Here is a 56,519-nt window from a genome sequence, read left to right as displayed (position 1 = left end):
GATCGCCAGGGCGGGGGTGGCGCCGTCGGGGAATTCGGTGATCCGGCCGACGTCGCCGCGGCCGCCGCCCACCATGATCGCCACCGCGATGATCACGATCAGCAGGCCGGTCAGCTCGACGATCGTCATGACGACGTTGCTCTTGACCGATTCGCTGATTCCACGGGCGTTGAGGCAGGCGACGAGCAGCAGGAAGACGATCGCCGCGGGCACGGTCGGCACGTCCACGAAGGTCTTGAGATAGTCGCCCGCGAAAGCCAGCGACAGCCCGGCCGCGCTGGTGATCCCCGCGGCGAGCATCGAGAAGCCCACCAGGAACGACACCATCGGCCGTTTGAACGCCCGGTCGGCGAAGACCGCGGCACCGCCGGCGGCCGGATACTTGGTCACCAGCTCCGCATAGGAACCCGCTGTCAGCAGCGCCAGCAACAGCGCCACCACCAGCGGCGCCCACAGCACCCCACCGACGTCGGTGGAGAGCTCACCCATCAGGGCATAGATGCCGGCACCGAGGACGTCACCGAGGATGAACAGGTACAGCAGCGGCCCGGTGATCCGGCGCTTGAGCTTGCCGCCGGTGTCGGCGTCACCGTCGTGTGTCTGGGCCGTCGCATCCGATGCCATGTATGCCTCCTGCCTGCCGGAACCGGTGCAGCACCACATACCCCTCCGGTCGGCGGACAAGCATCCTCGTCAGTAATGCACCCGGAACCCGCCGATCAGCCGGATCAGATTGCCGTCGGGGTCGGCCAATGTCGACAGCCGCACACCCTTGGCGGCGGCCACGACGGGTTCGGGTTCCAGACCCCTGGATCGCAACCCGTCGAGGTGCGCGTCGAGGTCACCGACCGCGATGTTGAGCAGCCCCGACCCCGCGCGCTGCGGGTCGGCGAAGATCTGCGCCCACCCTCCGGGGACGACCTGCCATTCCACCAGCGTCGGCATCGGGTGGTTGTCGGCGTCGCGTCCGAACAGCGCGGCATACCAGCGGCGGCTCGCGCCGACGTCGGACACCGGCACGACCGCGAGCAGGTGGTCGATGGCCACGGTGGCCTCCTTTCGTCGTGGTCCACCGGTACCGACCCGGCGACGGTCCGGATGTCATCGTTCGGGCCGTGGCTACCCTGTCGGGATGACCGAGACGCTCGATGGACGCATCCGGGTGCCGGACGACCTCGACGCGGTCACCGACGTCGGCGTCGAGGACCACTCCGTCGTCGCACCGGCCGGGGTGGAGCGGATCTGGGAGGCGGCCCGGCACTGGTACCGCGCCGGCATGCACCCGGCCATCCAAGTGTGTGTGCGACACCGGGGCCGGGTGGTGCTCGACCGCGCGATCGGCCACGGCTGGGGCAACGGCCCCGACGATCCCGCCGACGCCGAACGAGTGCCGGTCACCACCGCGACCCCGTTCTGCGCCTACAGCGCGGCGAAAGCCATCACCACGACGGTGGTGCACATGCTCGTCGAGCGGGGTCACTTCTCGTTGGACGACCGGGTCTGTGACTATCTGCCCACCTACACCAGCCACGGAAAAGACCGGACCACCATCCGGCATGTGATGACGCACAGCGCCGGGGTGCCGTTCGCCACCGGACCGCGCCCGGATCTCAAGCGGATGGACGACAGCGAGTACGCCCGGGAGATGCTCGGAAAGCTCAGACCGGTGTATCCCCCCGGCCTGGTGCACATCTACCACGGTCTGACCTGGGGCCCGCTGGTGCGGGAGATCGTCTCGGCGGCCACCGGCCGCAACATCCGCGAGATCCTCGCGACCGAGATCCTCGAACCGCTCGGCTTCCGCTGGACGAACTACGGCGTTGCGCCGCAGGATGTCCCGCTGGTGGCGCCGAGCCGAGTCACCGGAAAGCCGTTGCCCGCCCCGATCGCCAAGGCGTTCAAGGTGGCGGTCGGCGGCACGCCGCAGCAGATAATCCCGTTCTCCAACACCCCGGCGTTCCTCACCAGCGTGGTGCCGTCGTCGAGTACGGTGTCGACGGCCTTCGAGCTGTCCCGCTTCGCCGAGATCCTGCGTCGCGGCGGTGAACTCGACGGTGTGCGGGTGCTCTCGCCCGAGACGCTGTACGCCGCGACCCGACAGGCCCGGCGGCTGCGTCCCGACCTCGCGACCGGCCTGATGCCGCTGCGATGGGGCACCGGCTACATGCTCGGCTCCCACCGGTTCGGCCCGTTCGGCCGGGACTGCGCCGAGGCGTTCGGTCACACCGGTCTGACCGACATCGCCGTGTGGGCCGACCCGGCCCGCGATCTCGCCGCCGCGGTGATCAGCAGCGGCAAGCCGGGCCGGCACCGCGAAGCGAACCGCTATCCGGCGCTGCTCGATCGCATCAACGCCGAGATCCCGCGGCGCTGACGGCGCCCATCTCGTCGCCCGCGCGCACCCCGCCGTAGATGCCGCGCCGGACGATCCACGGCTGCAGTACCCGGTCGATCGACCATGACGGGAAACGTACGGCGATTCCGTTGGGCGCGAACACTTCCAGCCCGTCGGGCTGCACTCCCAGCACCGAACCCCAGCGCCGGCCGGGGGGCCGGTAGGCCCGCAGCGGGCGGCCCTGGAAGTCGGCGAGGATGTTGGCGGCCAGCAGCTTGTCCGCGCGGTTGCGGGCCGAACTGCGCAGCGGATCGGTCGCCGCCACGTCACCGATCGCCCATACCCGTTGAGCACCGGCCACTTTCAGCTGTGGCGAGACGACGACGAAGCCCTCGTCGTCGAGCAGACCGGTGGGCAGCCAGCCGGTGTTGGGCCGGACCCGGCCGATCGTCCACAGCACCGCGTCAGCGGGCGACGGCGGTTGTCCGGTGGTCCATTCAACCGGGCCGGTGGTGATGCGATCGCAGGCGAATCCGGTGGGCACCACGGCGCGGTGTCCCGGTCGTAGCACGACCCCCAGGGCAGTGAGCCGGCGGGCGATCCGGGTCCATACCCGCCGATGGTGGCTGGTCAGCGCCTGCGCACCCGGGAAGGCGAGTTCGATGGTCTTACCGGGCCAGCGCAGGGCCAGGTTCGCGGCACTGCTCACCGCCGCCGCCCCGCCGCCCACCACGAGCACCGTCGCGGCCGCGGCCAACTGATTGTGGGCGGTCTGCAGATCGAGGGCGATCTCGTCGGGCCGCTGTATCGCGGGCGTGCGCCAGAAGCCGTTGCTGACACCGGTCGCGATGACCAGCGCATCGTAACTTCCCACGTATTCGGATCCATCCTGACAGGTGGCGGACACCCTGCGCGCCAACGGATCCAGGCCGGTGAGCGTGGCGTGCACGGTGCGCACTGACGCCAACCCGCGGAACCGGTCGAAGGCGATCCAGTAGTCACGCGCCCAGTCCCGGGGCCGGGCCAGCCGCACGCCCAGTTCCTGCCCGCTGACCAGTCCGGGTTTGGTGGAGATGCCCACCACGTCGGCGTGCGGCGCCAACCGCAGCGCAGTCAGCAGACCGCTGTCGCCGAGCCCGGCGACGATGACCCGCGGGCGGGTCATACCCGTGCCCCGCGCGGCGGGCGCGGCACGAAACGGGAGACCCGGGCGACCACGTCGGCGTAGCCGGGCCGACGGGCCAGGCTGCGGTCTTCCATCATCGGAATGCTGGCCCCGAGGAACATCGCCAGCATCGCCGCCGCACCGGCGAACAGCCACCACGCCTGCCCCGGCGCGGCCGCGACACCGATTAGCGCCAGCGCGAACCAGAAGCTGAACTCGCCGAAGTAGTTCGGGTGGCGCGACCAGGCCCAGAGTCCGCGATCCATCACCTCACCGGGCCGGCGGGTGCGGGTGAAGCGGTGCATCTGGTTGTCGGCGACCAGTTCCAGCGCCACCGCCGCGACACCGACGACGAACGCGACCGACGACAGCCACACCCAGCCGCGCCCCGGCGTCGTCACCGCGATGTACACCGGCACCATCCCCAGGAACACCTGCAGCGTCGGGATGAGATGGATGGCCACCAGATCGGCGACGAATTCGAACCGGCCCGCCCGCTCCCGGAACATCGGGTAGCGCCAGTCCTCGTGGTGCAGGCCCGGGAACGCGTACGCCCAGTTCCCAGTGAGCCGCACAGCCCACAGCACCACCACCGTCGCCACCAGTGCGCACCGCAGCGGGTCGGGGTCGGCGGCTTGGCTCCACCACCAGAACAGCAGCACCGGCGGAACCACACTCCAGTAGGCGTCGTAGAAACTGGAGTTGCGGTAGGCCCGGCTGAACGCGAAGACGACCAGCGTCGCCAGCACGTCGGCGATCAGTGTGTCGAGCCACAGCCTCCCGGTCTGCGGGCCCCACCCCAACCAGCCCGCCGCGACCGCCAGGGCGATCACGTAGGCGAGGGTGACCAGGCCCAGGGACGCGGCTTTGCTCCGGTTCGCGGTCACCTCAGCGGGCCTCCTCACCGACGACGTGGGCCGAACGGTAACACGTTCTAGTTGGCGGCCTATCGTGGTCTGATGAGCACCGTCGCTGATACCGAACGGGTCGCCGAACTCGCCCGCGGGGTGGTGGAGAAACACGACCCGACATCCGTGCCCATCCGCGAATATCTCGGCGCCTGCTACGACGCAGGACTGTCGTGGGTGAACTTCCCCGAGGGCTTGGGCGGGCTCGGGTTGTCGCGGGGTCTGCAGGCCGTCGCCGATCGCATCCTGCAGGCAGCGGGCGGGCCGGTGCCCCTCGGACTCAATCCGATGGGCTACGGCATGGCGGCACCGACGGTGCGCGAGCACGCCCAGAGCGACGATCTCAAGCGCAGGTGGCTGCGGCCGCTGGCCACCACCGAGGACATCTGGTGCCAGCTCTTCTCTGAACCTGGCGCGGGCTCGGATCTGGCCGGGCTGGCGACGTCGGCGGTTCCGGACGGCGACGAGTGGGTGATCAACGGTCAGAAGGTGTGGACCAGCCTGGCCCACCGGGCGCGGTGGGGTCTGTTGCTGGCCCGGACCAACCCGGACGTCCCCAAGCACAAGGGGCTGACGTACTTCGTCATCGACATGCACTCCGCCGGGGTCGAGACGCGACCCCTGCGACAACTCACCGGCCACGCGGAGTTCAACGAGGTGTACTTCACCGACGCCCGCATCCCGGACGCGCACCGGCTCGGCGGTGTCGGGGACGGCTGGCGGGTCGCGATGACCACCTTGATGAACGAACGCAGCGCGCTCGGCGGCAGCGGCAGCCGGCGTGGGGCGGGCACGATCTCCGATGCCACCGCACTGTGGGCGTCCCGGCCCGACCGCCAGACGCCGGTGCTGCGCGATCGGCTGACCCAACTCTGGTTGCGCTCGGAGGCGCAGCGGCTGACCGCCGAGCGGTCGCGCGCGGCGGCGACGGTCGGCGGTCCGGGTCCGGAGGGGTCGATCGGCAAGTTGGTCGGCGCCGAGCTCAACCAGCACATCTATCAGTGGTGCATGGACTTCCTGGGTCCGGAAGCCACGCTGTACCACAGCTACGCGATGCCCGAGGACGACCGGGAGAACTCGGATTTCCGCGGGCCGATCCAGCAGCGGTTCCTGCGCAGCCGCGCCAACACCATCGAGGGAGGCACGTCCGACGTGATGCGAAACATCCTGGGCGAGCGGGTGCTCGGTCTGCCCGGAGATCTGCGGGCGGATGCGGGCATGCCGTGGAAGGAGGTGCCGCGTGGCTGAGGAGCAGGAGTGGGTGTTCACCGATGAGCAGCAGCAGTTGCTGGACGCCGTGCGCAAATTCTGCGCCGAGCACTTCGGCGAGGCCACGGTGCGCACGCTGATGGAGTCAGATCCGCCGTTCGACGGCACGGTCTGGACCCGGCTGGGCACCGAACTCGGCGTGCTGGGCCTGTCGGTGCCCGAGGCCGACGGCGGGGTCGGCGGCAGTCTGGTCGACCAGGCCGTCGCCGTCGAACAGTTCGGCGCGACGCTGGCCTGCGGACCGCTGTTCGGCACCGTCTATCTCGCCATCCCGGCGCTGGTCGCGGCCTCCCGTGGCGAGGCGCGCGATGCGCTGCTGGCCGATCTGGTCGAGGGCACCCGCACCGCCGCCTTCGCGGCGGATGCGGCGGCGGTACGCGCCGAGGGATCCACACTGTCCGGTCAGCTGGGCCCGGTGGTCGACGCCGGGACGGCCGACGTCCTGCTGGTCGCGGCGACCGGCGCCGACGGGGTCGGGCTGTACGCCGTCGAAGGCGACACCGACGGCGTGGAACGGGTGCGGCTGGTCACCCTGGACCTGACCCGCCCGCAGGCCGACGTCACCCTGTCCGGGGCCGCGGCGACGCTGATCGCCGGACCGGACGAAGCGCCGCGGGTGATCGAGCACGCCCTGCACGTCGGCGCCGCGCTGCTGGCGGTCGAACAGGTCGGAGCGGCAGCGCATCTGCTCGATCTGGCCGTGGAGTACGCGAAGTCACGGCTGCAGTTCGGCCGGCCGATCGGGTCGTTCCAGGCGGTCAAGCATCGGCTGGCCGACATGCTGGTCGACGCCGAACACGCCCGTTCCACGGCGTATCACGCGGTGTGGGCGCTGGCCGACGGCTCCGACGACGCCCAGTTGGCGACGGCGATCGCGCAGGCGACCTGCTCGGCCGCCCTGAGCCGCATCGCCGCCGACACCATTCAGGTGCTGGGCGGGATCGGATTCACCTGGGAGCATCAGGCGCACCTGTACTTCAAGCGGGCGGTCACCGACGCCGCCCTACTGGGCAGCGCCGAACAGCATCGCGACCGGGTGGCCGAGATCGTGCTCGACGGCGCCTCGGCAGACCGGGCACCGAAGGTGGCGGCGGGCACCCCGCTCTGAGGGCGGGCCGCGCCACCCGGCGCGGACGGCGCCCAGTCGCTATGCTGGCGCATTCCCCTCAAGGGAGGAGTGAACATGCCCGGCCACATCCGGTTGACCTCGCACAGCGGCGCGGTGGGCACCCCGGCGATCACCTGGGGCGCACCGACTCCGGCCGAGCGCGGCCCGGTGGTCGGGACCACGGCGAATCGCCTGCACCGCAATGTGATCGGGACCCACAGCGGTTCCTACAGCGTCTACCGGGCGCTCGCGGTGGCCGCCGGCGCGCTGAAACGCGATCACCGGGCCGACCTCACCGACACCGCCCCCACCGACGTCATCGGCCCGTACCCGCAGTGGTGTGAGCCGGGGCGGATCGTGAGCCTCGACCCGTGGGGCGCCGACGTGGCCGCCGCCTTCGCCACCGAACTGGGCGCCGGGCTCGACATCCGGCCCACCATCGCGGTCACCAAGGCGCACGTCATCCTGCCGGAGGTGGCCGACGCCATCGCCAAGGGCCGGCTCATTCCGGACGGACGGTTCCTGCTGGCCAACGGCGCCGCCCTGGTGACCAAGGCGGCGGTGGAACCGGTGTGGTGGCTGCCGGGGGTGGCGCAGCGCTTCGGCTGCACCGAGACCGACCTGCGCCGGGTGCTGTTCGAGGAGACCGGCGGTATGTATCCCGAACTGGTCACCCGCTCGGATCTGGAGGTGTTCCTCCCGCCGATCGGGGGCCAGACGCTCTACATCTTCGGCGCCGCCGCCGATCTGGCCGACCCGGGCGTGGAGCTGACCGCCCGCGTGCACGACGAGTGCAACGGCTCCGACGTGTTCGGCTCCGACATCTGTACGTGCCGGCCCTACCTCACCCACGCGATCGAGGAGTGCCTGCGTGGCGCCCAGCGCGGCGGCGTGGGACTGGTGGCCTACTCCCGGAAGGAGGGCCGCGCGCTCGGCGAGGTGACCAAGTTCCTCGTCTACAACGCCCGCAAGCGCCAGGTCGGCGGCGACACCGCCGATTCGTATTTCGCCCGCACCGAATGTGTTGCGGGCGTGCAGGACATGCGCTTCCAGGAACTGATGCCCGATGTGTTGCACTGGCTAGGGATCCGCAAGATCCATCGCCTGGTGTCGATGAGCAACATGAAGTACGACGCGATCACCGGCTCGGGCATCGAGGTGGGCGAGCGGGTCAACATTCCCGACGAATTGATCCCCGACGACGCTCGCGTGGAGATCGACGCGAAGATGGCCGCCGGTTACTTCACTCCTGGCCCGGTGCCCGACGCCGACGAGCTCAAGAAGGTCAAGGGTCGCGGGTTGGGTTCATGAATTCGGCGGTGGCCGAGCTCAGGACGACGGCCGCGGTGCGCGAGCGGTCCGGGCGGCTGCTGGCCCGGGCCCGGGCCGGTGAGTCGGCGTGGTTCACCGTTGACGACGGCGCGCTCGAGCACGCGGCCGAGCTGGTGGCCACGGTCACCCGCACGCGCTACCCGGATCTGGCGATCCCGTTCCACAGCCGATGGCGGCACTTCGAGGCCGGCGGGGTCGACCGCCGATCGGATCTCGAGAAGCGCCTCGCCGGCGCCGACGCCGCCGGACAGGCCCGCGCGATGATCGATCTGACGGTGGTCAGCGTCCTGCTCGACGCCGGGGCGGGGCCGACCTGGACTTACACCGAAACTGCTTCCGGGCAACGGTTCTCGCGTTCTGAGGGACTCGGCGTGGCCAGCTGGCATGCTTTCGCCGACGGAATGTTCTCCAGCGACCCGGACGAACCGCTGCGCGCCGATGCGGCGGCACTGGCGACCATGACCACCGACCGGCTGGGCACGGCGTTTCAGGTCGGGCCGGACAATCCCCTGGCGGGCCTGGACGGGCGAGCGACCCTGATGCGTCGCCTCGGCGCGGCGCTCGAAGACGCGGGTGGGCGGCCCGGCGCACTGGTCGATCAACTCATCCCGCCGGTGTCGGCGCACGACATCCTGTCCTGGCTGCTCACCACGCTCGCACCGATCTGGTTGACGGGCAACGACTTCGACGGCACACCGCTCGGTGACTGCTGGCATCACCGCGCCGCCGGATGGGTGCCGTTCCACAAACTCTCCCAATGGCTGACGTACTCCCTGCTCGAGCCGCTCGGGTGGTCGGGCACCGACGTCGGCGGTGTGGACGCGCTCACCGGGCTACCCGAATACCGCAACGGTGGCCTGCTGCTGGACACCGGGGTGCTGCGATTACGCGACCCCGAGACGGCGGTGCGGACGTGGCGGGTCGGCGACGAGGTGATCGTCGAATGGCGGGCGCTGACCGTGGCGCTGCTCGACGAGCTGGCGCCGCTGGTGTGCGCCGCTCTGGGCGCGGATCTCCCGCTGGCCTGTGTCCTGGAGGGCGGGACGTGGGCCGCTGGGCGGGAGCTTGCGCAGCGGATGCGGGACGGTCTGCCGCCCTTGATGATCGACTCGGACGGTACGGTCTTCTGAAACAAGGGAAAGCACACTATGGGCTCCGACGAGGACACAGACATGGGCAGGGTTCATCTCATCGACCACCCGCTGGTCGCACACAAGCTCACGCTGCTGCGCCGCAAAGAGGCGTCTACCACGAGCTTTCGTCAACTCCTGCATGAGATCTCGTCGCTGATGGCCTACGAGGTGCTGCGCGACATCCCCACCCAGGAGGTCGAGATCGAGACCCCGCTGGAAACGATGGCGGGCCGGGTGATCGACGGTAAGAAGCTGGTGTTCGTCTCGATCCTGCGGGCGGGCACCGGCATTCTCGACGGCATGCTCGCCGTGGTGCCCGGCGCGCGCGTCGGCCACATCGGGCTCTACCGCGACCCGAAAACCCTGGTGGCCGTGGAGTACTACTTCAAGATGCCGGCCGGTCTGGAGGAACGCGACCTCGTCGTGGTCGATCCGATGCTGGCCACCGGCCACTCCGCGGTGGCCGCGATCGACCGGCTCAAGGAATGCCGGCCCAAGTCGATCAAGTTCGTGTGCCTGCTGACCTGTCCAGAGGGTATCGCCGCCATGCAGGAGGCCCACCCCGACGTGCCGATCTATACCGCCGCGGTGGACCGCCAGCTCGACGAGCACGGTTACATCCGGCCGGGGCTGGGTGACGCGGGCGACCGCATCTTCGGCACCAAGTAATCGCCCGGGGTTTGATCATCGGCTCCGGCGGTCAACATGCACCCATGAGTCACGACTGGGAATGCGTCGTCGTGGGTGGTGGCGCAGCCGGGCTGAGCGCCACGCTCGTCCTCGGTCGCGCGCGCCGGCGCACACTGCTCGTCGACGCCGGGGAACAGAGCAATCTGGCGTCCGAAGGTATCGGCGGTCTGCTCGGTTTCGACCAACGACCGCCGGCCGAACTGTACGAGACGGGACGCCGAGAGCTGGACCGGTATCCGACCGTCGAATTCCGCCGCGGCACCGTGGTGGAGGGATCGGTGCTGCAGAGCGGTCCCGACGAACAGGGGTTCGCGCTGCAACTCGACGACGGCGATCGGGTGACCACGCAGCGGGTGTTGCTGGCCACCGGCATGGAGTACTGCCCGCCCGATCTGCCCGGCCTCAAACCGCTGTGGGGCACCTCGGTCTTCCAGTGCCCGTTCTGCCACGGCTGGGAGATGCGGGACAAGCGGATCGCCTCGCTGGCGGCCGGCGAGGAAGCGGTGCACTCGGCGTTGATGCTGCGCGGCTGGAGTGACGACGTGGTGCTGCTGACCGACGGGCACCCCCAGCTCGACGGCCGGGACTACGAACAGCTGGCCGCCGCCGAGATCACGATCGACGACCGTCGCGTCGCCGAGCTGATCGGCGAGGACGGTCAGTTGACCGCGATCGCGTTCGCCGACGGCAGTCGGCTCGAACGGGACGGGCTGCTGGTGGAAGCACCGCTGCGACAGCGGTCCAAACTCGCCGAACAGCTCGGTGCGGCGTGCACACCGGGACCGCTGGCCGCCGACACCATCGGCATCGACGCGCTGCATCGCACCTCGGCGCCGACGGTGTTCGCCGCCGGCGACACCTGCACCGAGCACTCGTACGTCGCGGGTTCGATCGCCTCGGGCGCACAGGCGGCCATGATCATCGCGCAGAGTCTGCTCGCCGAACAGTTCGGCATGCCGTACCCGCCGGACGGCAGCGACGACTGAGCCCTCCCCTACTGATCCGATTGTTGCGGCCGTATACGGCGTGTCGCCGCAACAATCGTCACAAAGGGTGGGGGTGCGACGGGCTAATCACACTCGGGGAGCCGACACCCGGTGGCCAGCTCGGCGTACTGGCGCATCAGCCGTAGCGCCGTGCCGCGGCTCAGCCCGGGGTCGCGGGCGACGATCCGGTAGCCGAAGTAGTCCTCCATCGCCATCAGCGACATGGCGATATCGCGGGCCGGGCTGGTCAGCGTGAACACCCCCGCGTCCGCGCCGGCGGTGAGCAGATCGGCGTACAGCCCGACCTGGCGGTGGTAGATGCCCTGGACGTCGCCGCGCTGATCCAGTTCGAAACCGGCGGCCAGCACCGCCCGCCAGATCGCCCGCCATTCGGCGTCCTCCGGCCCGGTCGGCAGACCCGCGGCGATGGTCATGGCCAGCTGAGTGGGCAGGTCGGCGGCCTCGGCGCGCAGGCGGAGCCGCTCGTCGTAGAACCGGATGTCGGAGCGCAGCGCCAGCTCGGAGAGGAGCTCGGGCATGTCCTTGAAGTAGTAGCGCACCGCGTTGGTCGTCAGCCCGAGCTGCGCGGCGACGTCGGCGAGTTTGAGCGTGGCCAGGTCATGGCGCTCGATCAGCGCGATCGCCGCGTCCAGGATGTCGCCGCGCCGCTGGACCTGTTTGTTCGGCCGTGCCATGGCCCGATTCTGCCCGTTCGGTTGCGTCCTGCGTCACACCCGCGCATAGTTCTTTTCCAATCAGGAAAAAAACTACTCGACGAAGCGAGCGGTCCATGCGAGCCAGCGACCTCGGGGTGGTGATCGGTACCCATCCCACCGGCCCCGACAACGCGATCACTGACGTGCCCGGGGTCCGGGTGGGCCACACCACCCTGCACGCCGACGGCCCACCCGCGGTGCACACCGGCGTGACCGTCGTCGTCCCGCACGACGACATCTGGACCGAACCGGTGTTCGCCGGGTCCCACCGCCTCAACGGCAGTGGCGAGCTGACCGGGCTGGAGTGGATCCGCGAGTCCGGCGAACTCACCTCGGCCATCGCGCTCACCAACACCCACAGCGTGGGCGTGGTGCGCGACGAACTCGTGGCCGCCCAGGTGCGGGCCCGCGGCAACGGCGTGTACTGGTCGCTGCCGGTGGTCGGCGAGACCTACGACGGCCTGCTCAACGACATCAACGGTTTTCACGTGCGGCCAGAACACGTCCGGTCGGCCCTGGACAGCGCGTCGGCCGAACCGCCCGCCGAGGGCAACGTCGGCGGCGGCACCGGCATGATCTGTCACGGATTCAAGGGCGGTATCGGCACCTCCTCCCGCATCACCGACACCGCCGCCGGCCGGTACACCGTCGGCGTCCTGGTGCAGGCCAATCACGGCCGGCGGGAACGCCTCCGGATCAACGGCGCACCGGTCGGCGAGCTGATCGGACCGTCCGCGGTGCCCCTGCCGGACCTGCCGGCCCGCTACGAACCGGGTTCGGGCTCGATCATCGTCATCGTCGCCACCGACGCCCCCCTGCTGCCCCACCAGTGCAGTCGCCTGGCCCAGCGCGCAGCGCTGGCGGTCAGCCGGATCGGCGGGACCGGTGAGCAGTACAGCGGCGACCTGATGCTCGCGTTCTCGACCGGCAACCGCGAGATCCCGCCGTACGCCTGGGACGAGGACGTCGCCACCGCGCGACCGGAGATCCCGGTGCGCATGGTGGCCCCGCAGCTGATGACCCGGCTGTTCGACCTGACCATCGAGGCCACCGAGGAGGCCATCGTCAACGCGATGGTCGCCGCGACCACCCTCACCGGTCACCGCGGCTTCACCGCCCATGCGATCGACCACGACCTGTTGCGCCAAGCCCTGTCGGGCACCACCATCCAGGAGAAGTCATGACCACCTCCCCCACCGTCGAGAAGCGGCGTCTGACAGGGCATCTGGGTCCGGTCGGCATCGTGTTCATGGTCGTCGCGGCGGCCGCACCGCTGACCGTCATCGGCGGCAACATGCCGCTGGCGATGGGCATCGGCAACGGTGCCGGCGCACCCGTCGGCTTCGCGATCGCGGCTCTGGTGCTGCTGGTCTTCAGCGTCGGGTTCGTGACGATGACGCCGTATGTCCCCGAGGCGGGTGCGTTCTTCTCGTATGTGACGGTCGGACTCGGCCAGCGTATGGGTAAGGGTGCCGCGGTGGTGGCCCTGATCGCCTACACGGCGATCCAGATCGGCATCTATGGCTACATCGGCTGGGCGATCAACGACACCGTGCGGTACTACGATGGCCCCGAGATCCCCTGGCCGGTTTACTCGTTCGTGGTCCTCGCGATCGTCGCGGTGCTCGGCTACCGGCACATCGAGCTCAGCGCAAAGGTCCTCGGCGTGGCGCTCGCGCTGGAGATCGGCATCGTCGTGCTGCTCGACGTGGTGATGGTCGCCAATCCGGGTCCGGCCGGCATCACGTTCACGTCGTTCGCTCCGGCCACGTTCACCCAGGGCACCATCGGCATCGCGATCCTGTTCGCGCTCACCGGATTCATCGGCTTCGAGGCCACCGCGGTGTTCCGCGACGAGGCCCGTGATCCGCAGCGCACCATCCCGATCGCCACGTACGCCGCGGTCATCATCATCGGCGCCTTCTACGCGATCACGGTGTGGGCGTTCGTCGTCGCCATCGGCCCCGACCAGGTCACCGGCGTGGCCCAGCAGACCCTCGACGGTGAGGGCAACATGCTGCTCGACACCACCGGCGACATGCTGGGCACCATCGGCCGCGACATCGTCAACGTGCTGCTGCTGACCAGCCTGTTCGCCTGTGTGCTGTCCTTCCACAACGTCATCGCGCGCTATCAGTTCGTGCTGGCCGGCAAGGGCCTGCTACCCGCGCGGCTGGCCGCGGTGCACGGCGGCCACGCGTCGCCGGCGTTCTCGTCGATCGTGCAGACGGTCACCGCGGCGATCATCGTGGCGATCCTCGCGGTGTTCGGCATCGATCCGCTGGTGGGCGTCTTCGGCTCGATGGCCGGTGTGGCGACCGTCGGCATGGTGATCCTGATGCTCACCACCTCGATCGCCGTACTGGCCTTCTTTCTGCGCAACCGCGACCGGGTGCCGGGCCGGCTGTGGACCACGCGGATCGCCCCGGCGCTGGCGGTGCTCGGCCTGCTGGGCAGCCTCTGGCTGGTGCTCTCGAACTTCACCCTGGTGACCGGTGGCAGCACGACGCTCAGCGCGGCGCTCGCCGCGATCCCGTTCGCCGGGTTGCTGATCGGAGCCCTGGCGTGGCGAGGGCAGATCAGCCGCTAGTTCATGTTCCAGGGCGCGCCGTAGGTGGTGACGCTGTCACCGCTCGACGAGATCAGCCGGGCATAGGGGCGCAGCAACACTCCGCCGGCCGCGCCGGTCACGGTGCCGTGGGCGTTGGAGACCGCGACCTCACCGTGCGGACCGGTGACGTCGACGGAGAAGGTGGCGACCTCGGTGATGCCCGGACCGTTGCCCAGGTCGGCGGTGAAGGAGGCCCCGGGTAGCAGCGGCGGGGTCGAGATGCCCGGGATGGGGTCGACGGTCGGGACCTCGGCGGAGTCGAACGACACGAAGTCCTGGGCGTCGAGGGCGACGTTGGGCGTGGTGTAGCTGAAGTTGATGCCCACGCCGAGTGACCAGGGGAAGCCGATCTGGTAGCCCAGCTCGAGGGTGCCCTTGAAGTCATCGGCTTTGTCGCCGACGACGTTGTACTTGGCCCGGCCGGAGTGGAACCACTCGCGGGTCAGCCGGTTGCGGTCCAGCGGGAACACCCCGTTGAGGAAGGTGTCCCACTGCTGGATCGTCAGGGTACGGCCCTGTCCGTCGACCAGGCTCAGTTCGTTGTCCAGTCCCGCGTGCGAGGTGGCCGTGCTGGCGAACAGTGCGCCGACCGCCGCGACGATCGCGAACAGGAATCGACTGAGTGCCTTCATGTTTCCCCCAGGAGTGGGTGACCGGAGTTGATGTCCCGGCCCGGTTGAGTCGTCGGATCAACCCCGATCCGGCTTCATGGTCGAGATGAAATTACGGTTAGACCCTGCCTGGACCCTGTGCACGGCCTGCGCGTTTGCTTGCCGCGCGCAGGTCGCAGCCATGGGGTAGGGTCCGCGCTCCTGAGCGACCCGTGAGGGGCCGCTCGCTATTCGGTGGCGCGGCGGGAGGCGGCGACGATCAGCTCGAAGTCGATCGCGACGTGTGCTCGGGCGATCGCCTCGGCCTCGTCGGCGCGGCCCGCCACGATCGCGCCGACCAGATGTTCGTGATCGTGCAGTGCCCGCCGCTCCATCGCCGCCATGGTGTCCGGCTCGCCCCACGGGTGGGCCGGAGCGCCGATGTTCACCGACGCCTCGAGGTCGATCAGCACCTTCTTGAGCACCGGATTGTGGGCGGCGTCCATGATCGCCAGGTGCAGCCGGCTGTCGGCGAGCTGGGCGTCGCCACCACTCTTGGCTGTGCGGTAGGCCTCCAGCGCAGAGGTCAGGGCGGCGATGTCGGCGTCGGTGCGCGACTCGGCGGCGGCCCGGCAGATCGCCCCGTGGATGCGGCACACCGCGTCACAGCGGTCCCGCAGTTCACCGAGGCGCCGCACCAGCGTCCGGTTCACCGCATCGGTGGACGATTCGCGCCACTGCTGCAGGACGTAGGAGCCGCCGCCGCGGCCGCGCCGCGTCTCGAGCAGCCCGCCGTCGACCAGCCTGGCCAGCGCCGCGCGCACCGTCATCCGGCCGACGCCGAGGGAGGCGGCCAGGTCGCGCTCCACCGGCAGCCGGGCGCCGGGCAGGTACTCGCCGATGGCGATCGCGGTGACCAGCCGGTCGGTGATCTCGTCGACGCGCGACGGCATGTCGAGCTGCTGCTGCAGCAGCCCGCTCGTGGCTGTCGCGCCGTCGGTCATCGGTCGCGCCCCTTTCCGGATACGGGCATGTTAATTCGAATCAATGGTCTTGCCATGAGACCTTAACGGGTTCATTCTGTTCGCCATGCCTGTCGAAACCCGCACGGTGCCCTTCCGCGACCATCAGACCTGGGTCCGGATCACGACCCCCGAGAACCCCCGCAGCGGTCTGCTGCCGCTGTTCGTCCTGCACGGCGGCCCGGGCATGGGGCACAACTACGTGCGCAACATCGCCGAACTGGCCGATGAGACCGGCCGCACGGTGATCCACTACGACCAGCTCGGCTGCGGTAACAGCACCCACCTGCCCGACGCGCCCGCCGACTTCTGGACCCCCGCACTGTTCGTCGAGGAGTTCCACACCGTACGCACCGCGCTCGGGATCGAGCACTACCACCTACTCGGGCAGTCCTGGGGCGGCATGCTCGGCGCCGAGATCGCGGTGCTGCAGCCGCCCGGCCTGGCGTCGCTGTCGGTCTGCAACTCGCCGGCGTCGATGGCGCTGTGGATGGCGGCCGCTGCGCAACTGCGGTCGGAGTTGCCGCCCGAGACCCAGTCCGCTCTCGACCGGCACGAGGAGGCGGGGACCGTCGGCGACCCCGAATACCTGGCGGCCACCGAGGAGTTCTACGTCCGCCACGTATGCCGCGTGGTGCCCGCACCCCAGGACTTCGTCGAGACCGTCGAACAGATGGAAGCCGAGCCGACGGTCTACCACACCATGAACGGCCCCAACGAGTTTCACGTTCTGGGCACGCTGCGGGAATGGAGCATCATCGACCGATTGCCGGCCATCGAGGTGCCCACCCTGGTGATCGCCGGCGAATTCGACGAGGCCACCCCCGAGACGTGGGCGCCATACGTCGAGAAGATCCCGGACGCCCGCAGCCAGGTGTTCGCCGACGCCAGCCACTGCAGCCATCTGGAGAAGCCCGAGGAGTTCCGCGCCGTCGTCGCCGACTTCCTCGCCGCCAACGACACCCCGAGCCGATAGGACGTCCATGGCCACCTCTGACCCGCAGCGTGCGCTCGAATCGTTCGGCTATCGGCAGGAACTCAACCGTTCGGTGTCCACCGTCGACCTGGTGGTCTACGGGCTGGTGTTCATGGTGCCGATCGCGCCGTGGGCGATCTTCGGCACCGTCTACAACAGCGCCTCCGGAATGGTGCCGCTGGTCTATCTGATCGGCCTGGTGGCCATGGTGTTCACCGCCCTGGCCTACGCACAGATGGCCAGGTCGTTCCCACTGGCCGGGTCGGTGTTCTCCTATGTCGGACGCGGGATCCACCCCGCCGCCGGCTTTTTCGCGGGCTGGGCGATCCTGCTGGACTATCTGCTGGTGCCGACGCTGCTCTACGTGTTCGCCGCCGAATCGATGATCGGACTGTTCCCGGGGACACCGCGCTGGCTGTGGGCGATCGTGTTCGTGGTCGTCAACACCATCATCAACGTGGCGGGCATCAGTTCGCTCAAGCTGGCCAACCGGGTGTTCCTGGCCATCGAGCTGGTGTTCGTGGCGATCTTCATCGTGATCGCGGTGCGCGCGCTGAACGGGCAGACGCTGCCCGACATCGGCTGGGGCACCGCGCCGATCTGGGATTCCAGTGCGGTGAGCGCACCGCTGCTGGCCGCGGCTCTGTCGATCGCCGTGCTGAGCTTCCTCGGTTTCGACGGGATCTCGACACTGGCCGAGGAATCGACAGGCCGGCGCAATCCGGCCGGCCGGGCGATGATCATCGCGCTGTTCGTCGTCGCCACGCTGTTCATCACCCAGACCTGGCTGGCCAGCCTGCTGGCCGGCGGCCGGGAATCGTTCAGCGACGACGAGGCGGGTAACGCCTTCTTCACGCTGGTGCAGGCCGCGTCGAGCACCGGCTGGATGAACGCCTTCTTCGTCGTCAACGTCCTCGCGGTCGGCTTCGCCAACGCGATGGCCGCCCAGGCCGCCACCAGCCGCCTGCTGTTCTCGATGAGCCGGGATCGCCAGCTGCCGCACTACCTTTCGCGGATCAGCAACCGCCAGGTCCCGACGGCCGCGTTGCTGACCGTGAGCGCGCTGAGCCTGGTGCTCGTGCTGTTCTTCGTCGGCCAGATCGGGTTGATCTCATCGCTGGTGAACTTCGGTGCGCTGTTCGGCTTCTGCCTGCTGCACATCTCGGTGTTCTGGTACTACATCGTCAAGCAGAAGTCCACGAACTACCTGCTGCACCTGGCGGTACCCGCGCTGGGCTTCGTGATCATCGCCTACGTGCTGTTCAACGCCGACACCCTGGCCAAGATCGGTGGCCTGGTGTGGCTGGTGATCGGCGCGATCATCTTCGGTGTCAATGTGGTTCGCGGTCGCGGAGTGCCGGAGTTCGCCGGCGAGCAGGAGCTCGGCACCCTCGGTGAGGGATCGGTGGGCGCACCGGAGTCGACCCGCCAGGAGGGGTAGGCCTACCCCGCCACCGCGTCGATCGCCCGGTAGATCCGCTGTTCGCTCACCGGACGCGGGGTGCCGAGTTGCTGGGCCCACAGGCTAACCCGCAGTTCCTCGATCATCCGACCGATGTCGCGGACGTCCTCCCCTGCCGCCCGCGCGGAGGACAACGAGGCACGCAGGTCCTCGTAGGCGTCGGTCACGTCGCGCAGCACCGCCATCCGCTCCCGGTCGGCGTTGATGCCGTGGGGCAGCCGTTCCAGTCGGCGGCCGACCGCCATCAGATAGCGCGTCAGATCAGCCAGGTGCGGTGCGCCGGTCGCCGTCACGAAGCCGTGCGGCAGCAGAGTGGCCAGGTGCGCGCGGATATCGGTGATCGACTCCGCCTGCGCGGCAGCAGGATTGGTCGGTAACGCCACCTCGACCTGTTGGGCTGCGGCCAGCACCTTCGCGACCCGGCCGACGATGTCGAGCGTCGTCGGCACCAGGGCCCGGCCCACCCGCTGCGCTTCGGCGGCGAACGCGTCGCGGGTCCACACCGGGGTCTTCACCAGCACGTCCACCGCCGCGTCGGCGCAGTCCTCGAGCAGGGCCGCCAGCGATCCATCGGGGTTGGTGCCCAACGTGAGTCGCTGCCGCATGTCCAGCGCCCGTTCGACCTGTTTGACCGGTGACGGTCCCGACAACCGCAGTAGCCGCCGGATACCGGGGCCCATCGCCGCGCTCTGCTCGGCCGGAGTCGGGAACACCCGCAGATCGACCGTCCTACCGCCGTCGACGAACGCCGGATGCCCCCGTACGGTGTGCGCGCCGGCGCGGCGCTCGACCACCTTCGGCACCTCGGCGAGGTCGTCAGGCCAGCCGCGCAATCCGGTGCGCTCGATCCCGTCGGCCACCGCATGGGCCACCGCGTCGCGCACCGGCGCTGCCAGCTGCTCCTGCAGGGTGCCGAGGTCTTTCCCGCGTGCCACCTCGCGACCGTCGGATTCGACGGCGAAGGTGACCCGCAGATGGGCCGGGATCTTGTCCAGATCGAAGGCCTCCAGCGGTACCGTCACGCCACTGCGCCGCCACAGCTCGTGCTGCAGACTCTCCAGCAACGGGCCGCTGCCCGGAGCCATCGTCCGCAGCACCTCGCGCGCGGTGTCGGGCGCGGGCACGAAGCTGCGCCGCAGCTCCTTGGGTAGCGACTTGATCAGCGAGGTGATCAGTTCCTCCCGCAAAGCGGGGACATGCCAGGCGAATTCGTCGCCGCCGAGGCGAGCGAGCACCTCGACCGGAACGTGCACGGTGATGCCGTCGTCCACTGCGCCGGGTTCGAAGCGGTAGGTCAGCGGTAGCGACAGATCTCCGGCCTGCCAGGCGTCGGGGAGTTCGTCGGCGTCGTCGGCGCGCAGCAGATCGGCGCGCGTCATCGTCAGCAGATCCGGTGTGTGGTGGCGCTGTTTGCGCCACCACGCGTCGAAATGCCGCGCCGAGACGATGTCGGCGGGGATCCGCACGTCGTAGAACGCGAACACCTCTTCGTCGCCGACCAGCATGTCACGCCGGCGCGCCCGGTCCTCGACTTCCTCCAGTTCGGTTCGCAGCCGTGCGTTGTCGCGGAAGAAGTGGTGTTTGGTCTGCCAGTCCCCCTCGACCAGCGCGTGTCGGATGAACAGTTCGCGGGATAATTGCGGCTCGATCGGCGCGTAGTTGATCCGCCGCCGCGCCACCAACGGCAAGCCGTAGAGGGTGACGCGCTCGTACGCCATCACCGCACCGCGCTGCGCCTCCCAATGCGGTTCGCTGTAGGTGCGCTGCACCAGATCGCCCGCGATGCGTTCGACCATCTCCGGTTCGATGCGTGCGGCGGTCCGGCCGAACAGACGGCTGGTCTCGACCAGGTCGGCGACGACGATCCAGCGCGGCGGCCGCCGGGTCAGCACCGATCCGGGCGCCAGCACGAACCGGGTGTTGCGCGCGCCCTGATAGTCCCGGGCGTCGCCGTCGCGCAGCCCGACGTGGGAGAGCAGCCCGGCCACCAGTGCGGCGTGGATGCTCGCCGGATCGGCCGGTTCGGCGTTCGGCTCGGCGGACTCCCGAATCCCGAGATCGGCGGCGATGCTGCGCAGCTGACCGGTGAGGTCCTGCCATTCCCGGATCCGCAGATAGTGCAGGAACTCGTCGCGGCACATGCGGCGGAATGAACTGCCGGAGCGGTCTTTTCGTTGCTCGCGCAGATACCGCCAGAGGTTCAGATACGAGATGAAGTCCGAGTGTTCGTCCTTGAACCGGGCGTGCTTCTGCTGCGCCTGCGCCTCGCGGTCTGCCGGGCGCTCGCGCGGATCGGGAATCGACAGTGCCGCGGCGAGCACCAGCACCTCACGCACGCAGTTCTCGGTCTGCGCCTGCAGGATCATCCGTCCGATGCGCGGGTCCAGCGGCAGCCGCGCCAGCCGCCTGCCGACATCGGTGAGCTGACCGGCGCGGTCGAACGCGCCGAGTTCCTGCAGCAGCGCCACCCCGTCGCGGATGCTGCGCCGGTCCGGCGGGTCCAGAAACGGGAAGTCCTCGATGTCCCCGAGGCCGAGCGAGGCCATCTGCAGGATCACCGCGGCGAGATTGGTGCGCAGGATCTCCGGATCGGTGTAGCGCGGCCGTGATTCGAAGTCGCCCTCGGAGTACAGCCGGATGCACACGCCCGGCGCGGTACGCCCGGATCGGCCGGCCCGCTGCGCCGCCGAGGCCTGGCTGATCGGCTCGATCGGCAGCCGCTGCACCTTGGTGCGACGGCTGTACCGCGAGATGCGGGCGGTGCCGGGGTCGACCACGTAGCGGATGCCCGGCACCGTCAGCGATGTCTCGGCGACATTGGTGGCCAGTACGACGCGTCTGCCGGTGTGGGGGGCGAACACCTTCTGCTGCTCGGCGGTCGGCAGCCGCGCGTAGAGCGGCAGCACCTCGGTGCGGTCCAGTGCGCCGCGCAGCACCTCTGCGGTGTCTCGGATCTCGCGCTCCCCGGACAGGAAGACCAGCACGTCGCCGGGCGGTTCAGCCTCGAGTTCGCGGACGGCGTCGACGATGGCGTCGGTCTGGTCGCGTATCTCGGATGAGCCGCTTGCGCGAAGACCAGAGGTGTCGGTCCGCACGATCTCGTGGTCGGGGTCGTCCGGATCGTCGGGGTCGGATTCGACGACGTCCACCTCGAGCGGGCGATAGCGGATCTCCACCGGATACGTGCGGCCGGACACCTCGACGATCGGCGCTCCGGAGAAGTGGGCGGCGAACCGCTCCGGCTCGATGGTCGCCGAGGTCACGATGACCTTCAGATCGGGCCGGCGCGGCAGCAGCTCGCGGAGGTACCCCAGCAGGAAGTCGATGTTGAGGCTGCGCTCGTGGGCCTCGTCGAGAATCAGGGTGTCGTAGCGCAGCAGCCGGCGGTCACGCTGGATCTCGGCGAGCAGGATGCCGTCGGTCATCAATTTGACCAGCGTGCGGTCGCTGGCCTGGTCGGTGAAGCGCACCGTGTAGCCGACCGCGTCACCGAGCGGGGTGCCGAGCTCGTCGGCGATGCGCTGCCCGACGGTGCGCGCGGCCAGCCGCCGCGGCTGGGTGTGGCCGATGGTGCCGCGGATGCCGCGGCCGAGTTCCAGACAGATCTTCGGCAGCTGGGTGGTCTTACCCGATCCCGTCTCGCCGGCGACGACGACCACCTGGTGGCCGGCGATCGCCTCGGCGATCTCGTCGCGCCGGTCACTGACCGGCAGGTCGGGATAGGTGATGGTGGGCACGGCCGCGGTGCGGGTGGCGATCAGCGCCTCGCCGGTGCGGATCTGCTTCTCGATCTGACCGATCTTGTCGGCGGTCAGTCGACGGTCCTTGAGGCGGCGGCCGATGCGGGCGGCATCACGGATGGTCAGGCCGTCGAGGCGGGTGCGCAGCGCGCGCAGCTCGTCGCGGGACGGTTCGGACACTCGCGCCAGGATAGGCGTCCGGCGGCGGCGCTGACTGTGCAGGGAGATCGTCGGAATCGCCGAATCCGCGATCTGCCTGCAAAGTCAACGCATGTTGGGGATTTGCGGGCTCGGTTTCCCGTGAAACCGAACCGTTACCGTCGCGGCGACCAGTACTCCAGCATCGCGGCGAGGGTCTCGAACGCCGGGGTGGACACCCCGTAGGTCGCCTCGAAGTGCAGGCTCAGCGGGAAACCCAACTCGCCCACCCCGTCGATCACCCGCTTGTACAGGTCGAGCAGCATCCGGCGCTTGTCGGCCGGATCGCTGGCCGCCAGCTGAGCGACGAACTCCTGCTCGGCGGCCACCGCGGCGTTTCCGGGGTCCTGGATCAGCCATTTGATCAGCCCGACCCGGCTCTCGACCTTGGGCACGAACCCGAACGACAGCAGGATCTCCGGCCGGTGCTCGTTCTGGGCCGCGAACTCCCGCAGGAACCCGACGATCGCGTCGGAGTACAGCAGCTGCGTCATGCCGTAGGTGGCGCCGCGATCGCATTTGAACGCGAAGCGGCCCTGCTCTCCGTCACGCGTCGGAATCAAGATCGCGCCCCGGTGCGACACCACCTGCCCGAACTTCGACAGCGCATCGACCGGCGCCACCCCGCTGCCCTCGCCGTCGTTCATGGTCCGCGGGACGCCCACGAACGCGATGCCGTCGAATCCGGCGGCGCCCAGCGCGCTCAACCGTTCTCGTAGGGCGTCCTCGTCGAGGAAGGCGGTGACCTGCGTGCACAGACCGCGAACACCGGGCAGTTCCGGGCTGATGACGTTCCAGAAGTCCAGCACGTCCATCTTGGGCTTCATCTCGAGCGGACGGTCGTCGTCCTCCTCGATCATCCCGGGGATCATCACGTGCTGGATGCGGCCCTCGATACCGGCCTCGGCCGAACACCGCAGCACCTTGTGGGCATCCTCGAGCGCCTGCTCGCGGCCGGCCCCGCGGTCCGGGTCGACGTTGGGCGCCACGAGTTCGAGCGCGACGGTGTTGAGGGGCATGACTGCTCCTTCGGGACGTTCATCCGGCGTGACAATCGGTATCCGGTTCGAGCGGAATTCGACCGGTGGCGCGACGCTGCGCTTCTACCATCGAATCATCGCCGCCGCAGCGCTGGGCAAGGAGGCCGAGTTGTCGCGCAGCCGGGTCCGCACCGTCCTGCTCCTCGAGCTGGCGGTGCTGCTTGCCGCAGGCCTGGTGATGACGCCCCGGTCGCCGCAGGTCAGCGTTTCTTACGAGGTCACCGGCGCCGGACGCGTGGAGGTGCGCTACGCCGCAGCGGACGGGGCGCTGGCCGCGCCCGCCGTGGTCGCACTGCCCTGGCGCAAACAGTTCACCGTGACCCGCGACGTGCGGTTCCTGACGATGAGCGCGGCGCGCCGGGTGTCGGCGCCGGGAGACATCAGCTGCCGCATCACCGTCGACGGCACCGTGGTGGCCCTGGACGGGCTCGGCGGCGGGTCGGCGCAGTGCACGGGAACGGTGCCCGCTGAGGCTTAGACGGCCACCTCGCGCAGCGTGTCCCGGGCCCGGTCCACGTCGTCGCACAGCCGCTCGGCATCGGTGTACAGGCCGCCGAACACCGCCCAGTCGGTGGGCAGGTCGAGCGGGTGGCCTCTGGTGTGGACTCTCAGCGCCTCCAGTGCGGTGCGGCAGCGCTCGCCGGCGCCGTCCAGGCCCGGGCCGTGCTTGAGGTCGTCGACGGTGTGGATGGCGCCCAGCCGCTCGACGGCCGCGCCGACAGCGGTGAGCAGGGTGCCGTAGCGGTGCAGGAACTCTTCGTGGACGGCGCGCTGGTCGCTGTCGCGTTCGGCGATCCGCAGGAATCCCGACGCCACCGAACGCAGCTGTTCGGCGAGCCGTTCGGCGGCGCTGATGGTGACCCGGTAGCCGTTGAAGGTGCTGCGGTCCGGGGTGCGCAGCCGGCGCGGATTCCACTTCCAGGTGGCGTGCGCGTGGTCGACGGTCGCGCGGGCCTGGCCGGCCGCGCGCTGGGCGAAACCTCCGCGCGGTCTCGCCAGTCCCGGGAGTCGGCGGATGCGGGCGCCCCGTCGCACACTCCGTCGGCCATGTCGGTGGCCAGGGCGACGATGGTCGCGCACAGGCTGTCGACGGCGTCGGCCGCCGTGCGGTACCGCAGCGGTGGGGCGATGAGCAGGTTGACCGCGAGCGCAACCACGGCGCCGAGCACCACCAGTCCCGCGATCTGCGGCAGCGCGGCGGCGGGGTTCTCGCCCTGGCTGGGCATGGCGAAGACGTTGAACGCGAAGATCGCGGCCACCGCCACGTTGACGCCCTGCACGCCCAGCCGGTGCCAGCGCCCGATCAGCAGCGCCGCGGCCAGCATCACCGGGAACACCCACACCGCCGGACCCCACGGCCACACCAGCACCCCGACCAGCACCACCCCGAGCACCACCGCGCCGGTGTAGCGCACCGATCTGTCGAGCGACTCGGCGATGGTGGCGTGCATGAGCAGCACCGCCGAGAACGGAGCGAACGAGGCGTGGCGCGCATCGAACACCTTGGCCGCCAGCAGCCAGGCGATGGTCGCGGCCAGCACCGTCTTCAGCGTCGTCAGCACGGTCTCGCGGTCAGTGAACGAGGACAGCCGGTCGCGGAGGCGGCGACCGGCCGAGCTGAACCACGGCGCGCCGGACATCCCCGTCGCGTACCCGCGCGCGGGGTTGATCAGACGGGGTCGATGAGCCCCCGTACCGACGCAGGCACCGACAGCGGTGAATCCGTATGGGGCGCACCGTAGTGGCTGTGCACCGGCACCACCCCGGTCCACGCCGCGCCGGGCGCCGCCGGCCCGGTGCGGGCCTTGGCCACCCACTGCCCCTCGACGATCGGCACCGCCAGCAGCAACGTCGAGGCGACCTCCTTGGCCGAATGCGGCGGGCATTCGGCGACCCGGCCCGGAATCAGACCCTCGGTGAAGCGGTCGAGCAGCGGCGGTGCCTCCTCGCGGGGAACGACGCCGGCGACGCCGCGCACCACGGCCGAGCGGTAGTTGGCCGAGTGGTCGAACTGGCGCTCCGCGATGACCAGCCCGTCGAGGACGAAGGCGCTGACGCAGACCTTTGCACCCGCCGCCACGTGGCGCAGCGCCCCCGCGCCGGTCGACCCGTGCAGCAGGAGCCGGTCGCCGTCCCGCGCGACCAGCATCGGCACGGCCCATGGTTCGTCGCCGAGGACCGTCGACACCGTCGCAACGGCGCATTCGTCGAATACGGCGTGCAGCAGCGCCAGGTCACCGGTCCGGTCGGGTTTACGGTTCAGACGATCCAGCGGCGAGGTGGTCACGATGCCATTCACCCAGCCCGGCGCTGCGGCGGCAACCCAATTGCGGCATGGCTACCGTTGACGCATGGACGCTGACGTCATCGTGGTGGGCGCCGGGCTCGCCGGCCTGGTCGCCACGCACGAATTGACCCGTCGCGGGAAACGCGTCGCGGTCGTCGACCAGGAGAACGCCGCCAACCTCGGCGGCCAGGCCTTCTGGTCGTTCGGCGGAATCTTCCTGGTGGACAGTCCCGAACAGCGCCGGATGCGTATCCGCGACTCGTTCGAACTGGCCTGGAACGACTGGTGCGGCAGCGCGACGTTCGACCGTCTCGACGACGAGGACTCCTGGGCGGCGAAGTGGGCCCGGGCCTACGTCGAGTGGGCGGCCGGCGAGAAGCGCGACTATCTGACCGGACACGGCATCTCGTTCCTGCCGACGGTCGGATGGGCCGAACGCGGCGATCTCAGCGCCGCCGGGCACGGCAATTCCGTGCCACGCTTCCACGTCGCCTGGGGTACCGGCACCGGCGTCGTGGGCCCGTTCACCGAGTCGGCGCTGGCCGCCGCCCAACGCGGACTGGTCAGCTTTCACCACCGCCACCGGGTCGACGAGCTCGTCGTCACCGACGGCGCCGTGACCGGTGTCCGCGGCACCGTCCTGGCACCCGACGACGCGCCGCGCGGCGCACCGTCGAACCGCGAGGCCGTCGGCGATTTCGAACTGTCGGCGCAGGCCGTGGTCGTCACCAGCGGCGGCATCGGGGCCGACCACGACATCGTCCGCCGGTTCTGGCCGGCACGGATGGGGACCGCCCCGGCGTCGATGATCACCGGCGTGCCGGCCCACGTCGACGGCCGGATGCTCGACATCGCCGCGAAAAGCGGTGTCCGCCTGGTCAATCGCGACCGGATGTGGCACTACACCGAGGGGATCCAGAACTGGAACCCGATCTGGCCGAACCACGCCATCCGCATCCTGCCCGGCCCGTCGTCGATGTGGTTCGACGCGCTCGGCCGGCGGCTGCCCGCGCCGTTCCTGCCCGGCTACGACACCCTGGGGACGCTGCGGTACCTGCGCACCACGCCCGAGATCGCCGACTACGACCACTCCTGGTTCATCCTCACCCAACGGATCATCGAGAAGGAGTTCGCGCTGTCGGGCTCGGAGCAGAACCCCGACATCACCGCCAAGGACCGCAGGGCGTTCTTGCGGGAACGGCTGTTCAGCAAGGGCGGGCCGGGGCCGGTCGAGGCGTTCAAATCCCGCGGTGCCGATTTCGTGGTCGCCGACGACCTGGAGACGCTGGTGGCCAAGATGAACGGGCTGACCGAGGAACCGCTGCTCGACGCGGTGACCATCCGCCGCCAGATCGAGGCCCGGGATCTGCAGCTGAGCAACCCGTTCAGCAAGGACGCCCAGATCCAGGGCATCCGCAATTCGCGCAGCGCACTGGGCGACCGCATCGGCCGCACCACCGCGCCACACCGCATCCTCGATCCGAAGGCCGGTCCGCTGATCGGAGTCAAACTGCACATCCTGACCCGAAAGACGTTGGGCGGCATCCAGACCGACCTGGCATCGCGGGCGATCGGCCTCGACGGAGCGCCGGTCGAGGGGCTGTACGCCGCAGGCGAGGTGGCCGGATTCGGCGGCGGCGGTGTGCACGGCTACAACGCGCTGGAGGGCACCTTCCTGGGCGGCTGCATCTTCTCCGGGCGCGCGGCGGGCCGCGCCCTGGCCGACCGCGTGTAGAGCCGTGCCATCACCGCCGGTGTCGCGTTTCGACGAGGCGTTGCGTCGCAAGATGCTCGTCGTCTACCTGGCCACGCTGGGGGCGGTGTACTCGGTGTCGGTGGCGTCGGCGTACTGGCTGGACACGCCCCCGGTCAGACGGGCGCGGCGAGGTGGCTGCTCTGGTGCTGTCCGTCATCGGTCTTCTGACGGCGTGGCGCAGTCCGCTGTGCGGTGCCCGCTACGTCCTCGCGCTGCTGTGCGTCACGGCGGCCCCGATCGCCGCCCTGCTGTTCCACCACCAGATCGCCGCCCAAGTGTGGTCGGTGATTCCGCTGATGTTCGTCGCGGTGTATCTGCGCACCTGGCATCCACCGGGGGTGACGCGCGCGGCCGCGGCGGCGTTGGCGGCCGCTTCGGTAGCGGCATTGCTGATCGCTCCGGCGCCGGTCCCCGGTCTGTGGCCGGCGTTCTTCGTGGTGTGCATCGTCGGCGCGGCCGAGGTGTTCGGTATGGCCAACACGATCCTGCTCGATGCCGCCTTCCGCGACCCGTTGACGATGGTGTGGAACCGCGCCGGTCTGGTGCGCCAGGCCGGCCTCATGCTCGCGACCGCCCGGCGCCGCGGGGAATCGGTGGCGGTCGTGGTGTTCGACGTGGACGACTTCAAGGGCGTCAACGACCGCGACGGGCACGCCGCCGGCGATGCCGTGCTGACCGACCTGGCTCGGCACTGGATCGACATCCTGCCCCCACGGACGGTGGTGGGCCGGCTCGGCGGCGACGAATTCGCCATGGTGTTGCGCGATTACCAGGAGGATCGGGTCCGCGCCCTGGCCGCGGAGCTGGTCGACGGCCGCGCGGTGGACGTCACCTTCGGCGTGGCCGTCGGCCCGGCGGTCACGGCGTCGTTCGACGCCCTCTGCGCATCCGCCGACGCGGATCTCTACCGGCGCAAACGGGCTCGGCACCGCTGATGCCGGCCAGGTGGCGGGCGACCTCGGCGGCGATCGGGCCGGCTCGGCGCCGGAACGACCGCAGCGGGCCGATGAGCGGTTCGTCGTAGCCGGCGAACCACAGACCGGGTGCGGCGCTGGGTGCCGCGTTGACCGCCGGATGCCCGTCCTCGCCGAGCAGACCGAGGTGCCCGACCAGCGGTTCGAGCCCGTGGTGGTAACCGGTGGCCGCGATGACCGCGTCGGCGGTGATGCGGGATTCGTCCTCGAGGACGATGTCGCCGGCATCGAAGGATTCCACGGCGCGCACGATGCCGATCCGGCCGTCCTTGATTCGGGTGACGAGTTCGTCGCCGATGGTCGGGACGTGGCCGTCGCGCCGCAATGCGCTGTAGAGCCCCGTGTCCGGAGCCGGCAGACCATGGACTCCGAGATCACCGAACCACGATCGCTGCAGCACCGCATGCGCGCGGTCCAGGACGGCCAACGGCAGCCTGCCGAACGCGGGACCGGCGGCGTCGATGGGCAGCCCCGCCGTCGCCCGGGGCACCAGGTGCGGTGGTGTGCGCACCGACAACCGCACCCTTGCGGCAACACCGTCGCTGAGCTGAACTGCGATGTCGGTGGCGGAGTTACCCGACCCCACCACCAAGACGTCGCGGCCGGCGTACGGCCACGGGTTCCGGTAGTCCGCGGAGTGCACGATCTCGCGGGTGAATCCGTCCATTCCGGGCCAGGGCGGCAGGGCCGGGGTGTGGTAGTTGCCCGTCGCCACGATCACCGCCCGCGCGTGCGCGTGGCCGTCCTCGGTGGTGACGAGCCAGCGGTCGTCGTGGCCGTCGAGCCGCACCACGGTGACCCCGAGACGCAGCCGCACGCCCTGGCGGCGGACGTAGTCGTCGAAGTACGCGACCATCGCATCCCGGCCCGGCCAGCGGCCGTGGCGACGCGGGATGCGCTGACCGGGCAGATGGGACCAGAAACCGCAGGTGTTGAGCCGGAACCCGTCGGGCCGGAGGCGCCAGGCCGACGCCGGCGCGTCGGCACCGTCGACGACGAGTGCGTCGATCCCACGTTCGTGCGCGAGCTGGCGCGCAATGGCCAACCCGCACGGGCCGGCCCCGATGACGATCACGTCTTCGTCGTGCAGATCGGCGGACATCCCGGTCGGTGTTCCCCACCATGGCCGCGGTTATGCCGCGTTTCCCCCCGGCCGCGCCGGGTAGCCCTTGGCTCGCACCGCTGCGCGACAACCGCGCAGTGACACACCCCCGAGGAGGATCGATGAGCTCACCGGAGCCCACTCAGGACGCAGGTCCGGCTGACGATCAAGCCGGCCAGCAGATCCCGCCCGCCAGCCCGGGTTACTCCACCCCGCCACCCGAGGGCATCCGCGACGCCGAGGACCAGGGCGCAGCGGCTCCAGATCAGCCCTGACCCGATCCAGTCCGCCCGGATCGGGTGCTCGGATCCTCGCCGCGGGTGAGCGGTGGCAGGTACTCCACGGCACCGGCCACCCGGGCGAGGGCCGCACTGGCCGATTGCAGGACGATCCGTTGCCGCCCCGTCGACCGGCGGGCGGCGCGGTCCAATTGGTCGCGGCCGCGGTCCAAAACCGTCAGCGGCGCCGCCGCCGCGACATTGCCGGGTGGTCGCCGGGCGACGACGGGGTGGGGCCGGGTGGGTGCGGTACGGCGAACGGCCTCCCAGGCCCAGCCGAGCCGGATCAGCGTATGACGGTCCACGGCGGCCTGCAGCATCGGGAGCAGCCGATCCTCCTCGTCGCGAACGTCCTCGCGCAGCAGCACTTTGATGCGCTCCCAGAGTTGGCCGTGCTCGGCGTCACCGGGCGGTCGCTTCTCCAGTTCGGTGAACAGCTCGTTGATCTCCTGGTGTTCGCGCTCGATCTCGAGCGTCAGCGGCTCCCCCTCGGGCACCCACCGTCGAATCGCCGGCCACAGCACCGACTCCTCGGCAAAGGCGTGCGGAAAGACCAAGCGGCACAACGCGTTCAGATAATCGCGCCGCAGATCCCCGCCGCTCTCGTCGATTCGCTGCAACAGGAGGTCGAGTTCGATGTGGTCGCGCTTCTGGCGCACCAGCACGCTGTGCGGCCCGCCGAGTTCGGCGACGGTCTGAGCCGCCAGAGATGTACTCATCGCAGTAACTCCTTCCGTGCGCGGGCGAGTGCCCTGGCCCGTGCGGTCGAAACCTCGGCAGCTCTGCCGACAAGCGTTGTTTGGCTCCCCTGACCCCGGGTATCGCGGACTCGTCGTTCAGAACAGTGCGGCGGTCGGGGCCGCTGTGCAGCGCGCCCACAACCTCTTCTCATGTGGAGCATTGATGTTTCGACATACCGATTACATGCAATTCGACGTCAAGCCCGAAAAGCCGGATCCGGTGTATGCGCGCAAACTCCAGGAGCTGCTCGGGGGTGCATTCGGCGAGATGACCGTGACGATGCAGTACCTGATGCAGGGCTGGAACTGCCGGATGAAGGGCAAGTACAAGGACTTGATCATGGACATCGCGACCGAGGAGATTGGTCACGTCGAGATGATCGCCACCATGATCGCCCGGCTGCTGGAGAGCGCACCGGCCACCGACGCCACCGAGAACGCCTTGGGCGATCCGGTCGTGGCGGCAGTGATGGGTGGCATGGATCCCCAGCACGCGATCGTCTCCGGCGGTGCGCCGACGCTGTCGGACAGTCAGGGCGCCCCGTGGAACGGCAAGTACGTCGTCGCGTCGGGCAATCTGCTGGCCGACTTCCGGGCCAACGTGGCCGCCGAATCGCAGGGCCGCGTGCAGACCGCGCGACTGTGGCATATGACCGACGACCCCGGCGTCAAGGCCATGCTCAAGTTCAACCTCGCCCGCGACACCTACCACCAGAACATGTGGCTGGCCGCGATCGAGGAGTTGCAGGCCGACGGGCTCGAAGACGTCGTGACCCCCAACGATCTGCTCGACGAGGAGTTCGAGGAGCACGCCAGCACGCTGTGGCATCTGTCCGACGGCGCCGACTCCGACAAGGGCCGCTGGGCGACCGGCCTGCTGCCCGACGGTCGGCACACCGGCAAGTTCCTGGCCGACCCGCAGCCGCTCGGCGACCGCCAGTCGGGCCCGCCGCCGGACCCCAAGCTCTACTGCACCTACGACGGCGCCATGGGCGAGCCCCGCACGCCGGCATTCGGCAGTGAGAAGGGCTTGATGGGCAAACTCAAGGACGCTGTCGATCCGGACAAGACGTAGCGGCGAACCGGCTCCGTAGGCTGGTTGAGGTGAGCGTCTCCTCTCTACCCGCCCTGGTGCTCGACGACCGCTTCGCCCGGGAGTTGCCGGAGTTGGCGCTGCGCTGGCGCGCCGAGGAGGCCCCCGACCCGCAGCTGCTGGTGCTCAACGAGCGCCTGGCAGCGGGGTTGGGCCTCGACCCGGACTGGCTGCGCACCCCCGAGGGGGTGCGCCTGCTGGTCGGGAACTCGATTCCCAGCGGCGCCACACCGGTGGCCCAGGCCTACGCCGGCCACCAGTTCGGTGGCTACGCACCGCGCCTCGGTGACGGTCGCGCGCTGCTGCTGGGCGAAGTCGTCGACACCGCGGGCCGGGTCCGGGATCTGCATCTGAAGGGGTCCGGGCACACCCCGTTCGCCCGGGCCGGCGACGGACTGGCCGCGGTCGGCCCGATGCTGCGCGAGTACATCGTCAGTGAGGGGATGCACGCCCTTGGCGTCCCGACCACCCGGTCGCTGGCGGTGGTGGCCACCGGACGGCGGGTTCAGCGGGAGACCGTGCTGGCCGGCGCCGTACTCACCAGGGTGGCGAGCAGCCACCTGCGGGTCGGCAGCTTCCAGTACGCCGCCGCCTCGGGTGATCGCGAGTTGCTGCGCCGCCTCGCCGATTTCGCGATCGCCCGGCATCATCCCGACGCGGCGCAGGCCGAGAATCCCTACCTCGCGCTGTACGACTCCGTCATCGCCGCGCAGGCCGATCTGGTCGCCCGGTGGATGCTCGTCGGGTTCGTGCACGGGGTGATGAACACCGACAACACGACCATCTCCGGCGAGACCATCGACTACGGACCCTGCGCGTTCATGGACGCGTTCGACCCCGCCACGGTGTTCAGCTCCATCGACTCATGGGGCCGCTACGCCTATGGGAACCAGCCCGCCATCATCGCGTGGAACCTCGCCCGGTTCGCCGAGACATTGCTCCCGCTGTTCGCCGAGGACGTGGAGGAGGCGATCGGGATCGCCGAGCGTTCCCTCGGCGCGCTGCGCACCCGCTACCACGACACCTACACCGCCGGCATGCGCTCGAAGATGGGTCTCCCCGACCGGCAGGACGCCGACGCCGAGGCCCTGATCGCCGACCTGCCGGATCTGTTGGAGGCCAACCACATCGATTACACGTCGTTCTTCCGGGTGTTGGCGGGGGCGGCGCGCGGCGACACCGAACCCGTTCGCGGTCTGTTCGCCGACCTCGCCGGCTTCGATGCGTGGCTGACCCGATGGCGAGCACTGGGCCCCGACGCCGACGCCATGGATCGCGTCAATCCGGTCTACATCCCGCGTAACCACCTCGTCGAAGAGGCGTTGGCCGCGGCGACCGGCGGCGACCTCGAACCCGTCGAGCGTCTACTGGAGGCGGTGGGCCGCCCATTCGACGAACGACCCGGTTTGCAGCGCTACGCCGAACCGGCGCCGGAGGACTTCGGCGCCTATCGGACGTTCTGCGGTACCTAGACCCCGACGTGGGTCAGAAGTGGTAGGTGTCCGACGGCGGCGGCACGTGCACGGCCTCGTCGTCGAAATCGTGCACCTCGATGCCGTAGGCCCGCGCCAGGTCCAGGATCTTGTTGGCCCGCGCGATGCGCGGCAGATCCGAGCCGTTGCGGATTTCGCCGCCGTCGCGGTCGAACTCGGCGAAGAACTCCTTGGCCCAGGCGATCTCGTCTTGCGAGGGGGACAGGCCCTCGTTGACGATCGCACACTGATCGGGGGTCAGGCAGATCTTGCCGCTCATGCCGAACTCCGCGGACACGGCCGTCGCCTCGATGAGCTTCAGTGCGCTGGACCCGATGGTGGGACCGTCGATCGCGCTCGGTAGGTGCGCGGCCTTGGCGGCGATGGTGAAGCGCGACCGGGCGTAAGCCAGCGTGGCCGGGTTGTCACCGAAACCGGTGTCGCGGCGGAAGTCGCCGATGCCGAACGCCAACCGGAACGTGCCCTTGGCCGCGGCGATCTCGGTGATCCGTTCCAGCCCGCGGGCGGTCTCCACCAGTGCCACGATCGGCACTCCCGGCAGCCGCTTGGCCGTCTCGGTCACGTGGTCGACGGATTCGGCCATCGCCAGCATCACCCCGCCGACCGACGTCCCGGTAAGCGCGTCCAGATCGTCCGACCACCAGGGGGTGCCGAACCCGTTGATCCGGACCCAGTCGGAGTTCCCGGCGGCCAGCCAGGACACCACGTGGTCCCGCGCCGCCGTCTTGTCCTTGGGTGCGACGGCGTCCTCGATGTCGAGAACGACGATGTCGGCGCGCGACCGTGCCGCCGGGGCGAACCGATCCCCGTGAGCGCCGTTGACCAGCAGCCAGCTGCGGGCGAGCACCGGGTCGAGGCGGGATCCCTCGACCTCGGGCTGGTCGGTATCGGACATGTCGATGGTGCCCTCGTCATACACGGCGTTCATGGTCGCCCACCCGGCTCGGGGGAGGCGAAGCGGGGGGCGATCAGTAGGGCGACGGCGGGATGACACCGGCCGGCGGCAGTGGCCCCGAGCCCGGGGGCACCGGGAATGGCGCCGGTGTGCACAGGCCGGTACTCATGTCGAGGTATTTGCCGGGCAGACAGAACGGCGCGCACCCGTTGGTGACGCCGGTTTCGCCGGGCAGGCATGCCCCGCTCACCGCCGGGGTGAGTACCACGCCGACCCCGGTCAGCGACCCGGCGCAGAGTGCCGCCCCGACAAAGAGTCGCACCGCGCGCATCATGGCTCCGACTGTAGGCCGAGCGACTCCGGCTTGGTGACCGATCCGCGCCAGACGGTGTCGAGAAGTTCGGTGACGGCGGCGTCGTCCAGGGCGGGCAGGTCGAACATCAGCCGGTAGTAGGGCGGGGAGAACAGCGCGTCGATCATCACGTCGATGTCCAGATCATGGCGCAACTCACCGGAGCGGACGCCGTCGAGCAACACCGTGTGAACCGCGGCCCGCCGTGGCAGCAGCCACTGGTCGAGCAGCGCGGTGGCCAGTTCACCGCCGGAGCCAGCCGCGGCGATGACACTGCGGAACAGCGGACCGGTGGTGGCGTCGGACAGGATCGCGTTGAGGGCGTGCAGCTGATGGTCCACCGCCTCACGCGCGGAACTGCCCCCCGGTGGCGTGATGGACGGGCGCATCCGGTCGAGCAGACCTTCCAGCACGATCGCCGCCCCCGACGGCCACCAGCGATAGATCGTCGTGCGGCTCACCGCCGCTCGCTTGGCGATGGCGTCGATGCTGACCGCGGCGCCGCCGCCGGCCAACGCCAGGTCGGCACCTGCGCGAAGCACCGCATCGCGCAGTTCCGCGTTGCGCGGCCGCCCGCGGCGCAGCCGTGGCGCAGGCGTGTTTGCCACCTCCGTGACGGCCCGCGTAGCATCATTTGTGGACACTCTGTTCAGTATATTCTCAGCTTTACGCACCTGATTGGGGTTTCGGCGGATATCCATGGGCATTTCGAGCAACTCGTCGGTCGCGATCCGAACCGCACTGGGGGCCGCGGTGGTTCTCGTCCTCGGATTGAGCGGCTGCTCCCCGAATGGGTCGGACCCCTCGGCCTCTGCGCCGGCGCTGGCACCGGTCGCGCCCACCACCTCGGCGACGACGTCGGCGCCGAAGGAGAACACGGCCGCGACGGACTATTCGCGCCTGCTCGTCCTGCCCGGCGACATCAGCACCCCCAGCCAGCAGTTCACGCTCCGGTCGACGGTGCCCAACCGGCGCGGCGGTAAAGGGGTGTCCGCGCTGTTCGTGAACCAGGACGACACCCGCGCGGTCGGCGTGACCCTCAGCATCCTGCCCGACCCCGAGGCCGCCAAGGCGGCGCTCGACGCCAGCGTCCAGGCCATCGGCAACACGATCACCGGCGGAACGCCGGAACCCTCGCCCGTCGGCACCGACGGCACCGTCATCAGCGGTATGTCGCCGGACGGCAGCAAGGACATGACCGTGCTGCTGTTCACCGAAGGACCCGCCGTCGCCCGCATCGAATTCGGCAGCACACCGGGCAACCCGACGGCCCCCGAGGTCGTCACCGACATCGGCGTGAAGCAGGCCATCGCGCTGCGGACCGGCCTACAGAACAGCTGAGGTGAAGTTCCTGCTGCGGCCGGGCGGCTAGAACCGCAGATTGCGCAGCAGGTCGTAGACGCTGGCGATCCACAGCAGCAGCGGGATCACCGCCGCGATCGCCGCGCCGTCGATGAGCTCGAGAATCCGCTTGGTCACCGGGGACAACCGCCGCACGCCGTCGGTGGCGCCGATGACGACCAGCGCCACCGCACCGAGCGCAGCGTAGATCGCCAGCACCAGCCAAGCCCGGTCCGGATACCACTGGCACAGCCGGACCATCACACCGGTGGGTACCGCGACGGTCACCGCTAGCAACGCCCACGCGCACCAGCGCTCGGCGTAGAGCCGCGACCGGAAACCTGCGATCGCGGCCACCAAAGCGGCCACGACCAGGCTGTGGATGAAGAAGTGCCCCGGAACCACCACGGTGATCGCCCCGACCGCCAGGGTCAGCGCTCCCGCGGCGAGGAATCCGATCAGCAGTTTGCGGGCCAGTTCGCTGCGCTCGTGCAGACGCGCCGCCGACTCCGGCACCGACGCGATGATGGCCTGCCAGGTCGGCGTCTCCTCATCGGACAGTTCCCGGGTGGTCACCGGATCGAGCAGTTCGTCGTTGGACACGGTCTCCCCGGGTGCCGGAATCGGCGGCAGCGCGATGCGGGCCACCGCCACCGTCATCTTCGCGGCGTTGGTCACCACGATCAGGCCGAAGGCCACCGCCCCGGCCGGCACCCAGTACGCCCAGCCGTAGCCGTAAGCGATCGCCGCGGCCGTGAGGGCCGTCGCCGCGACGGCGAGGAACGCCGCGAACTCCGCCCGCCGCCGCGGCCCCCCGCGAGTGGCCAGGGTGAGCAACAGCACCACCGCAGCAGCTCCGGCGACCTGCGGTGCGCCCAGCGAGCCGACGCCGTTGGGTAGCGGTACCGCGAGCGCGGCCGCGCCGGCCAACACCGGTACCGCGGCGATCAGCAGACTCTCGGCCATGTCGATGTTCGCGAACCGGCTCTGGGCGAGCACGCTGCCACCCAGCAGCGCCAGCCCGAGCAGCGCCAGCGCCAGCGCCCACCACACACTCTGGCCGGTGCGGTTCCAGGACAGCAGGGACACCACGGTGATCGCGACCGCGACCGCGGGGACGCAGACCCCGACGAAGCGGTGCAGTGCGCGGCGGTCGAACTCGGGTGACTCGTCGAGCACCGCGATCGCATCGATCACGTCCTCCACCAGCGGGCGGTACCGCTCGGTGCGGCTGACCGACACGAGCGTCAGCAGCGAACCGTCCACCACCCCGGACTCGTCGAGGGACTCACTGGCCTTCAGCGGCGGGGCACCCGGCCGGGCGAACGCCCAGACGCCCTGGGCGGCGAAGTCGAAACCGGCCAGGACGTCTTTGGGGGTGTCCTCGAGGATCTCGGCCAGTACGGCAACGGTGTCGTCGATGTAGGTCTCGATCGGCGCTGCCGCGGGCAGCACCAGATCGGTCATCCGGCGCCCCGTCAACACCGTCACCCGGGTGGTGGACTGCCGACCGGGCGTGACACTGGACCCGCCGGCCGATCCCGTGGCGGAGCTCGCTGCGGTAGCGGTCAACGGCGTTCGAGCCTGTCGAAGTCGTCAGACAAGGCAGCCGCCAACTCGATGATCCGGCGCTGGAAGGTCTTGTCGAGCAGCTCGAGCTGGATCTCGGTGCCGGCCGCGATGTGCTTGTCCCACGGCAGAACGATGACACGGCCCGGCTGCACGTGACGTTCGAATTGCGCAACCAGGTCAGCGACATCGATGTTGGGTTTGCCCGGGGTCACGTGGTTGATCACCACGCACGAGCGGCCGAGCAGATCCTGGTAGCCGTTCTGGCGCATCCAGTCCATCGTCACCGCTGCCTGCCGTGCGCCGTCGATCGAGGCGCTGGCCACGATGACCAGTCCGGACACCGTCTTGAGCACCGCGCGCGATGCGGTCTGGAACAGTCCGGCACCGCAGTCGGCCAGCACCAGGTTGTAGTAGCGCGAGACGACGTTGGTGGCGCCCTGCCAGTCCTCGTCGTTGAACTCCCGGCGGGCCTGGCTGTACTCCTCCGACGACAGCACCTCGAGATTCGCGCCGTTCATCGACGTGTAGGCGCGAATGTCGTTGTAGCGGGACAGCTCCTTGTCCGACAGCAGGTCGGCCACGGTCGCGGCGGACTGCCGGCCCGCGCGGTCGGCCAGATTGCCGCCGTCGGGGTTGGCGTCGATCGCCAGGATGCGGTCGCCGCGGACCTTGGCCAGCGCGGAACCGAGGGCGACGGTGACGGCGGTCTTACCGACGCCGCCTTTCAGCCCGAGCACCCCGATCTGGTACGAGTCGCGGGCGTTGCGCCGGATGCGGGCGTGCAGATCCATCTCGTAGAGCTCGTCGGGTGACAGGCCGAGATTGATGCGCGTCATCAGGTACAGGATGTGCCGCCACCCCCGCTGGGACGGCATCTTGACCGCGGACTTCACGCCGACGTGGGACAGCGCGTCGATGGCCCGGTGGTTGCCCATCGCCGCCGCCGAGGTCGGCGCGGGCTGGACGGGCGGCTGACCCGGCTGCCACGTCAGCTCCGGCGGCGCCGTCTCGGCGGCGAAATGCTGGGACGGCGGCGGGGCCGGCGCCGGCCGCGGCGCCGGGGCGGGCGCGCTGTGGGGCACCTCGAAACGCGCTCCACTTGGCAGATTCGTCTGCGGGGTGCGCATCAGCCCGTTGGGCGGCCGCTGGTGCTGGGGCATCGGATTGTGCCCCGGTGTCGGTGTCGCAGTCGCCGGCGGCATCTGATGGGTGATCTCGCTCTGCCGGGGCGGCGGGGCGGACTGGGTGCGCGGCGGCGTGATGGGCATGGGCGGTGGCGCCGCCGACGCGTCGGCCGAACCCGCGCTGCCGGTGGGGACCGGGGGTGGCGCACCGGCTCCCGATCCGCCCGCGGCGCCGGTGGTGCCCGTCGCGCCGGTCGCGCCGGTGGCGCCGGTCGCGCCCTTCATGATGGCGTCGCGGTCGACGTGCACGGTCGCTTCGTCGGGCGTCTGAGCGGCGTCCGGGTTGTGGAAGAGCCGGTCATAGTCGGCCGACATAAGAACCTCTCAAGGGGTTGATTGACGCGAACCGCAGAAGGTGGGCGGAGTCGGCCGAATCCGCAGATCCGCCTGGTCCACCCACCTCGCGCGGCGAGGATCAGAACATGCCGGTGACGGCCTGCTCCGTGCCCTCCATCGATCCGGTGGCCTCCTCCATGGTGTGGGCCAGGTTCTGCAGCGCCGAGTTGAGCTCGGCCGAGGTCGCATCCCAGCGCGCCTGAACGGCCTGGTAAGCGTCCGAACCGGTGCCGCCCCACACCGAGGCGAGCGCGGCGAGCGACGCCTTTCCCTCGTCCAGCAGCCCATCGGTCACGCCGACCGCTGACTGGACCTCGCTGATACCGCCGCGAATGGCGCCGAAATTCCATACCTGTTGGGACATCTGTTACTCCGTTCTCTGGTCTGTCGGGGCTGGATCAGCCGTTGATGTTCATGTTGCCGGCGATCGCCGCGGCCTGGTCATCGTCGGTCGAGCCGTACTGCGTGCCCGAGATCGCGATGTTCGACGAGATGTCGTTGAGCGCCTGGACCTGGGCCTGCGCCGCCTCCTGGTAGCGCAGCAGCGCGGCCTGCACCGCGGTGCCGGCCTGGCCCTGCCAGATCGCGGTCAGTCCGCCGGCCGTCGACTCGACCTGAGCGCGGACACCCTGCAACTCGCCAGAGATTCGTTCGAAGTTGCTGGCCTCCTTGGCGAGGACAGCAATATCGGTATTCATTGCCATGCTGGATACATTCCTTCTTTTCCTGTGTCCTCACCAAGGGAAATGGCGAGTCTTCCGGCCGTGCGACCGGGAAGTCCGGTGATCCGGCGACTACCAGTCGTCGCCTTCGTCTTCGTCGAGGTCGTGCGTCAAGGGGGCGGGCGCCGTCAGCCCGGTCTTGGAGCCCCCGCTCTTGGCGGCCTGCTGGCCGCCGCCCATCATCGGGCCCATCCCGCCGCCGGCACCGCTGCCGCCGACCGGCGCCAGGCCCGTGGAGACGACGCCGGGGCCCACTCCCGCCCCGACACTGACCGGTGTCATCTCGAGGTCCTTGCCCACCAGATTCGACATCAACGGCGTCCGCGCCGCGGTACCGCCCGCGCCCGGCAGCGAGGCCGCCCGCACCAGCCCCGACCCCGAACCGGGGCCCGACCCGCCGACGAGCGGATGGTTCGACAGCGGGCTGGCGCCGATCAGACCGATCTGGGCGTTGCGCTCACCGAGGCCACCCAGCTGGCCGAACACCGAGGACATCTGCTGCAGCGGCTGGGTCAGCATCTGCATCGGCGTCTGGACCATCTGGCCCATCTGCTGCGGGATCTGGGTGACCGTCGAGGCCACCTGCATCCCCATCTGCATGCCCATCTGCATGCCCTGCTGCAGCTGTTGCCCCGACCCCATCAGCTGCGCGGCGCCGTCCTCGGATTTCTGCGCGGTGCTCTGCGACTGTTCACCGGCCTTCTGGCCGACCGCCATCGCCCGGCCGGCGCCCAGCTTCGCCGATTCGAGCTTGCCCTGCGCGCTGACCTTCGCGACCACCGCGTTGCGCATCGCCCCCATCGGGGCGCGGGCGGCAGCCTGCGCCGCCTGGGCCGCGGCGCCGCTCTCGCCGATGCCCGGGATGACGATGGGCTTCAACGGGATGATCGGCTCGAAGAGCGAGTTCATCTGTGTCTCGGCCTGATACACGTGCATGGCGTCGGCCGCCTGGTTCCACATCCGCACGAAGTAGTCGAACTCGTTCACCCCGATCGGCACCGTGTTGACGCCCAGGAAGTTGGTGGCCTCCAGCACTCCGTGGGTGATGTGGTTCTGCTCGATCTCGGGCAACGGCGGCGTGGTTGCCATCGCCAGGGTGTAGGAGTTTGCCTGATTCGTGGCCTGCAGCGCCCGCTTCATCGCCTGGGCTGCCGTGGTCCGCAGCCACATGATGGTGGGCATCGTGGCCTGGATGGCCCGCTCGCTCGCCGTTCCGCTCCACAGGGACGCGAGGTTGCTCAAACTGGCGGCGAGTTCGTCGGCCTGAGTCTCCAGCAGCAGGGCGAAACCCTCCCAGCCGGCTGCGGCCTGGAGCATCGGCGCGGGGCCCGCTCCCGCCATCAGCCGAGCGGTGTTGACCTCGGGTGGCATGGCCACCCAGGTCGGGGGAAGGGGAATAGCCGAAACTGGCATCGGTGGTTACTCCGGTGGATTCTCCGCTAGACGCGCCGACGACCGGTCAGAACGTGCTGGCGTTGGCCTCGTCGGTGGCCGCGTACAGACCCGCGATCTCGACGAACGCGGCACCCGCACGAGACAGCTCCTCCTGGGCGAAGGTGTTGATCGCCAGTGTCTCGGCGCCCTCGGCGGCGAACGTCGCGGCGGCCATCGCCGAGATCTCGTCGGCACCCGCGGGTACGAGTGCCGTCACGGCCGCGGTGGCCGCCGTACCGCCGGCCAGACCCCGGGCGCCGTTTGCGACGACCTGTCCGCCGACACCTGCTGCGCCGGGATTGTGTTCCAACGGTTGCATCGCGCTTCTCCTCCTCGCATACCTGTTGAGCGGGACAAACGTCGTGCGATCGGCGAGCGGAATCTACACATCCGTCACCAGACGCATCCCCCGAACCTTTGCTAGCGGCGTGGCTCCCACGTTGCTGCGGCTCTTGTTAGATACTAACCGCCCCCCGGAGGTGGTGCTAACACTTCTTCTGGCGGTCCCCCCTCGAACGGATCCTCTGGGGGGTCTATGTAGGCCGCCTGCACCACCTCCTTCCCGTCCGGGGACGCCAGAAGCGCCTGGCCAGGCGGGCGTTTGCGCAGTTTGATCTCCGACGAGGGGAACTCGGTCTTCTCCCCCGACAGGAACAGCGTCGGGGTGCCGGCCCCGTAGGCGGCACCGACGAATTTGTCCATCGTCGCGCGGTGCGCCTGGCTCATCTGGCACGTCACGATGATGTGCAGACCGATGTCCGCAGCGGCCGGCAGCAGGGGGGCCAGCGGCGCCATCGGCGACAGCATGCCGGAGGCGGCGACGATCATGTGCCAGTCGTCGACCAGCAGCACGATGTCGGGGCCCTTCCACCAGGACCGCGCCCGCAGTTGCGCGGTGGTCAGGTCGGGCGGGGGCAGCCGGTCCTTGAGGTTGGTCGCCAGCGCCTTGATCGCCACCTCCAGCGACGCGTGGTTGCGGTTCACCGCACCGGCCGCCAGCAGATGGCTCTGCGGGACCGCGTCCAGCAAGGCCGACCGGTAGTCGGCCAGCATGAACCGCACCTGCTGGGGGCTGTTGCGGGCGCAGATCGCGCGGGCCACCGCATGCGCGATCGTCGTCTTACCGGACTTCGGCGCTCCGAAGATCAGCAGATGCGGTGTCGAGTGCATCGGGTTGTAGGCGACGCTGAGATCGGACTCGCGCACACCGAGCGGCACCGTCCACCGGGTCCGGTAATCGGCGTCGGGCGTCGGCGGAGCCGGGTCCAACTCGTGGAGGTAGACCCGCTCCGGCAGCACCCGCACCTTCGGGGCGCGCTCGGTGTGTCGATCGGCGAGATGCGCAACGGCGGCCGACATCGCCGGCACGATGTCGGCGGCACTGTGCACACCGTCGAGGCGCGGCACCCCGATCATCAGGTGATGCTTCTCCAGCGAGACCGCGCGTCCGGGGCGGTTGTTGGGGATCTCGCGGGTGATGCGGTCGATCTGGGTCTCGTTGACATCGCCGAGCCGGAACTCCACCTTGGTGCCCAGATAGTCGCGCACCCGGGACTTCAGCTCGGTCCAGCGCGGGGTGGAGATGATCACATGTACGCCGAACGCCAACCCCTGGCCGGCGAGATCCTGCACCACCGGCTCCAGATCCGGGAACTCGGCGACGAACGCGGGCCAGCCGTCGATGACCAGGAAGACGTCGCCGAACGGATCGGCGGCCGCCGGATTCGACGGGTCCTGACGCATCTGCCGATAGGCCGCGATCGAGCCCACGCGGAACTCCTTGAAGGTGCGCTCACGTTGCCGCAGCACCGCTTTGACCTCGGCGACCACCCGGTTGACCCGGTCGGGTTCGGCGCGCGTCGCGACCCCGCCCACGTGCGGCAGGTCCTCGAGATACATCAGGCCGCCACCACCCAGGTCGACGCAGTAGAACTGCACGTCCCGGGGTGAGTGGGTGGCCGCCGCCGACAACATCAGCGTCTGCAGAAACGTCGACTTCCCGGTCTGGGGCGCCCCGCCGACGGCGATGTTGCCACCCGCCGCCGAGACGTCGACCCCCCAGACCTCCTGCCGGTGCCGGCGCGGCTCGTCCATGATGCCCAGCCCGAAGCGCAGCGGCTGACGCTGGTGATCGCGGGCGACGAGTTCGTTGACCGGGGTCGGATCGGTCAGCGGCGGCAGCCACATCCGGTAGGCCCGGATCTCCCCGGTGGTCAGCTGGTCGAGGACGACCTCGCGCAGCACCTTCTGCTCAGAGGTGGTCACTGCGTCACCGCCGTGTCGAAGACGGGTGCGGCGGTGAAGCGGTGGATGCGCACAGCGTTCGAGGACGCGGCGCGCGGTTTGGCCTCGCCATCCTCTACCACCGGTTTCGTCGGTTCGTAGGTGACCCCGGTGTAGACGCTGTGGAATTTCACCGGATCCTCCATGCCGACCCGCAGGAAACCCACACCGCTCTCCTTGTTGGTGATGTACTGCGCCTCCGGCGTGCCGATCACCGCCTTGGACTCGGCCGAGCTGGTGGTGCGCAACGCGATCCGGTAGGTCAGGTTCGGTTCCAGCTTGTCGATGCGGACGCCGCCGGTGTTCAGCGACTGCGTGGCCAGCAGCAGATGCACCCGCAGCGACCGGCCGACCCGGCAGATACGGTCGAACAGGCCGATGAAGTCGGGGTGGTTCTGCAGCAACTCGGCGAACTCGTCGACCACCACGAACAGCGTCGGCAGCGGCGGCAGCTCCGCGCCGCGCTCGCGGTGCTTCTCGTATTCGGCCACCCCGGACAGTGCACCGGCGGCGCCGACCTGGATCCCGGCCTGGCGCAGGATCGACTGCCTGCGGTCGAGTTCGCCGGTCAGCACCTCCCCCATCCGGCTGACCAACTCGGCCTCCTCCTCCATGTTGGTGACGACCGCCGCGGTGTGCGGCAGCTTCTCCATGCCGAGGAAGGTCGAACCGCCTTTGAAATCGGTCAGGAGGAGATTCACCTGGTCGGGGTGGTGCGTGGCGGCGAGCGACAGGATCAGGGTGCGCAGGAATTCGGATTTGCCCGAACCCGTGGTGCCGATCAACATGCCGTGCGGGCCGGCGCCGAACTCCGCACCCTCCTTGATGTCGAGATACATGATGTCGCCGGTCTTGAGTTCATGGCCGAACGGGATCCGCAGCCGGTCACGATCGGTGTCGCTGAACATCCGCCACCGCGCCGGGGTGACCTCCTCAATGGTCTGCGCGCCGACCAGCTGATGCCATTCGGTGGCGACCTTCTTCTGCACCCGGACGTTCTTGTCGATGATCGTGCCGGTGATCGACCAGCCGGCCAGCTTGCGCGCGATCCGCCCCGCCTGACCGGGCGTCATCCCGTCGGTCGCATCGGTGACCAACCGGAACGCCTGGTTGGGTAGCCGGTCGTCGGCGGTGCCATCGGGCGCCACCCGGATGCGGTACACCGAGCCGTTGTGGTTGCCCAGCGTCAGCACCGTGACTCCGGCCCGGCCGTCCACCGGGAAGCCGGCGCGGCCACCGGTCAGATCGATCACCACGACGTACGGTCCGCCGGGGGCGGCGTCGGCGGTGTGCGGTCCGCGCGCGGTCAGATCCGACAGCCCGTCGGGGCGGGTGAACACCATCCGGGTGGCGCCGGCGGCGTCGGTGTCGGTCTGGTGCTGCACGTGCGGCAGCCACTTGACCCAGTTCCAGTCCGGGTCCTCGGGGTTGTCCATCAGTACCCGCATCTGCAGCAGGTCCGGCGGATGGAACACCGCAAGATGGCAGATCATCGCGCGCAGCAGGGCGGCCGCACCGGCCTCGTCGCCACCGATCGCAATCGTCGGGAACGTGCGCAGTTGAACGAGTTTCGGGCAGTCGTGGATCAACCCGTGGGTGCGCAGGAACTTCGTCACCCACATATGGCTGACCGGCTCGAGGTGTGGCTGCGGGGCGGCCTGCGGGCCGGCGAGATCACCGGTGACCGACGGTTTGAGCAACCGGTCGACGGCGGCCTCGGCACCCAGTCCGATGCGTACCGCGGCGTAGAAGTCGTTGTTGGCCTGCCGGGACCACTGCCGGTGGGTCCCGACGATGGACAGCAGATCGTCGGGGTGCGGGGCGTGATAGTTGAAGAAGGTGACCTGCGCGGCCGCCGACGACGTCACCCGGGTGCGCAACCCGGCCAGATAGCGCAGGTACTCCTTGCGGTCGGCGTTGATCTCGGGGACCTTCTTGCCGCCCGACCCGCCGCCGGCCATGAACCCGACGGTGCCCATCACCATCATCAGCGGCATCATCAGCATGTACGGCGAGAGCTGACGCACGCCGGTGAAGATCATGATCGAGATCATCCCGAGCATGCACCCGCCCATCACCCAGGGCATCGCCTTCTGCACGCCCGACGGCGGGATCTCCACCCCCAGGTCGTCCGGTGGGGTCACGGTGATCTCGCCCGGGGTCAGCCGCGGTCCGCGCTTGGTGATCGGGGTGTACTTCTTGGTGGTCATCAGCCGCCTCCCGGTGGCGTGGGTGCCGGTTGTGCTCCGGCGACCCCGGCCGGGGCGGCGGGGTCACCGGCCCTTCGGGGTTCGGGGTTGCCGGGCAACGTGTCGTGTTCGAGCAGAGCCGCCCGCTTGGATAGCACCGGTCCGTCGACCAGCAGACTCACCACCTGCCAGGGCGCGGTCCGCGGACCGGTCAGGCCCAGGCTCTTGGCGGTGTCCTCGTCGGGGATGCCGTAGCGGACACCCTGCGGATCGATGTAGTAGAGGCTTTCGCCGTAGCGGGGGTCCGGCGATTGCAGGCGGATGAACTGCCCGCCGTCGACGTACACCGTGGAGTCCCCGGTGATCTGGTCGATGCCGGTGCCCAGCGCCGAGACCGCCATGGGCAACCGCCGGCCGGCGATGACCGTGGTCTTGGGCGCCTGGTCGCCGGCCACCCGCTGCCACGACCAGCACAGCGTCGGATCGTCCTGACGCAACAGGATGTCGAGCGCCTTGTCCGGAAGCGGGGAGACGTAGACCTGTTCGGGGATCCGGGCCACCAGGCTGGCCTCGACCAGGGGCGGCTCGATCAGGCCGTAGGAGTTGGTGGCGCGCAGCGCCGCCGCGGTCGGGTCGTTGACCCGGGCCACCCCGTCGGGCAGCACGACGTAGTGCTGCTGCCGGTCGTCGGATTCGGTCACCGTGGTGAACACCGAACCGATGACCAGATTCGGCGGAAGACCCGACACGTTGGGCTCGCCGGCCCGGGCGATCTGCGGCAGTTGCCACGGGCCGGCATTGGGCAGCGCGTTGAACAGACCCTCCGAGATCGGCGTCGCCCGTGCGGTCACCGGGATCCCCACCGCGGAGGTGACGGCCCGGTCGGCCAGGTCGATCGAATGCCGGCCGCCGTCGGTGACCAGCCAGTTCGCCCCCTCGAACGACACCAGCATGCCCTGGTCGGGGCGCATCGGCCCGACCGTGGCATCGATCGACAGCGGCCGCACCAGCACCGAGGTCTCGATGCTGGGGATGGCGCTGTCGGGTTTGGTGACGGTGTCACACAGCGTCCACATCGATTCGGCCGAGCCGGAGACCGGTGTGGCGTACGGTGCGCCGGGGATGCCGATGGGCTGCCCCTTCGCCAGCTGAGCGAGTTCCTCCGACTTGACCGCGACCGGCGTACCGGGGTTGCCGAGTACCAGTCGCGCCGAGGTGAGGTTGTAGACCGGCCGCAGTTCACCGTTGCCGGGCATCACCACGTAGAGCTGATTGGTCGAGCGGTCGACGAGCAGGGTGTCGCCGCCGCGTTTGCCCAGCGGTTTGAAATAGGCCAGCAGTGCGGCGCCCAGGCAGATCAGCACCGCGATGACGATCCCCGCCGAGACCGCCCGGCTGTAGAACTGCAGCGGGTCGTCGAACATCCGGGTGTCGCGCCGCACGATGGCGTGCTCGACTCGGCGCAACAGGAAGCGCCAGCCACTGACCTGGACCTTGGTGGTGAGCCGGAAATTCGCCATCACCTCACCCGCTGACGTTCAGCCGGGTGTGCACCGACGCGATGGCCGACGCCATGTCCTCGCCGCTGATCTCGCTCAACTGCTCCACTCCCAGCGTCTCGAAGTCCATCGACCGGGCCAGGCGCATATCCCGCGCCTGTTCGCCGGCCTCCACCAGCTGACGCGCATAGCGGCCGTTGCCCGCGATGTCGAGGGCGGGTTTGTCACCGAGCGTGCGCTGGCTCAGCAGGGACGCCGCCTCGAGCACCCGTTTGGCCGCCTCGTCGCTGACGATCGAATCATTCGCCTGGGCAATGACTTTGGTGATGTCGACGATCTCGTCCGCGGTATAGGAGTCGAATTCGATGCGATTGGCGAAGCGTGACCGCAGACCGTCGTTGGTCTCCAGCAGGCGGTCGATGTCGCCGCTGTAGCCGGCGATGATCACCACCAACCGGTCCCGGTCGTTCTCCATCCGGGCCAGCAGCGTGTCCAGCGCCTCGGTGCCGAACGGGTCGGTGCGGCCGTCGCGTTCCTGCACCAGGGTGTACGCCTCGTCGATGAACAGCACCCCACCGACGGCACGGTCGATGGTGCGCGCGGTCTTCACCGCCGATTGTCCTTCGTATTCGGCGACGAAGTCCTTGCGCGAGGTCTCGACGAGCTTCGGCTCGGCGATGACGCCGAGTCCGGCCAGGATGTTGGCCACCACCCGGGCGATGGTCGTCTTTCCGGTGCCCGGCGGGCCGGCGAAGATCATGTGCTTGGAGGTCTGCGCGACCTTCATGCCGCGCGCGGCCCGGATCTTGGCCATCTGCGTCGCGGCGCGATACGCCTCGATCTGCTGTTTCACCCGGTTCAGCCCGATCTGCCGGTCGAGCTCGGCCTGGGCCTCGGTGAGCAGCTTCTCCCGGCCCGAGGTGTCGGCCAGCACGCTGGACGGGTCCCACGGATCGGTGCGCGCGGCGATCTTCTCCGGCGTCGTCGTCAGCAGCCGGTAATTCGGATCCCGCGACGCCGCAGTCACTTTGGGCTCGGGATGGTTGGCCTGCAACCACTCCAGCAGCACCACCGCGGATTCCTCGTTGCCCTGGGCCCGTCGCGCCATCGCCAGATACCAGGCGATGGCCGGTGCGCAGGCCTGTCCCACGACGGTGTTGTTGGCCTCGGTGAGCTTGCGGTCGGCCTCGGTGAACAGGCCGAGGTTGGCGGCGGCCACTCCCTGGGCGACGCCGGCCGCGGCGGCCAGGAACTTGTCGGGCCAGGCCTCGGCGCCGCGCACCTGCTCGATGACGTCGGTCCAGCGCTCGCCGTAGGCGTAGATCACCGCCCTGACCCACGACACCAGGTGTTCGGCCCCGGCGGCCGGGGCGTCGTCGAGCGCCTCCATGGCGTCGGCGTGATTACCCATCGCCGCCTCCTGGACGGCGAATCCGAGGGTGATCGCCAGCGGTGAGAGCACGGGATAACTGATGTCCGCGCCGAAGATCCCGCCGATCGGCACCCGGGCAGCCAGCGCGTTCATGGTGATCTCGGCCGAGCCGGCCAGCCGCCCGAAGTTCGACCGCGAGTACCAGGCCCGGAACAGCGTCACCCGCTCGCGGTCACCGCAGCGGATCCGGCCGACCCAGGCGTCGCAGGCGCTCTCGTCGTATTCGGTGATCTCGGTGAACAGTTCGTAGGCACGCGCAGGCGCCGTCGGAAGCATGCTCACCGCGCTGCCGAACAGCCCGGTCAGATGGTCACTCATGGGTACCTGCATACCGGGTGGTGAACACCTCGTTCCGACGCGCCCAGGCCTGCTCCGGGGTCGGTAGCTCGAGGTCGCGCTGCAGGAATTCGCGGGTGGCCGGGTCGTCGTGACCCTGTTCGCGCATTCCTTCCAGCATTGTCACGTACTGCGCCGACTTGGCGTCCTGGGCAGCCAGACCGGCTATCACGACTATCTCCTCTGCCAGTTCGGTCTCGGACATCTCGGTGGATCGGCGGGACAGCTCGATGCGCTCGATGCGGCCGTCCGGGTGGGCACTGACCGTGACACTGCCGATGGGGTTGGACACGGTGAAGGCATCCGTCGGCAGGTCGCCGTCCGCACCGCCCGGTGCGTCGAGCGCGTCCAGTGCGGCGAGGTCGGGCACGTAGCCGTCGCCCCCGTCGCCCCCGTCGCCCCCGTCGTCACCGAGGAAGCCGTCACCGAGGAAGCCGTCACCGAGGAAGTCGTCCGGAGCATCACCCACCATGGCGGCCCCTTCAGTCGACGTGCGTGTCGTCAGAGTCGGCGGCGGACGCATTCTGCTCGAACCACGCCTTGGACGGCAGGAACTCGAGCAGCTCGTCGAGGGCCCGCTGCAGATTGTCCTGGGTGCCGGGCAGGAAGCTGCCGTACAGCTCGCCGTTGACCCGGCGGGGAATCGACACGATGCGTCCGTGTCGGGAGTCGAGCACACCAGCGGCGACCGAGGCCGTGGTGTGGGTGCCGCCGGGGTGGCGTTCGGTGGCCGTCAGCTCCACCCAGCTCGACGGATCGCTGATGATGTCGGCGTACGCCCGCGCCGAGGTGAGCGCCAGACCGTGGCCTTGCAGCTGATCGGCGGTGCGGCATTCGGCCAGCTTGCTCGCGACGCCGGTGAGCGGTTCGACGTCGGCGGGGGGTGCGCTGCCCAGCACGGTGGTGACCATGTTGGCCAGCCCGATCTGCGGGGCGACCCGCTGCACCACCAGCATGTCGCCGTCGCGGGCCGCCACGACGTGCCGGTCGCCCTTGCGGCAGACGACGAAGCGCACCATCTTGCCGCCGAGATCACGGCGCCACCACCGGCCCTCGAGCACGCGGTCGGAGCGGCTCAGCGTGTCCACCATCGCCGCCACCTCGGGGTGCGGTTCGCCGTAGAAATTCAAGACGCCCTGGGCGGTCAGATCGCGGCTCACCTGTTCCCACACGATCTCGCGCAGATCGGGCTGCGGGATGTTGAGCCGAATGCCCAAGGCGGGCGGGAAATCCATGGTGTGCAGCCGGTCGGCGATGACGAGCATGCCGTCGATCGTGACCTCGACCCCCACCACGTCGTCGTAGTGCGTGCTGGCGGAGGCCGACGTGCCGACCATGTTCGTCATGCTGTCCCCCTCTCCGAGCCTCGCACGCACGACCGGGCGTCTTTGCCGCACCGGGGGCCACCGGTTGACCGGCGGCGGCGTGAGGACCTTGGCCGAAAGTGAGCCTACCAGCGCGTCAGCCGGCCGACTCGCGGCGATTTCCGCCGCCGAACCGGCCCGCCCGCAGAACTCAGTCGGCTCTCAGCAAGGGCTCTTCCCCGCTGCCGACCCGATCAAAGTTCGAAATCGTCCTCGCAGCGAACATCGGTGCGATGGGTCGGCGATCGGGACGACCGGCGCCGCAGCGGGCGCCTGCACCGCCGTTCCCGCCGGGGCGCAGCGGCCCGCCACACCCCGCTGGCGTGCGCATCGGCGGCGGGCCGGTTTTGCTGCCTCGGGGTGCCCGATACTGGGGTGGTGACCGACGACCCCGAGCCGGACACCGGACCCACCGGGCCCCGTGTCCCCCCGGACCCACCGACCGTGATCTTCGAAGCCGGTCCGCGCGGCAGCTTCCGGGACCCACACCAGAACATGCGCCCCGCACCGCAGCGGGACCCGAGAAGCGGCCCGCCGCCCTGGCAGCCGGCTCCCGGGCCGAGCTGGCCGCCCCACCAGCCGCCCCCGCCGTCCTACGCGGACGCCATCCGGCCCGAACAGCTGATGCGGCCGCGGCGCACACCGCCCGCGCGCGGCTGGCGCAGACTGCTGTTCCGGATGAGCTTCGGGCTGGTCAATCCCGGCCAGTCGGCCGAGGAACTGCGTGAGATCGCGCTGGAGAACCGGGTCCGCGGCGCATTGCGGGGTCACTACAAGATCGGCGTGATGGGCAAGGGCGGCGTCGGCAAGACCACCGTGTCGGCCAGTGTCGGATCGGTGTTCGCCGAGCTGCGGCCGGATGACCGCGTGGTGGCCATCGACGCCGACACCGCATTCGGCAAATTGGGCAGCCGGGTCGACCCGCGAGCTCAGGGTTCGTACTGGGAGTTGGCCTCCGATCAGCACCTCGATTCGTTCGCCGATGTGCGCAGCCGGGTCGGCAACAACGCCGCCGGACTGTTCGTGTTGGCTGGCGAGGGGACGCCCGCCCGCAGGCGGGTCCTCGACCCGGCGATCTACCGGGAGGCGACCGCACGGCTGGACAAGTACTTCTCCATCTCGATCGTCGACTGCAGTTCCACCATGGATTCGCCGGTGACCCAGGAGGTGCTGCGGGACCTGGACGCGTTGATCGTGGTGTCCTCGCCGTGGGTGGACGGCGCCGCGGCCGCCGGCCAGACCCTGGACTGGCTCGCCCACCGCGGGATGACCGGCCTGCTGCAACGAACGCTGCTGGTGCTCAACGACTCCGACGGGCACGCCGACAAGCGCACCCGCACGGTCCTGGCCCAGCAGTTCGCCGGTCACGGTCAGCGGGTCATCGAGGTGCCGTTCGACGGACAGCTGCGTCCGGGGGGCGTGATCGAGGGCACGCGCATCATGACGCCGGCCGCGCGGCGCAGGTTCATCGAGATCGCGGCCGCCCTGGCCGAGCACTTCCCGACGACCGACGATCGGTCGAGAATCCGGGATTGAGTTCGCTCCGCCCGCGGACGCGGAGGTGTCCAGCAACGTCGGTGTTTGTTACGTTGACGTTTGGGGCACCTCCAGATCCGGGGGATTTGGGCCGTCGAACGACTCAGGAGTGAACCGACTTGAAGAAGACCACGATTCTCGCAGCAACAGTCGCGGCGGCCGGCGCGGTCGCTGCGGCACCACTCGCCGCAGCGGAGACCGGCGCTCCGGCCGGTCCGCAGACCACCGAACTGGGCAAGCAGGCCGATCTGATGACCGGTGGTGTCACGCAGGGCTGGACCGTCAGCGGGCTCAAGCCCAGCTCGGATCAGATCCCCTACCCGGTCCAGGGCACGCTGTGGGAGGCGACCGCCACCGACCAGGCCATCCAGGGTTCCGTGCAACCGGTCGTGTCGAACTTCAACGCCCGCGCCGCGGACGGCCAGACCTACCGGACGCTGTTCCAGGTGGCCACGCCGCAGGGCGTGAATCCGGCCGCGATCGCTCAGGGCCAGCAGACCAGCGGCAAGCTGTACTTCGACGTGACGGGTGCGCAGCCCGACAGCGTCGTCTACAACGACGGGGCCCGCGACGTGCTGCTCTGGCTGAAGCCCGCTCCGGCCCCGGCGCCGTCGGGTTCCGGTTCGTCGATGTCGTATCCGTCGACCGGCTATCCGTCGACGGCTGTTCCGCAGGGCACCGGCGCGGCAGAAGCTCCGGCAGCCGCGGGCGCCGAGGCGGCTCCGGCCGCGCCGGGCGCGCCCGCACCGGCCGGCGCCGAGGTGGCGCCCGCTCCCGGTAGCACCGGAACGCCGATCCCGGCGGGCAGCACCGGCACGCCGCTTCCGGAGGGCAGCACCGGCACGCCGATTCCGGCCGGCTCTGCAGGTACCCCGGCGGCGCCGCCCGCCGCTCCCCCGGCCGGGCAGCCGGCTCCGGCTCCGGCTCCGTCCGGGGCGCCCCAGCCGGTGAGCAACGCGGAGGTCCCGCACTATCCGGTGCCGCCGACCACCACGGCAGTGCCGCTGCCCTGACCCCGCGTGACGTCGTGAACGGGGCCGGTCACCGACCGGCCCCGTTTTCGTATCGCTAGGAGTGGGAGCTCCACCAGAGGTAGAGCTGGTCCAGGTTCGGACCCTGCGGTCCGGACTGGACCACCGCGACCAGCGACTCGTCGACGTTGGTCCACGCCACCACCGGCCGGTTCTGCTGGATGCCGCAGAACAGCACCCCGCTGACCTTCTGCGGGGTGGCGTTGCGCCGCCACGGTCCCGGCGACTGGATGTTGCCGGGGCAGTTGACCCTGGTCGACCCGTTGACCACCGCGCTGAACGCCGCATCGAGTGCCCGACCGTCTTCGGCGATGGTGAAGGTCGCCGACGGTGGGCCGCCGGGGTCGGTGTTGGGTCCGCAGGATGCCGCCGCCCGCGCACCGGCGGGCGGCGCCACCGTCTCGCACACGCCGGAACGGTATCCGGCCGGGAGCAGGCCGAGCAGTCGCGCCTCGGCCGCAGCGTCGGCGGTCGGGGTGGGCTCGGCGGTCGTGGTGGCGGGCGGAGCCGCGTCGTGGCCGCCGGACGGCACCACGAGCCAGATGATCAGGCCGAGGACGACGATGCCGGTCACCGCCGCGGCGGCCAACCAGATCGGCTTCTTGGACGGCGGCGGGGCCACCGGGGCGCGCGGGATCACCGGCGGTGGGGCGTGGCTGTAGGACGTCCAGCTCTCGGGCGCCGGCGGGGGCGGTTCCGCCGGCGCCGCAACGCTGGTCGGCGGCATGGCCACCGCGGGGGGCGGGAAGTACTCGGCGTCGGCGGTGTAGCCGGCGTCGATCGGGGGTGCCGGATCGGGCACCTCGGGTTCCGGTTCCGGGGGCGCCGCGGCGGGTTCGTCCGGCGGTGTCTCCTCGACCGGTTCAACCGCCGGCGCGGAGTCGTCCGGGACGTCGGAGACGGGTTCCCGGTCGGGCTCGGGTCCGGTGGCCCAGGGATCCGAGGAGGGTGGCGGCGGCGGCCACGTCATCTCCGCATCCGCCCGTACTCCGTACTCACCTGGCGCCCCCGATCTGTCGGTGTATCCCGAGAAGACTTCGGCAAAGACAGTAGTGGCCGCGGCGGTCGGCGGTGGCTACGGATTCGCATCAGTCCAGCTGCCCGATCAGCGCTTCGATGGACCGGGCTGCCGCGTCGGTGACCGGCTCTTCGGCTTCGGCCGCCGCGATCTCGTCGGCGCTCACCCCCGCGGCCTGGGCGGTCTCTTCGAGAGTGAGGTTTGTCCGGCGCCGTGCCGCGTACAGCCGCTGGCCGAGCGTGGCGCCGGGGGCGGTGGCACCGAGGACGGTCAGCTCGTCGATCCGCCGGCGGACCGAGCTGAGGGCTCTGATGAGCGCCGGAGTGACCCTGCTGATCCGCGCTGCTTGGGCGGCGACCGATTCGAGCGCACGCAGATCGGCCAGGATCGCGGTGACCCGTGGCACGAAATCGGGATGCTCGACCGGCGGCAGATTCTCCGCTGCGGCGCCCAGGGTGTGCACCGCGGTGACGACGGCCTGCGCGATCAGCGGCACCTCGTCGTCGCCGGCCGATGCCGAGGGCGGTTCGGCGGCCCGCCCGGCGGGTTCGCCGTGCCGTAGCCGCGCGATCGTGCCCGACGGCCACTGCAGCACCTCTTCGAGCTTGGCGCGGGTGCGTTGGCGGGGCCAGCTACGGCCCTTCTCGAAGGCGATCAGGGCACCGGCGTTGATGATGCCCTCCGACGCCAACCTGCGCTGGCTGATGTTGAGCTCGCGGCGGCGGGCGGCTGCCGCAGCCCCGGCGCGGGCCATCCCGGGATCGATTGCGCCGACGCTCTCGTCGACGGATTCCGGGCTGGTCATGGACGGAGCTGATCCTCGCTGGCTCGACGAAGTACTCGGCTGATTCTAGCCGCGTACCGCTGCAGCGCTACGACTTGGGGCGGCCCAACCCGTCGAACCGCTGCATTTCGAGTACCGCCGAACCGCAGCGCTCCCTGATCTAAATGTTGCATTACTCACGTTTCAGGCGCCGAATGTCCGCGGCCGGGCAGAGGGCGCGTCAGTTAACTGTTGCAACGCTACGGTTAGTGCTATAGATTCGACGGCACGCGGAGCGCACGCCCGCACGGTAAGTCAGAGGAGTACCCCATGAGCAGCAACGTCACCGTCCTGGAGATCCCCGTCGGCGCCTGCACCCGTGACCCCGAACGCTGGACGACCACCGCCGACGATGAGGCCAAGGCGATCTGCCGTGGCTGCCCCCGCCGGTGGATGTGCGCCCGCGACGCCGTCGAGTTGCCCCGCGCCGAAGGACTGTGGGCGGGGATCGTGATCCCGGAGGCCGGGCGCGGCCGCACTTTCGCACTCAAGCAGTTGCGCAACCTCGCCGAACGCAACGGCTATCCGATCCGGGCCATCCGCCGCGTGTTTCCGGAATCGGCCTGATGCGAACACGGCCGGAATACTCCGGCACCCCGACCGGTTACATCACCTGACGGTGCCGGGCATGCCCCGGGCCCCAACCACATTCGTCGCTTCGAGCGACCACTCGCCGAGAGGCGCCATGGCGGCACCGTCCCAACTTCCGAACACGCGGTCTGTTCAGCCGCCCTGCGCGGCCACCGCGTCGGCGACGGCCACGAGGTACTCGTCGACCTCGCCGCAGTGGTATCCGCGCCGACCGATCGGCCGTCGCGGGAACCGGATCGAGCGCACATCGTCGGCACTGAGGTGTCCGCGCCCTTCGAGTCGCCGGACCGCCAGCGCCAGGAAGTCGTGCACCGACTTCGGATCGTATCCACGTTGATTCCAGGGCGCTTTCGCAAAGGCCGCACTACGCAGATCGTCGGCGGTCAACCCGCTACGTGGCCGGTTCATCACCGCTGATGCTATGCCCGCACGTCAACCGCCCCGAACATCACCCGCCAGGACACCCTCGATCAGGGCGAGGTGGAGAGGATGCTCGCCGCGAGGACGGGTACCCCCTGAGCCGTACCCGACAATCGAGGAGAGACCGTGGCCAACGACAGCACCCCCGACGACAAGACCGGTGCACCCACCACCGTGAGGGCCGAGGCTGACCGCTTCACCATCGCCGTCGAGGGCGGGACCGTCGGATTCGCCGCGTTCAACGACGACGGCGGTCAGCGCGTCTTCACCCACACCGAGGTGGAATCGGAGTTCGAGGGCCGGGGTCTGGCGACCATTCTGGTCGCGGAGGCGTTGGCCCAGACCCGCGATGCCGGTCTGCGGATCGTGCCCGCGTGCGCTTTGGTCGCCGACTACGTCGAGAAGCACGACGAGTACGCCGACATCGTCGACCCCGTGGGTCAGCAGTGACGCCATACCGCTCCCCCGCCTGATCAGGCGACCGCTAGGGTCGGCGCGTGACCGATCCCAGCGCCTACTTCCACCGCGACGGCGACACCTTCGTGCCGGATCCGATCGCCCGTGGGCCCTGGGGCTCGTCGGTCAGCGGGAACTACGTCGGCGGTCTGCTCGGCCACATCGCCGAACAGGCGGCGCCGCCGGATCCGGATCTCCGGCTCGCGCGGTTCACCGTGGATCTGCTCCGGCCGGTCGCGATGGCGGGAATCACCGCGCGGACCCGCATCGTTCGGCAGGGCCGGCGCCTGTGTCTGCTGGAGGCCGAACTGGTCCAGGACGACGCCGTGGTATCCCGCGCCAGCGCGCTGCTGCTGCGCCGGGGACCGCAACCCGATGACGACGCCTGGAGCTCTCCGGTCGTCCTGCCGCCGGTCCCCGCCGACCCCGACGACATCGCGAATCGGCCGCTGCTGCTGTGGGTCTACGGCGGTGACGAACACCCCACCGAACCCGCGACCGATCTGAGTGGGTGGCAGCAGTCCGGTCCCAAAGCGGTGTGGATTCGCGACGTCACCCCGCTGGTGCGCGGCGCCGCGCTGACCCCGTTCGGTCGCGCGGCGATGGCCGGGGACTATGCCAGCTCGCTGACCAACTTCGGCTCGACCGGGCTGCCGTTCATCAACGCCGATTACACGGTGTCGCTGAGCCGGCTGCCCGAG

Annotated in this window: 55 protein-coding genes and 1 pseudogene (2 of these 56 cut by a window edge); 24 read left to right on the top strand and 32 right to left on the bottom strand. The window is 69.8% G+C overall.

Features of this window, described 5'->3' with window-relative positions; genetic code table 11:
* Together ACN27E_RS18785 and ACN27E_RS18780 are read right to left on the bottom strand one after the other, a co-directional pair.
* Window positions 1–624, bottom strand: partial view of an APC family permease gene (locus ACN27E_RS18785; RefSeq protein WP_422743728.1) — the 5' end (the start) only. The gene continues 717 nt to the left of window position 1, outside the view; the window shows 624 of its 1,341 coding nt (coding positions 1–624); the start codon lies at window positions 622–624; the stop codon falls past the left edge of the window.
* Window positions 625–693: 69 nt separating this feature from the next.
* The gene (locus ACN27E_RS18780; protein ID WP_422743727.1) at window positions 694–1,047 is read right to left on the bottom strand and encodes a VOC family protein; all 354 of its coding nucleotides are present in this window, start codon (window positions 1,045–1,047) and stop codon (window positions 694–696) included.
* Window positions 1,048–1,132: 85 nt separating this feature from the next.
* On the opposite strand from ACN27E_RS18780, the gene lipE reads away from it, so the two are divergent.
* Window positions 1,133–2,374, top strand: coding sequence for a lipase LipE (gene lipE / locus ACN27E_RS18775; protein WP_422743725.1), 1,242 nt, complete (start codon window positions 1,133–1,135; stop codon window positions 2,372–2,374).
* On the opposite strand, the gene ACN27E_RS18770 is transcribed toward lipE, so the two are convergent.
* Window positions 2,349–3,500 carry an FAD-dependent oxidoreductase gene (locus ACN27E_RS18770; protein ID WP_422743724.1) on the bottom strand — a complete coding sequence of 384 codons (1,152 nt, stop codon included), beginning with the start codon at window positions 3,498–3,500 and terminating at the stop codon, window positions 2,349–2,351. The genes lipE and ACN27E_RS18770 overlap by 26 nt on opposite strands.
* Complete coding sequence (locus tag ACN27E_RS18765; RefSeq protein ID WP_422743723.1) at window positions 3,497–4,387, bottom strand: DUF1295 domain-containing protein; 891 nt, start codon at window positions 4,385–4,387, stop codon at window positions 3,497–3,499. The genes ACN27E_RS18770 and ACN27E_RS18765 overlap by 4 nt, the downstream gene beginning before the upstream one ends.
* A 72-nt stretch (window positions 4,388–4,459) precedes the next feature.
* On the opposite strand from ACN27E_RS18765, the gene ACN27E_RS18760 reads away from it, so the two are divergent.
* The 6 genes from ACN27E_RS18760 to ACN27E_RS18735 all read left to right on the top strand — a co-directional run bounded on the left by ACN27E_RS18760 (window position 4,460) and on the right by ACN27E_RS18735 (window position 10,926).
* Window positions 4,460–5,656, top strand: a complete 1,197-nt coding sequence (locus tag ACN27E_RS18760; protein ID WP_422743722.1) for an acyl-CoA dehydrogenase family protein — start codon at window positions 4,460–4,462, stop codon at window positions 5,654–5,656.
* Window positions 5,649–6,785, top strand: coding sequence for an acyl-CoA dehydrogenase family protein (locus tag ACN27E_RS18755; protein WP_422743720.1), 1,137 nt, complete (start codon window positions 5,649–5,651; stop codon window positions 6,783–6,785). Before ACN27E_RS18760 ends, ACN27E_RS18755 begins: the two co-directional genes overlap by 8 nt.
* A gap of 75 nt (window positions 6,786–6,860) precedes the next feature.
* Entirely contained in the window at window positions 6,861–8,096 is a 1,236-nt protein-coding gene (locus tag ACN27E_RS18750; protein ID WP_422743719.1) for a GTP cyclohydrolase II, read from the top strand.
* A complete protein-coding gene (locus tag ACN27E_RS18745) occupies window positions 8,093–9,247 on the top strand; it encodes a URC4/urg3 family protein (protein ID WP_422743718.1) in 1,155 nt (384 codons plus the stop codon). The genes ACN27E_RS18750 and ACN27E_RS18745 overlap by 4 nt, the downstream gene beginning before the upstream one ends.
* Before the next feature lie 42 nt (window positions 9,248–9,289).
* Window positions 9,290–9,919 (top strand): uracil phosphoribosyltransferase, encoded by a 630-nt coding sequence (upp, locus tag ACN27E_RS18740; RefSeq protein WP_422743717.1) that lies wholly within the window; start codon window positions 9,290–9,292, stop codon window positions 9,917–9,919.
* Between the two features lie 44 nt (window positions 9,920–9,963).
* Window positions 9,964–10,926, top strand: a complete 963-nt coding sequence (locus ACN27E_RS18735) for an NAD(P)/FAD-dependent oxidoreductase (protein WP_422743715.1) — start codon at window positions 9,964–9,966, stop codon at window positions 10,924–10,926.
* A gap of 83 nt (window positions 10,927–11,009) precedes the next feature.
* Here ACN27E_RS18735 and ACN27E_RS18730 read toward each other — a convergent pair whose 3' ends face one another.
* Window positions 11,010–11,621, bottom strand: a complete 612-nt coding sequence (locus ACN27E_RS18730) for a TetR family transcriptional regulator (protein ID WP_422743714.1) — start codon at window positions 11,619–11,621, stop codon at window positions 11,010–11,012.
* 95 nt (window positions 11,622–11,716) lie between these two features.
* On the opposite strand from ACN27E_RS18730, the gene ACN27E_RS18725 reads away from it, so the two are divergent.
* The gene (locus tag ACN27E_RS18725; RefSeq protein WP_422743713.1) at window positions 11,717–12,826 is read left to right on the top strand and encodes a P1 family peptidase; all 1,110 of its coding nucleotides are present in this window, start codon (window positions 11,717–11,719) and stop codon (window positions 12,824–12,826) included.
* The gene (locus ACN27E_RS18720) at window positions 12,823–14,232 is read left to right on the top strand and encodes an APC family permease (protein ID WP_422743712.1); all 1,410 of its coding nucleotides are present in this window, start codon (window positions 12,823–12,825) and stop codon (window positions 14,230–14,232) included. The genes ACN27E_RS18725 and ACN27E_RS18720 overlap by 4 nt, the downstream gene beginning before the upstream one ends.
* Here ACN27E_RS18720 and ACN27E_RS18715 read toward each other — a convergent pair.
* Both ACN27E_RS18715 and ACN27E_RS18710 read right to left on the bottom strand, forming a co-directional pair.
* A complete protein-coding gene (locus ACN27E_RS18715) occupies window positions 14,229–14,885 on the bottom strand; it encodes an MspA family porin (RefSeq protein WP_422743711.1) in 657 nt (218 codons plus the stop codon). The two genes, ACN27E_RS18720 and ACN27E_RS18715, sit on opposite strands and share 4 nt — an antisense overlap.
* Before the next feature lie 206 nt (window positions 14,886–15,091).
* Window positions 15,092–15,847 carry a FadR/GntR family transcriptional regulator gene (locus ACN27E_RS18710; protein ID WP_422743709.1) on the bottom strand — a complete coding sequence of 252 codons (756 nt, stop codon included), beginning with the start codon at window positions 15,845–15,847 and terminating at the stop codon, window positions 15,092–15,094.
* Between the two features lie 85 nt (window positions 15,848–15,932).
* Here ACN27E_RS18710 and ACN27E_RS18705 point away from each other — a divergent pair, with 85 nt between their 5' ends.
* Both ACN27E_RS18705 and ACN27E_RS18700 read left to right on the top strand, forming a co-directional pair.
* Window positions 15,933–16,841: a proline iminopeptidase-family hydrolase gene (locus ACN27E_RS18705; protein ID WP_422743708.1), complete on the top strand. Its 909-nt coding sequence runs from the start codon at window positions 15,933–15,935 to the stop codon at window positions 16,839–16,841.
* 7 nt (window positions 16,842–16,848) lie between these two features.
* A complete protein-coding gene (locus ACN27E_RS18700; protein ID WP_422743706.1) occupies window positions 16,849–18,282 on the top strand; it encodes an APC family permease in 1,434 nt (477 codons plus the stop codon).
* A 2-nt stretch (window positions 18,283–18,284) separates the two neighbouring features.
* On the opposite strand, the gene hrpA is transcribed toward ACN27E_RS18700, so the two are convergent.
* Both hrpA and ACN27E_RS18690 read right to left on the bottom strand, forming a co-directional pair.
* On the bottom strand, window positions 18,285–22,223 hold the full coding sequence (hrpA, locus tag ACN27E_RS18695) for an ATP-dependent RNA helicase HrpA (RefSeq protein ID WP_422743704.1): 3,939 nt from the start codon (window positions 22,221–22,223) through the stop codon (window positions 18,285–18,287).
* Between the two features lie 134 nt (window positions 22,224–22,357).
* A complete protein-coding gene (locus ACN27E_RS18690; protein WP_422743703.1) occupies window positions 22,358–23,260 on the bottom strand; it encodes a mycobacterial-type methylenetetrahydrofolate reductase in 903 nt (300 codons plus the stop codon).
* A 28-nt stretch (window positions 23,261–23,288) separates the two neighbouring features.
* Between ACN27E_RS18690 and ACN27E_RS18685 the strand changes: the two genes are divergently transcribed.
* Window positions 23,289–23,759 carry an MmpS family transport accessory protein gene (locus tag ACN27E_RS18685; protein WP_422743702.1) on the top strand — a complete coding sequence of 157 codons (471 nt, stop codon included), beginning with the start codon at window positions 23,289–23,291 and terminating at the stop codon, window positions 23,757–23,759.
* Here the strand turns inward: ACN27E_RS18685 and ACN27E_RS18680 are convergent.
* Complete coding sequence (locus tag ACN27E_RS18680; protein WP_422750193.1) at window positions 23,756–24,316, bottom strand: hypothetical protein; 561 nt, start codon at window positions 24,314–24,316, stop codon at window positions 23,756–23,758. The genes ACN27E_RS18685 and ACN27E_RS18680 overlap by 4 nt on opposite strands.
* Before the next feature lie 155 nt (window positions 24,317–24,471).
* Window positions 24,472–24,783, bottom strand: a pseudogene (locus ACN27E_RS18675) (FUSC family protein); the annotation flags it as partial.
* On the opposite strand from ACN27E_RS18675, the gene ACN27E_RS18670 reads away from it, so the two are divergent.
* Complete coding sequence (locus ACN27E_RS18670; protein ID WP_422750192.1) at window positions 24,731–24,967, top strand: hypothetical protein; 237 nt, start codon at window positions 24,731–24,733, stop codon at window positions 24,965–24,967. The pseudogene ACN27E_RS18675 and the gene ACN27E_RS18670 sit on opposite strands and share 53 nt — an antisense overlap.
* Here ACN27E_RS18670 and ACN27E_RS18665 read toward each other — a convergent pair.
* Window positions 24,951–25,568: a pyridoxamine 5'-phosphate oxidase family protein gene (locus tag ACN27E_RS18665; RefSeq protein WP_422743700.1), complete on the bottom strand. Its 618-nt coding sequence runs from the start codon at window positions 25,566–25,568 to the stop codon at window positions 24,951–24,953. The two genes, ACN27E_RS18670 and ACN27E_RS18665, sit on opposite strands and share 17 nt — an antisense overlap.
* Window positions 25,569–25,632: 64 nt before the next feature.
* On the opposite strand from ACN27E_RS18665, the gene ACN27E_RS18660 reads away from it, so the two are divergent.
* A complete protein-coding gene (locus tag ACN27E_RS18660) occupies window positions 25,633–27,303 on the top strand; it encodes an FAD-binding dehydrogenase (RefSeq protein WP_422743698.1) in 1,671 nt (556 codons plus the stop codon).
* A gap of 152 nt (window positions 27,304–27,455) precedes the next feature.
* Entirely contained in the window at window positions 27,456–28,259 is an 804-nt protein-coding gene (locus tag ACN27E_RS18655; RefSeq protein ID WP_422743697.1) for a GGDEF domain-containing protein, read from the top strand.
* Here ACN27E_RS18655 and ACN27E_RS18650 read toward each other — a convergent pair.
* Window positions 28,183–29,400: a flavin-containing monooxygenase gene (locus ACN27E_RS18650; RefSeq protein WP_422743695.1), complete on the bottom strand. Its 1,218-nt coding sequence runs from the start codon at window positions 29,398–29,400 to the stop codon at window positions 28,183–28,185. The genes ACN27E_RS18655 and ACN27E_RS18650 overlap by 77 nt on opposite strands.
* Window positions 29,401–29,522: 122 nt before the next feature.
* Here ACN27E_RS18650 and ACN27E_RS18645 point away from each other — a divergent pair, with 122 nt between their 5' ends.
* The gene (locus tag ACN27E_RS18645) at window positions 29,523–29,675 is read left to right on the top strand and encodes a hypothetical protein (protein ID WP_422743693.1); all 153 of its coding nucleotides are present in this window, start codon (window positions 29,523–29,525) and stop codon (window positions 29,673–29,675) included.
* Here the strand turns inward: ACN27E_RS18645 and ACN27E_RS18640 are convergent.
* Complete coding sequence (locus ACN27E_RS18640; RefSeq protein WP_422743692.1) at window positions 29,666–30,397, bottom strand: hemerythrin domain-containing protein; 732 nt, start codon at window positions 30,395–30,397, stop codon at window positions 29,666–29,668. The genes ACN27E_RS18645 and ACN27E_RS18640 overlap by 10 nt on opposite strands.
* Window positions 30,398–30,581: 184 nt before the next feature.
* Between ACN27E_RS18640 and ACN27E_RS18635 the strand changes: the two genes are divergently transcribed.
* Window positions 30,582–31,493, top strand: a complete 912-nt coding sequence (locus ACN27E_RS18635; protein ID WP_422743690.1) for a manganese catalase family protein — start codon at window positions 30,582–30,584, stop codon at window positions 31,491–31,493.
* Between the two features lie 29 nt (window positions 31,494–31,522).
* Window positions 31,523–32,983 carry a protein adenylyltransferase SelO gene (locus ACN27E_RS18630; protein ID WP_422743689.1) on the top strand — a complete coding sequence of 487 codons (1,461 nt, stop codon included), beginning with the start codon at window positions 31,523–31,525 and terminating at the stop codon, window positions 32,981–32,983.
* 13 nt (window positions 32,984–32,996) lie between these two features.
* Here ACN27E_RS18630 and ACN27E_RS18625 read toward each other — a convergent pair whose 3' ends face one another.
* The 3 genes from ACN27E_RS18625 to ACN27E_RS18615 form a co-directional block, all read right to left on the bottom strand.
* Window positions 32,997–33,899, bottom strand: coding sequence for an HpcH/HpaI aldolase/citrate lyase family protein (locus ACN27E_RS18625; protein WP_422749969.1), 903 nt, complete (start codon window positions 33,897–33,899; stop codon window positions 32,997–32,999).
* Window positions 33,900–33,972: 73 nt separating this feature from the next.
* Window positions 33,973–34,233, bottom strand: coding sequence for a hypothetical protein (locus ACN27E_RS18620; protein ID WP_422743687.1), 261 nt, complete (start codon window positions 34,231–34,233; stop codon window positions 33,973–33,975).
* Window positions 34,230–34,859 (bottom strand): TetR/AcrR family transcriptional regulator, encoded by a 630-nt coding sequence (locus ACN27E_RS18615; RefSeq protein WP_422743686.1) that lies wholly within the window; start codon window positions 34,857–34,859, stop codon window positions 34,230–34,232. Before ACN27E_RS18615 ends, ACN27E_RS18620 begins: the two co-directional genes overlap by 4 nt.
* A gap of 91 nt (window positions 34,860–34,950) precedes the next feature.
* On the opposite strand from ACN27E_RS18615, the gene ACN27E_RS18610 reads away from it, so the two are divergent.
* Window positions 34,951–35,592, top strand: coding sequence for a hypothetical protein (locus ACN27E_RS18610; protein WP_422743684.1), 642 nt, complete (start codon window positions 34,951–34,953; stop codon window positions 35,590–35,592).
* Window positions 35,593–35,619: 27 nt separating this feature from the next.
* On the opposite strand, the gene eccD is transcribed toward ACN27E_RS18610, so the two are convergent.
* The 12 genes from eccD to ACN27E_RS18550 form a co-directional block, all read right to left on the bottom strand.
* Entirely contained in the window at window positions 35,620–37,164 is a 1,545-nt protein-coding gene (gene eccD, locus ACN27E_RS18605; RefSeq protein WP_422743682.1) for a type VII secretion integral membrane protein EccD, read from the bottom strand.
* Window positions 37,161–38,663 (bottom strand): MinD/ParA family ATP-binding protein, encoded by a 1,503-nt coding sequence (locus ACN27E_RS18600; protein ID WP_422743681.1) that lies wholly within the window; start codon window positions 38,661–38,663, stop codon window positions 37,161–37,163. Before ACN27E_RS18600 ends, eccD begins: the two co-directional genes overlap by 4 nt.
* A gap of 100 nt (window positions 38,664–38,763) precedes the next feature.
* Entirely contained in the window at window positions 38,764–39,048 is a 285-nt protein-coding gene (locus ACN27E_RS18595; RefSeq protein WP_422743679.1) for a WXG100 family type VII secretion target, read from the bottom strand.
* Between the two features lie 34 nt (window positions 39,049–39,082).
* Window positions 39,083–39,388, bottom strand: a complete 306-nt coding sequence (locus ACN27E_RS18590; RefSeq protein ID WP_422743677.1) for a WXG100 family type VII secretion target — start codon at window positions 39,386–39,388, stop codon at window positions 39,083–39,085.
* Between the two features lie 90 nt (window positions 39,389–39,478).
* Window positions 39,479–40,819, bottom strand: a complete 1,341-nt coding sequence (locus tag ACN27E_RS18585; protein ID WP_422743675.1) for a PPE family protein — start codon at window positions 40,817–40,819, stop codon at window positions 39,479–39,481.
* Window positions 40,820–40,865: 46 nt separating this feature from the next.
* Window positions 40,866–41,159: a PE domain-containing protein gene (locus ACN27E_RS18580; protein WP_422743673.1), complete on the bottom strand. Its 294-nt coding sequence runs from the start codon at window positions 41,157–41,159 to the stop codon at window positions 40,866–40,868.
* A gap of 143 nt (window positions 41,160–41,302) precedes the next feature.
* Window positions 41,303–43,105 carry a type VII secretion protein EccCb gene (eccCb, locus tag ACN27E_RS18575; RefSeq protein ID WP_422743671.1) on the bottom strand — a complete coding sequence of 601 codons (1,803 nt, stop codon included), beginning with the start codon at window positions 43,103–43,105 and terminating at the stop codon, window positions 41,303–41,305.
* A complete protein-coding gene (gene eccCa / locus ACN27E_RS18570; RefSeq protein ID WP_422743669.1) occupies window positions 43,102–45,333 on the bottom strand; it encodes a type VII secretion protein EccCa in 2,232 nt (743 codons plus the stop codon). The genes eccCb and eccCa overlap by 4 nt, the downstream gene beginning before the upstream one ends.
* Window positions 45,333–46,832 (bottom strand): type VII secretion protein EccB, encoded by a 1,500-nt coding sequence (gene eccB / locus ACN27E_RS18565; RefSeq protein WP_422743668.1) that lies wholly within the window; start codon window positions 46,830–46,832, stop codon window positions 45,333–45,335. Before eccB ends, eccCa begins: the two co-directional genes overlap by 1 nt.
* Before the next feature lie 4 nt (window positions 46,833–46,836).
* On the bottom strand, window positions 46,837–48,561 hold the full coding sequence (gene eccA / locus ACN27E_RS18560) for a type VII secretion AAA-ATPase EccA (RefSeq protein ID WP_422743667.1): 1,725 nt from the start codon (window positions 48,559–48,561) through the stop codon (window positions 46,837–46,839).
* Complete coding sequence (locus ACN27E_RS18555) at window positions 48,554–49,051, bottom strand: YbaB/EbfC family DNA-binding protein (RefSeq protein ID WP_422743666.1); 498 nt, start codon at window positions 49,049–49,051, stop codon at window positions 48,554–48,556. Before ACN27E_RS18555 ends, eccA begins: the two co-directional genes overlap by 8 nt.
* A gap of 10 nt (window positions 49,052–49,061) precedes the next feature.
* Window positions 49,062–49,925, bottom strand: coding sequence for an ESX secretion-associated protein EspG (locus tag ACN27E_RS18550; RefSeq protein ID WP_422743665.1), 864 nt, complete (start codon window positions 49,923–49,925; stop codon window positions 49,062–49,064).
* 396 nt (window positions 49,926–50,321) lie between these two features.
* On the opposite strand from ACN27E_RS18550, the gene ACN27E_RS18545 reads away from it, so the two are divergent.
* The gene (locus tag ACN27E_RS18545) at window positions 50,322–51,479 is read left to right on the top strand and encodes a MinD/ParA family ATP-binding protein (protein WP_422743663.1); all 1,158 of its coding nucleotides are present in this window, start codon (window positions 50,322–50,324) and stop codon (window positions 51,477–51,479) included.
* Window positions 51,480–51,598: 119 nt separating this feature from the next.
* On the top strand, window positions 51,599–52,492 hold the full coding sequence (locus tag ACN27E_RS18540) for an MPT63 family protein (protein WP_422743662.1): 894 nt from the start codon (window positions 51,599–51,601) through the stop codon (window positions 52,490–52,492).
* A gap of 55 nt (window positions 52,493–52,547) precedes the next feature.
* Here ACN27E_RS18540 and ACN27E_RS18535 read toward each other — a convergent pair whose 3' ends face one another.
* A complete protein-coding gene (locus ACN27E_RS18535) occupies window positions 52,548–53,480 on the bottom strand; it encodes a hypothetical protein (RefSeq protein ID WP_422743660.1) in 933 nt (310 codons plus the stop codon).
* Between the two features lie 118 nt (window positions 53,481–53,598).
* Entirely contained in the window at window positions 53,599–54,333 is a 735-nt protein-coding gene (locus ACN27E_RS18530) for a transcriptional regulator (RefSeq protein ID WP_422743658.1), read from the bottom strand.
* A 288-nt stretch (window positions 54,334–54,621) separates the two neighbouring features.
* Between ACN27E_RS18530 and ACN27E_RS18525 the strand changes: the two genes are divergently transcribed.
* Window positions 54,622–54,918, top strand: a complete 297-nt coding sequence (locus ACN27E_RS18525; RefSeq protein WP_422743657.1) for a WhiB family transcriptional regulator — start codon at window positions 54,622–54,624, stop codon at window positions 54,916–54,918.
* 156 nt (window positions 54,919–55,074) lie between these two features.
* Here ACN27E_RS18525 and ACN27E_RS18520 read toward each other — a convergent pair whose 3' ends face one another.
* Window positions 55,075–55,350, bottom strand: coding sequence for a DivIVA domain-containing protein (locus ACN27E_RS18520; RefSeq protein WP_422743656.1), 276 nt, complete (start codon window positions 55,348–55,350; stop codon window positions 55,075–55,077).
* A gap of 138 nt (window positions 55,351–55,488) precedes the next feature.
* On the opposite strand from ACN27E_RS18520, the gene ACN27E_RS18515 reads away from it, so the two are divergent.
* Window positions 55,489–55,812 carry a GNAT family N-acetyltransferase gene (locus ACN27E_RS18515; protein ID WP_422743655.1) on the top strand — a complete coding sequence of 108 codons (324 nt, stop codon included), beginning with the start codon at window positions 55,489–55,491 and terminating at the stop codon, window positions 55,810–55,812.
* Between the two features lie 47 nt (window positions 55,813–55,859).
* Window positions 55,860–56,519 carry the 5' portion of a thioesterase family protein gene (locus tag ACN27E_RS18510; RefSeq protein WP_422743654.1) on the top strand. It continues 168 nt past the right edge of the window, so the window shows 660 of its 828 coding nt (coding positions 1–660); it begins with the start codon at window positions 55,860–55,862; the stop codon falls past the right edge of the window.

Source organism: Mycobacterium sp. WMMD1722, from assembly GCF_049315205.1.
GTDB lineage: Bacteria > Actinomycetota > Actinomycetes > Mycobacteriales > Mycobacteriaceae > Mycobacterium.
Note: the sequence above shows the minus strand (reverse complement) of the source record. Positions and strands in the feature narration are given on the sequence as shown.

Coding starts and splice junctions, on each gene's coding strand:
- ACN27E_RS18730 (WP_422743714.1), bottom strand. CDS start 11,621: ATGGCACGGCCGAACAAACAGGTCCAGCGGCGCGGCGACATCCTGGAC.
- ACN27E_RS18625 (WP_422749969.1), bottom strand. CDS start 33,899: ATGTCCGATACCGACCAGCCCGAGGTCGAGGGATCCCGCCTCGACCCG.
- ACN27E_RS18640 (WP_422743692.1), bottom strand. CDS start 30,397: ATGAGTACATCTCTGGCGGCTCAGACCGTCGCCGAACTCGGCGGGCCG.
- ACN27E_RS18735 (WP_422743715.1), top strand. CDS start 9,964: ATGAGTCACGACTGGGAATGCGTCGTCGTGGGTGGTGGCGCAGCCGGG.
- ACN27E_RS18535 (WP_422743660.1), bottom strand. CDS start 53,480: ATGACGTGGCCGCCGCCGCCACCCTCCTCGGATCCCTGGGCCACCGGA.
- ACN27E_RS18620 (WP_422743687.1), bottom strand. CDS start 34,233: ATGATGCGCGCGGTGCGACTCTTTGTCGGGGCGGCACTCTGCGCCGGG.
- ACN27E_RS18600 (WP_422743681.1), bottom strand. CDS start 38,663: ATGTCGGCCGACTATGACCGGCTCTTCCACAACCCGGACGCCGCTCAG.
- eccCa (WP_422743669.1), bottom strand. CDS start 45,333: ATGACCACCAAGAAGTACACCCCGATCACCAAGCGCGGACCGCGGCTG.
- ACN27E_RS18770 (WP_422743724.1), bottom strand. CDS start 3,500: ATGACCCGCCCGCGGGTCATCGTCGCCGGGCTCGGCGACAGCGGTCTG.
- ACN27E_RS18585 (WP_422743675.1), bottom strand. CDS start 40,819: ATGCCAGTTTCGGCTATTCCCCTTCCCCCGACCTGGGTGGCCATGCCA.
- ACN27E_RS18690 (WP_422743703.1), bottom strand. CDS start 23,260: ATGCCCCTCAACACCGTCGCGCTCGAACTCGTGGCGCCCAACGTCGAC.
- ACN27E_RS18580 (WP_422743673.1), bottom strand. CDS start 41,159: ATGCAACCGTTGGAACACAATCCCGGCGCAGCAGGTGTCGGCGGACAG.
- ACN27E_RS18660 (WP_422743698.1), top strand. CDS start 25,633: ATGGACGCTGACGTCATCGTGGTGGGCGCCGGGCTCGCCGGCCTGGTC.
- ACN27E_RS18750 (WP_422743719.1), top strand. CDS start 6,861: ATGCCCGGCCACATCCGGTTGACCTCGCACAGCGGCGCGGTGGGCACC.
- ACN27E_RS18705 (WP_422743708.1), top strand. CDS start 15,933: ATGCCTGTCGAAACCCGCACGGTGCCCTTCCGCGACCATCAGACCTGG.
- ACN27E_RS18590 (WP_422743677.1), bottom strand. CDS start 39,388: ATGGCAATGAATACCGATATTGCTGTCCTCGCCAAGGAGGCCAGCAAC.
- ACN27E_RS18760 (WP_422743722.1), top strand. CDS start 4,460: ATGAGCACCGTCGCTGATACCGAACGGGTCGCCGAACTCGCCCGCGGG.
- ACN27E_RS18720 (WP_422743712.1), top strand. CDS start 12,823: ATGACCACCTCCCCCACCGTCGAGAAGCGGCGTCTGACAGGGCATCTG.
- ACN27E_RS18595 (WP_422743679.1), bottom strand. CDS start 39,048: ATGTCCCAACAGGTATGGAATTTCGGCGCCATTCGCGGCGGTATCAGC.
- lipE (WP_422743725.1), top strand. CDS start 1,133: ATGACCGAGACGCTCGATGGACGCATCCGGGTGCCGGACGACCTCGAC.
- ACN27E_RS18610 (WP_422743684.1), top strand. CDS start 34,951: ATGGGCATTTCGAGCAACTCGTCGGTCGCGATCCGAACCGCACTGGGG.
- eccA (WP_422743667.1), bottom strand. CDS start 48,561: ATGAGTGACCATCTGACCGGGCTGTTCGGCAGCGCGGTGAGCATGCTT.
- upp (WP_422743717.1), top strand. CDS start 9,290: ATGGGCAGGGTTCATCTCATCGACCACCCGCTGGTCGCACACAAGCTC.
- ACN27E_RS18520 (WP_422743656.1), bottom strand. CDS start 55,350: ATGAACCGGCCACGTAGCGGGTTGACCGCCGACGATCTGCGTAGTGCG.
- ACN27E_RS18670 (WP_422750192.1), top strand. CDS start 24,731: ATGAGCAGCACCGCCGAGAACGGAGCGAACGAGGCGTGGCGCGCATCG.
- ACN27E_RS18645 (WP_422743693.1), top strand. CDS start 29,523: ATGAGCTCACCGGAGCCCACTCAGGACGCAGGTCCGGCTGACGATCAA.
- ACN27E_RS18555 (WP_422743666.1), bottom strand. CDS start 49,051: ATGGTGGGTGATGCTCCGGACGACTTCCTCGGTGACGGCTTCCTCGGT.
- ACN27E_RS18635 (WP_422743690.1), top strand. CDS start 30,582: ATGTTTCGACATACCGATTACATGCAATTCGACGTCAAGCCCGAAAAG.
- ACN27E_RS18525 (WP_422743657.1), top strand. CDS start 54,622: ATGAGCAGCAACGTCACCGTCCTGGAGATCCCCGTCGGCGCCTGCACC.
- ACN27E_RS18710 (WP_422743709.1), bottom strand. CDS start 15,847: ATGACCGACGGCGCGACAGCCACGAGCGGGCTGCTGCAGCAGCAGCTC.
- ACN27E_RS18550 (WP_422743665.1), bottom strand. CDS start 49,925: ATGACGAACATGGTCGGCACGTCGGCCTCCGCCAGCACGCACTACGAC.
- ACN27E_RS18700 (WP_422743706.1), top strand. CDS start 16,849: ATGGCCACCTCTGACCCGCAGCGTGCGCTCGAATCGTTCGGCTATCGG.
- ACN27E_RS18725 (WP_422743713.1), top strand. CDS start 11,717: ATGCGAGCCAGCGACCTCGGGGTGGTGATCGGTACCCATCCCACCGGC.
- eccB (WP_422743668.1), bottom strand. CDS start 46,832: ATGGCGAATTTCCGGCTCACCACCAAGGTCCAGGTCAGTGGCTGGCGC.
- ACN27E_RS18530 (WP_422743658.1), bottom strand. CDS start 54,333: ATGACCAGCCCGGAATCCGTCGACGAGAGCGTCGGCGCAATCGATCCC.
- ACN27E_RS18650 (WP_422743695.1), bottom strand. CDS start 29,400: ATGTCCGCCGATCTGCACGACGAAGACGTGATCGTCATCGGGGCCGGC.
- ACN27E_RS18745 (WP_422743718.1), top strand. CDS start 8,093: ATGAATTCGGCGGTGGCCGAGCTCAGGACGACGGCCGCGGTGCGCGAG.
- ACN27E_RS18715 (WP_422743711.1), bottom strand. CDS start 14,885: ATGAAGGCACTCAGTCGATTCCTGTTCGCGATCGTCGCGGCGGTCGGC.